Origin of the sequence: Gordonia bronchialis DSM 43247 (assembly GCF_000024785.1) — a bacterium.
Lineage (GTDB): Bacteria > Actinomycetota > Actinomycetes > Mycobacteriales > Mycobacteriaceae > Gordonia > Gordonia bronchialis.
Map to the genome: position 1 here is coordinate 343,637 of NC_013441.1, position 57,671 is coordinate 401,307.

Here is a 57,671-nt window from a genome sequence, read left to right on the forward strand (position 1 = left end):
GACAGCGCCTCGACGTGTCGGGCCGCCCGCCAGATCGGTGTCGTCGTTGGCTGGGTGGCATAGAGTCCGTGGGCCGCGGACACCACCCGCTCGTACTGCGACGGCCAGCTGATCGTCTCGGCGAGTGCGTCAAGTGTCGACCGACCCCGACCCAGTGCTCTGGTGATGTGTGCGGGGTCGGGCAGCAGATCCGATTTGTTGGAGTTGCACGACGCGCACGCGAGCACCAGGTTCGTCAGGCCGTCGAGACCCACCCGCGACCACGGCAGCACATGATCCACCTGATGCGCGGTGAGATGCTTTGCGCAGTAGAAGCATTCGCGACCGAACGCCTCGGCCAGGGCAGAACCCGGTCGTTCCAGGGAGATTCGGTCGGCACCGAACAGATGGTGGGCGAGGTCGGGTCCGTCGTCGAGCAGCGTGGCGTTCATGCGTCGCACGTCGTCGACCCAGGCCAGCTGGAACGCCGGTTTCACCAGCGGCGCCAGCCGGGCGAGTGTGAAACACACCCCGCCGAACAGTTCGATCCGGTTGCCGTGCGCGAGGATTCGGGATACCGAGTCGGTGCCGAGCCACGAGTCGTCATACAGGAACGGATGATGCTCGCCGCCCACCCGTTGCAGCAGATCGAGCGGATACCGAACCAGGTTGCGTTTCACCACCAGCAACTCCGCGGCGTAGGTCTCCGGTGCCCGGGCGGCGGCGGTCTCGATCGGCGTCTCCCGCAACGTCGAGGACGCGACCGCATCCCGAAGTCGCGACACCGCAGCGAAAATGACCCCGCGACCATCGGTGGACTGCCGCAACACCTGACCGTCGAGGGGCCGCAGCTGGCGCCAGTACAGATCCATCACGCGGTGCGCGAGATCGTCGAGATCGATGGCGACCGCCGCGTCGGGGTCGTCGGGAACCGACTCGACAGCCAGATCGAGTAACGCCACCATCACCGCGAGCTTGTACGTTGCTGTCCGCCGGCCACCCTCGAGCACCGCGACCAGTTGCTGGCCGAGGGTGAGCGGATCCGATGGCGACACAGGGGGAGTGTATGTCCGCAACGGTCGTCCTCAGTGGTGTCCGAGGGCAATGTGCCCTCGACGGACCGTGGGAACGACCCTTGTGGACATGACCTCGAGGACCTGTCATCCGAATAGTCGGAAAGCCGCGACATCGGCGGTGCCGACCGCGACCGTGCCGCCGTAGCCCGCTAGCATCGGCCCCGTGAAAACACGGGGAATCACACGGTCGGTCGTCGGGGTCATGATCGGCGCCGTAGCACTGGCGACATCAGCGATCGGGACAGCAGCATTGGGGACGGGGGAGGCGCACGCCACCACACCGGTGATCGGCAAGTCCTGCTCCTACGCCGAGAAGAGCAATCTGCGCTACACCGCGTCCGGGACGCCGACGGTTTGCGCCAATGTCGGCAACAGGTACGCCCGGGTGCGCAGCGGCCGCGTCGACCCGAAGGTGCGTGTTCCGGGCAGCCACTGCACCGGCGGCTACCCGGTCGCGCGGACTCCGCAGGGCAAGGCCGTTCTGTGCGCCGACGGCCGTTGGGTCTCTCAGGGCTGAGCGGCCAGCGCGGCGGCGAGATCGATGCGCAGCCAACCACCGTCGGCTCCGGTCTGATCGAGCGGGTACCCCGCCGGGATCGCCGTCCGCGTGAGAATCGCCAGGCGTTGCGCGTCGGACAGACTGGGGAACCGCGACTTCAGCAGGGCTGCCGCCGACGCCGGGATGGCGTTGCGCTGTCCCGGCGCGATCCGGCCGAACCCGAAGGTCATCATCCCGCGGTGCTCGCTCACTGCTTCGCTTCGCGAGAGATAGGCCCGATCACCGGCGATGAATCGCGCCAGCGGCATGCCGACCGCCCGCTCGAGCTGACTGCGCAACTGGGCGCCGGCCTGGCCGATGAGACGCGCGAACCCGGGATCGGTCAGCCGGGCGGCGACCATGTCCATCGCCATCAGCCGACCGCTCATCACGTCCAGCGGGTAGTGCACGCCGAGGACCATGCGGCTGCGGCCGATCTCGCCGGCGCGGGCGATGAGTTGCGGTCCGAGTTCGGGCAGCCAGTAGGCCAGCAGTGCGCCCTTCCAGTATCCCTGCGCCGAGTGGCCCGACGGGTAGGAACCGTTGTTGCGCAACTGGTCGTACAGCCGTCCACCGGGCCGGTCGTAGCGTCGGATGCTGTTTGGCGCCACCACGAACGGGCGCGGGTTGTTGAAGTACTCCTTCTCCAGCAGGGTGGTGCCCAGCGGCAGGCTGACGCGTCCGGTCTCGCCCTTGAGCAGCGCGGCGACCTTGGGTAGCTGGCCGCCGGCCAGCAGTCGCCGGAAGGTGGCGCCGAGCCGGGCGCCCAACGCCATCGACAACGATTCGAGCCGGTCGTCGTAATTGATGTCGATGGCATCTTCCCGTAGCGCGGGAGTCGCGGAGTTGTTGGTGCGCTGCACGATCCGCAGATTCTGGGCGATGATGTCGGGTCGGTGGGCGCGCAGGTCGGCGAATCCGTCGAGCAGCGGGATGTAGGTTCCGCCGGGCGGGATGTCGGAGGGATATGGCCCGACGAGTTCGGCGGTGCTGAACCGGCTCGGGGCGGCCACCGGCGCGGCCGTCGCGGTACCGCCGAGCGGTGCGACGACGGCGACGACCGCCAAGAGGGACACGATGAGCAGCCGGACACGCGAGATCACCATGACCGATGATCCTTCCGCCCGGCGACCCCGGACACAAGTCCCACCCCCAAGAGTTCAACCAAGCCAACCGCTACGACGCCGCGGATATCCCGTCGGGGCCCTCGCGACGGGCGAGTCGTCCGAACAGTCCGCCGTCGCCGAAGTCGGGATCATCTTCGACGTCCTCGTCGAGCTCCTCGTCCAGCGCGTCGTAGTCGTCGAGATCGTCGTCCTCATCGAAGTCCTCATCGAGTGCGAGGAACCGCAGTGCCGCGTAGATCTGCCGACTGGTCGCTTCCCAACGGCCGAGTTGCTCGCGGCTCAGTTCCACGTCCTCGGGGCCGTCCGATGTCGCGGAGTGCCGACGCCAGGACAGGCATTGCATCATGCAGAAGTCGTGCAGTTCCAGGATCTTGCCGGCGTCGAATCCGCAGATCCGCGCCACCTCGGCGTCGCTGAGTGAATCGGCCTCGGGATCGAGCGCGACGATCGTGGCCAGTTCGTCGGGCATCTCCCGCGGCTCGGTGGGCTCCTCGGCGGGTCCCTCGAGCAGCGCGATGATGCCGGGTGCCTCGTCGGTCAGGAACACCCGCCAATTCGCCAGGGCCGATTCGAGATTGCGGGCGTGAAAGACCGCCGACTCGAGGACGAGTCGGGCATTGACATGGATGCCGCGGGTCTCCAGCGTGATGAAGGGGTGGGTGCCACGTTGCTCGGCGATGATCTGGTTGGTGTAGGCGAGGCTCGGATTCCGCCGGGCCAGCGGTGCGAACAGTTCGATCCGCGGCGCATCGCGATGCACATGCAGCCACGACGGCACCGGCTCGGTGGGGAGGCGGAGGTCGTTGTCGCCCGGGTCGAGATCGACCGGCTCCCCGGCGAGCTCTTCGATCGCGCCGACGGCGAGCGCGCGCAGGTGCTGCTGACAGCATTATCGTCGTCAGCACCGACAGGCCGGAACCGTTCTATCGATCGTCGATCGATGAGACGACTGGGAACCCCGGCCACCCGCCGCATACACGCGCTATCGTCACAGACATGATCGACCATCTCGGCCTCCAATGCGCCGACCCGGAGGCCGCGATCGCGTTCTACACCCGGGTGTTCACAGCGCTCGGTGTGCGTGAGGCGATGCGCGTCGTTCGTCCGGAGGGTGCGTTGCTCGCGGTCGGCGGATCGGACGGATTCCCGAAGCTGTGGTTCGGTCCGCTGGTCGATCACGGCGTCCGCCCGGTGCATCTCGCGTTGACCGCGCCGAGCCGGGAAGCCGTCGACGACGTGCACCGTGCTGCCGTCGAAGCCGGCGCGGAGATCCTGCACGAACCTCGCGTGTGGCCCGAGTATCACCCAGGCTATTACGCTGTCTTTCTTCGTGATCCGGACGGCAACAACGTCGAAGCCGTCCATCACACCTTCGATTGACGGGGTCTTCATGAACGACGACGAGATCTTCGCCGCGATCGCCGACGAACGGCGGACCCTCGCCGACCAGGTGAGCACCCTCACCGACGAGCAGTGGGCCACGCCGTCGCTGTGCGTGGAGTGGACGTGTCGTGACGTGCTGGCGCACCTGGTGGTTCCGCTGGTGGTGTCGATCCCGGCGTTCGGGTGGGCGATGATCAAGGCGCGTGGCAACTTCGACCGGGCCAACCTGATCACCACCGCCGACGTCGCCAAACGCCACGACGATCTCCCGAAGATATTGCGCGACAAGGCAAACAAGCGTTTCACCCCACCGGGGTACGGACCGGCGGCCCCCCTCACCGACATCGTGATACACGGGCTCGACATCCGACGTCCGCTCGGGTTGTCGGCCGGCTTCGCCCCGGACATCGCGCGCGTGGTCCTTGATTTCGTGACCGACAAGGGTGGCGCCCCGATCGTCAAGCGAGCGCGAGTGCGGTGGAGCGCCACCGATCTCGACTGGAGCCACGGGGACGGTCCCACCGTCGAGGGTCCGGCCGAGTCCCTGATGCTCGTCCTGTCCGGGCGTGATGCCGGGTTGCCGGAACTGCGCGGTGACGGCGTCGCGCACCTCGGCTGAGCGGATTCGATTCCGATTGCGTAGCGATACGACGCGTGAGTAGTCGCCTCGGCTGGAAGTGAGTGGCCGCCTTCGCATGCCCGCCGGGCTCGCTCGGAGGATCGTCGGGTCCGGGGAGCACCTATCGCTGTCCACACCGATGAGAAGGAGACAAGCATGGCCACCACAAGATTCAGCATCCGACTCGGGCTGACCACGGCTGTAGCAGCCGCCGTCGTCGCCGGTGGACTGGTCGGCGCGGGGCCGTCGGCCGCCGTGGTCAAAGACCTTGCGGTGTCACCGGCGATGGGCGGCAAATACGGCACCGGATGCACCTACAAGGTCACGGTAACCGCTATCTGGGGCAATCCGACCGCCGTGATCTTCGAGGATTTCACCGAGAACCGTGTCCTGGGTACCTCCTCGATCGTCGACAGCAAGGCCAGCGCCTCGTGGAAGCCCCAGCGAACCGGCAAGCACCTCATCGTCGCCCGACTGGCGGCACCGGCCGACGGTGTCGTGGGCAACGTGGCGTCGACGGTGGTCACCGTGGCCGGCAAGGGCGTGGACCTGCAGAGCGTGTGCCCGGTGTTCTGACCCGTCCGCTGATACCCGCGTGAATCATTCGAAATCGACGGTGATCTCGTCCGAGTCCGGGGTGGCCTGGCAGGTCAGGATATAACCGTCGGCGGCGTCCTCGGGTTCCAGCGCGATACCGTCACCGCCGGCTACCGACCCCGACGTCAATCGCGCGACACACGATCCGCAGTCGCCCTCGCGGCAGGAGTATGGGGCATCGACGCCGCCGGCCAGCATGGCGTCGAGGAGCCGCGTGGCCGTCGAGCACTCGACACGGTGAGTGACGCCGTCGAGTTCCACCGTCACAGTGGCGGTTTCGGTCGACGAGGCGGTATCGGGCAACGCCTCCAGCGTGAACGGATCGCCGGTCAGCGATACATACCGCTCGACGTGGAGGTTGTGCCGGTCGATCCCGGTGTCGCGCACAGTGTTCTCGACCAGATCCATGAACGGTGCCGGGCCGCACACGAAGGCTTCGTCGGGCGCCGCGATGTCGCAGTGCTGCAGCAGGTCCTGCGCCGACGGTAGGCCGCGTTCGGTCTCGAGCCAGTGTTCGATGCGCAGCCGTCGCCCGTATCGCTCGGCGAGTGCGGCGAGCTGATCATCGAAGATGATCGACGTTCGGTCGCGATTCGCGTAGAACAGCGTCACCGTGCTGTCATGCTGTGCCAGAGCCGATTTCGCAATCGACATGATCGGCGTGATACCGCTGCCGGCGGCGAAGAGATGCAGGTCGCGGTTCCAGTCGTGCGGCGTGAACAGGCCCGACGGCGGCAGAAGGTGGATTGTCATGCCCGCTTCGGCGTTGTCGCACAACCAGTTCGACCCGTATCCGGCGACGGTGCGCTTGACCGTGATCGCCGGCACGGCGTCGAGGCCGAGAGAGGTGGACAGCGAGTAACTGCGCGCCACCGAACCGGTGAGGTCACTCGGTATCCGCAGGGTGACGAACTGCCCGGGCAGGTAGTGCTCGTCACCCGGCCACGACAACATGATCGTACGGGCGTCGGGGGTCTCGTCACGCACGCCGACGATGATGGCGTCGACGCCGAGTGTCCGGCGTCCCGTGTCTGCCGACGTCACGGTCACGATGTCGCCTTCCCGGACATCGGCAACGCGCGGTACCACAACTGCCCCAACGCGGTTCCGAGTTCCGCGATCTCCTCACGCCGCGGGGTGCTGGACGGCAGACCGACGTGGACGTAAGCCATCTGCTCAGTGGCGCAACCGAGGGTCTCGGCCAGCATGTGCTGGGTTTGAGCGCGGCGAGGAATACGTCGTCGAGCCCGGTGAAATGCCGGTAGAAGTTTCCCTGCGCCGTATTGGCCCGATGGGTTATGTCGGAGATCCGGGTTCGGGTGTATCCGTACTCGGTGAAGCACTCCTCGGCGGCGCGAATCAGCTTGTCGCGGGTTTGTTCTCCGCGTCGATTGGGACGTTTGGGTGCACCGGTGTCCTCGACGAGGCCGGCGGCACTGTAGACGGCGTCGATTCCGTCGGTCATCGATACTCCTTCGGTTCGTCGGGCGATCAGGCGGGGAGTGCGTGGCGGTGGACCAGTGGCGCCAGAGGATGGTCCGGCGAGACGTTGGCGGGCAGGTAGCCGAGCAGTTCGTCGACGTACGGGTCCGACGTCGCGGCACCGGCCGCGGAGTCACCCGCATACACGGTGCCGGTGTGACCGTCGACGGTGACCGTCTGCCCGGCAAGCGATTCCGTGAGGCCGACGCCGCATCCGACGACGCAGGGCAACCCGATCTCGCGGCACACCAGAGCGGCGTGTGAGGTGGTGCCACCCACCTCGGTGACCACGGCGACGGAATCGAACATGGCGGGTACGTCAGCGGGAGAGGTGGACAGACGCACCAGGATCACCTTCTCGCCGTTCGCGGCGGCCTCACAGGCGGCGTCGGTGTCGGTGTAGACCACGCCCACCGCGACGCCGGGGCTCGCCCCGGTTCCGCCGGCAAGCACCTCGGCGCCGCCGGTCACCGATGATTCGGTGGTCAGGGTGCGCGCATGGTCGGCGCTGATCCGAGTGAAGGCGTCAGCGGGTTCGATGAGTCCCTCCCGCACCAGGTCGACGGCGATGCGAACGGCCGCCCGCGCCGAGCGCTTCCCGGCCCGGCACTGCAGCATGTAGAGCCTACCGCTCTCCACGGTGAACTCGATGTCGACGAGGTCGCGATGCTCGCGCTCCAGCAGGTTCGCCACGGCCTCGAGTTGAGGATAGAGATCTGGTGCGTGGGAACCGAATTCGCGGATGGACTCCGGCGTCCGTTCACCCGACACCACGTCCTCGCCCTGGGCGCAGCCCAACCACTCGCCGAACAACACATGCTCGCCGGTGCTCGGATCCCGGCTGAACGCCACCCCCGTGCCCGACGCGTCGTCGCGGTTGCCGAACACCATCGCCTGGATGGTGACGGCCGTCCCGCCGCCCGCACCGAGTCCGTGGCGGACAGGACGAGCAACGTGTCGAAGAGGTTGTCGCCGACGGCGTAGACCGTTTGGTAGGGGACCGGCGCCCCGGTGCGTTGTCGCCAGCCGAGTTCGGTGAGGAAGGTGGCGACCAGATCCATCGGGACCCGACGGTCGGGGGAGGTGATCGCGGAGAACAATAGCATCAGCCTGCCGTCGAGATCGAAGTTCTCCTCGCTGTCGGGCACCATGCGCTGCGCCAAGAATCCGGCGAGGGCCACCGGGTCGTCCATCACCGCGGTGGCCGCGCGGGTCCGGCGCAGGGCACCCTTGTACTTGCGGAGCAACCCGAGGGGTCGCAGCGACTCACGAAAGGTCAGCAGCGGCGCGCTCTCCACCTCAGGGTTCTCGGTGCCGATCCAGTCCCGCATCGTCGGCACCACTTCGCTCGCGGCCACGACGTCGTCCGGGGTGAGGTCGCCGGCGGACGTGAGGGGTAGACCGTCGTCGCCGGCGCGCTGCAGGAACCAGGTGAACGGTCGGACCGCCGCGGTCAGGTCCTCGGCGCTGACACGGGGTGGGCCGTCGGCGAGACGCCGAACACGCTGCGCGAGTTCGCCGGAAGTCCGCCGGCGCAGCAACCGGTGCAAAACACTGAGCAGACGTGGATGCCGGCCAGTCGCGGCGAGGATGGTGAGTGGATCGGCGAGTGCCGCGTTGACCTCGTCGACGTCGAAATGTGCGGGATCGTCGAGCATTTCGGCCAGGCGTTCTGCGTCGGTGATGCCGCCGGAATTCTCGGGCGGTGCGGCACGTCCACCGTCGATGCACTGTGCACGCGGGGCGTCGGCGGGCAGCGGTTGGACCGCTTCGAGGATGAGGGTGTGGGCCCAGCAATCGTCGTAGTCGTGCACATAGCTCAGGGTGTCGCCGGGTTCGTGCATCGTCTCATCGATCTGCACGTCGTAGGTGGGTGCGCCGTCCTCGCCGCTGCTGACGACGTCGTGGGGGCACAGGAACACTTCACTCGCACGGTCAAAGGGGTTGCCACCCAGGGCAAAGCGGTGCAGATGCGAGTCTGTCCACCCGAAGGACGCCTGGATGATCTCGTGGATGGCGTCCAGGGTGAGGTCGGAGCGCAGCTGTAGCCGGCGCCAGATCGGCGGCTCGGCGCCGTCGAGGTCGATGCGGACGCGCAGGTGCATCGGCCTTGGAAGAGGCGGCTTGCGCAGCGCCGGACGCGGAGTCTGCAGCGCCGCCGCGATTGCGTCGAACTTCCGGCGGATCTCGTCGTCGGATGGAGGAGTGTCCACCGGGCGACCCTATCCAGCTACTGCGACAACACACCCGACCGCAGCGACATCGCCGCGATGAGCGCCGCCCCTCGCGCGCACACGAGTTCGGGGTCGTCGGGCATGACCACGGGGCACCCGAATCGTGCTGCGACGGTGTCGGGCAGCAACGGAAAGGTGGGGGCCGCGCCGATGAGCACCACATGGTCGGGGTCGGCGTGGCGGGCCATCGCCCGCACCGTCCCGGCCGCCTGTGGCCGGGCGAGGGCATACAGGTCGTCGAGGGTCAGCACGATGCCGTGATGTTCGAGGCCTCCGGCGGACGGGGTGTCGACGATCATCCGGGTGGCGGTGCCGCGCAACGTGGTTCGCACCTCGGCGCAATGGGCGCGTACCTGTGCGAGCAGCGCCGGATGATGCGGGACCGGATGACCCGCGCGCTGCGCTTTGGCCAGGACGCGATGCTGCAGCAGGTCGTCGAAGTGGTGTAATCCGAGACCGGGGAACCGGTGGGCCGTGGTGGTGGTGAGATGTCCCGAATGGGGCCGTCGCGCATACCCGATGACGGCACTGTCCTCCCGGAGGTCACAGATGGTCACCTCGTGGGCATCGGCGAGGCCGGCGGTGTGGTCGATCCATTCGAGCGCGGCGTCGGTGTCGGGGACCAGCAGCAGCGCGCGATGACGGTCGATGCCGGTGTCGACGAGGCTGTAGTACATCAGGTGTACCTGCGGCACGGTCCAGTACGCGGGGTGCGCGATGAGGACACGGTCGACGTGCTGGCCGAGAGATCGTTCGATGGTCCGCACGATCTCGGTCAGCAGTGCTGCGGTGAGCTGATCGGCAAGCCGGTCGGGTCCGCCGGGCACCGACATCGCGCGCGGGTCCCCGAGCCGGTCGACGAAGCGCCGGTACACCCCGTCAACACGGTGGTCAGCCAAGGCGGGGGAGGCCTGGGAGCGCCATCGCAGCGCCGCCGGGAAGGTGCGGAACGGCTCGACGCGGGGCGCGCTGCCGGTGTTCGGGTGGTCGCGACAGATCGTCGCGTGCACTCGATCGGATTGAAGATGAAGCCCGACGACGATGCTCATGGCAACCTCCGCAGATGGTCTCGCGTAGGTCGGCCCCGGGAAGGGTCTACCGGAATCCAGAGTGCGCGCTCGATCTGTCGAGGCCCTGACGGGTGGATGAGTGTTTCCTGGCAAACGGCCGGACCCGGCGAGGAAGGTCCCAACTGCACTGCCACGCTCACTGGGGACGTGTCACCAACGAGATGGCGTTGTCGAGCAGGTCGGCGAATCTACGCAGATCGGCCGTCATCTCGGCGCACAGGTCAATCTCTTCGGCAGGTGCATGCTGTGCGAGGGCTTGACGGTGTTTGCCGGCCCAGTCGAGCACCATCGTCTCGCAGAAGGTGCGATACCCGCGCAGACGGTCTGCTTTGCGATTCGCCAGGTGTGCGGCCCTTTCCGGCGAGAGCTCGCCGCGAGCAAAGATGTCCAGGAGCGTCTGCATCCCGACGGGCATGGTGCTGTGTGCGCACTCGTGGGCGCCCGGTCCCCCCGGGTTGAGCACCCTCACCACGGCCTCTCCGATCTCGTTGACGAAATACCGCCAACGGGCAAGTGCGGCTTCCATATTGTCGGGATGAAAGACAAGACAGTCGACGCTGAGCTGGGCGTACACGTGATCACTCGAGACGATGTAGGTGATTCCGCGGAAGAGATGCGAGTAGGTCTTGACCACGGTGGCCAGTGCGGACGAGTCGCTGAGTCGGTGGCAGACGGTGGCGGTGAACACGACCCGACGCTCGGCCTGCGGCACGAATACGCTTGTGGGCAGGGCGTCGGTCAGCGGTAGGTCGATCATCCCGTGGTCGGCCATCGTCAGTTCGCGCTGCGTCGTCGCAGACAGCCAGGAGAGCACCAGCTCCGCGAGGTGACAACAATCGGAGACGCGGATCGCGAGGGTCGTCGGATCCGGCTCCGCCTGGGGTCCCGCGGGAGGTATCGAGAGGTCGGGGACCGCTGACAGGTGGCGCCGCTGCTCCACGTCTGGCTGCGGCGGGATCTCGAACGGCGTGACCGAACCCCTCGGGTCACGCAGCGTGAGGAACGTGGGATGCGGAATGTTCCACAGGTCACGCAGCAGTTCGACGACCTGCGCCACCACCAACCGGTGCCGTTTGCGTCCGGCGTCGATGACCCACTCGTGTTTGCGGGTCAGGTACCGCCAGCCCATCTCGCTGAACCGTCGGTGCCGATCCGTGATCTCCTGTGCCAACTCGGCCGGCGTGCCGACGGTGCGGAGGGTGCGGACGAGATCGCTGGGGATGGAGCACCGGACCCCTCGGGACTTACTGGCCTCGAACCGCACGAAAACACGAAAACCCTTGTCCGGGAGTGACGCCCCGAGTTCGAGGAAGTTGAACCCGCCGTAGGTCAGGTCGCCGAGTCGCATGGCGAGATCGTTGACGAACTCCCGCCACGACTCGTCGATGGCGTCGTCGAAGTTGTTGATGGTCATGTGCCCTCCCCGAAGGTTCATCGAAGGTGTGTTCGATGAGAACTACTGTAGGGATGGGGTCTGACAAGAAGGTCGATGCAGGGCTCCGACGACAGTGACGACCGCGATGATCACCCCGGCGACCAGTAGGCCCACGCCGAGGTGAACGTTCATGAGCAGCACGCCCACCGCAGCACCCACCAGGATGGCCGCGATCGCTGCGAAGCGCCGCGCGGCGTCGCGCCCGAGGCCGGGCCCGGGCCCGAACACGTCTGCCGCAAGGCCCGTGATGGTGGAGGTGACGACGACCGTGGACACGTCCTTGACCGCGACCACTCGCGCGGTGGCGGCCTGGACTCCCATTGCGGTGGCGGCCGATGTGGTGACCGTGATCATCCACCCCCTCGTCGGCGAATCACCGACGGTGAAGAGAATGGCGGCCGACGCGACCATCACTGCGGCCACACACGCCAGCAACACGGTGGTGCGCGCCGACCAGCCTCGGGTGGCAGGGCGAAGGACCAGTCCCGCGACCCCCGCGCCGGCCATGAAACCGGCCAGCGCCAGCGCCGGCCCCAGAACCGGTAGCCCATCTCCGCCGGCCACACCCATACCCAGGATCACCACGTTGCCGGTCATGTTCCCGGTGAAGACCTTGTCGAGGCCCAGATAGCCGACGGCGTCGTTGATCCCGGTGGTGAAGGTGAGGGCGATCATCAACACCGCGTGTAGGCGCTCCGCCGGGGCGGCGTGAAACCGGCTCAGCACCCGAACTCCGGTGCGTCGCCGTTCATCGGGCGAAGTCCGCTCGCCAGATGCGTGCATGGACTCCCTTGACCACATCCACCACCTGGGATATGTCGAAATCTGTTGCGGCACTGAGGTAGGCGTGTGCCTGGGCGGGTGCCATCCCATACCGGGCGCCCAGCACCGGCCAGCGAAGACGAACCCTCAGAACTGCGTCACCGACAACCCGCCATCGTGATACTGCGAACGCAACCGCTTCTTGTCGAACTTGCCGACGCTGGTCTTGGGAACCTCGTTGATGACCGTCCAGTTCTCCGGTAGCTGCCAGTGGGCGACCTTGTCGGACAAGAACTCTCGCAGGGTTTCCGGGGTGGTGTCGGACCCTTCGCGCAGGACGACGGCCACCAGCGGGCGTTCATCCCACTTGGCGTCGGGGATGCCGATGACGGCGGCTTCGATGACGTCGGGGTGGCCCATGACGGCGTTCTCGAGGTCCACCGAGGAAATCCACTCGCCGCCGGACTTGATGATGTCCTTGGTGCGGTCGGTGAGGGTGAGGTAGCCGTCGGGGGTGATGGACCCGACGTCGCCGGTGCGCAGCCAGCCGTCGTGGAACTTCTCCGGGGCGTCGACGCCGTAGTAGGCGCCGGTGATCCACGGCCCGCTGACCTCGAGTTCGCCGATGGATGTGCCGTCGTTGGGGACCACGTCACCGAGGTCGTCGACGAGGCGGGCCTGCACCGACGCCGGGAAGCGGCCCTGGGTGTAGCGGTAGCGCCAGCGTTCCTCACCCTCGGTGTCGGCCGGTGCGCGCGACACCGATCCCAGGGGCGAGGTCTCGGTCATGCCCCAACCCTGCAGCACCTGGATGTCGTGGTCGTCTTGAAAAGCGTGCATCAGGGACGGCGGAACCGCGGACCCGCCGATGAGGACGTCGTGCATGCACGAGATGTCCTGCGGATGGGCTTCGAGGTATTGGTGCAGGCCCTGCCAGATGGTGGGAACGGCGGCGGCGAAGGTCGGTTGCTCGGCGGAGATCAGTTCGGCGAGCGGTTCGGGCTGCAGGAACCGGTCGGGCATGATCAGCGAAGCGCCGATCATGAACGCCGCGTACGGAAGTCCCCACGACATGGCGTGGAACTGCGGGACCACGGCCAGCGCGCGGTCACCCTGCCGGAGTGCCGGGCCCTCGGTGGAGCAGATCTGCATGGAATGCAGATAGATCGAACGATGGGAGTAGGCAACACCTTTCGGATCTCCGGTGGTGCCCGACGTGTAACACATCGCGGCGGCAGACCGTTCGTCGACCTCGGGCCAGTCGAAGGTGGTCGGCTGATCGGCGAGCAGCGTCTCATAGGCGTGCACGGTCACACCGTCGGGCGCCTCGACGCCGTCGGTGGAGTCGCCGTTGACGATCACGTGCTTCACCGTCCTCAGCTGCGGAAGCTGCGGGTTGAGCAGCGGGAGCAGCGTGGGGTCGACGATGATGATCTGGTCCTCGCCGTGATTGGCGACAAAGACCAGCTGCTCGGGGAACAACCGGATGTTGAGGGTGTGCAGCACCGCCCCCATCGCCGGCACCGCCAGGTAGGCCTCCATGTGTTCGGCGTTGTTCCACATGAACGTGCCCACCCGCTGATCGCCGTCGATGCCCAGACCGCGCAACGCGTGCGCCAGTTGTGCGCTGCGACGCCCGACCTCGGCGTAGCTCCGACGTCTCGACCCGCCGCCGACCCAGGTCACGACCTCGGCGGTGCCGTGGAAGGTGCTGCCGTGGCGCAGGATCTGCGCGACGGACAGGGGAAGGTCTTGCATGGTGCTGAGCATGGGTACTCCTGGTCGCGTCGTTCGGTGCCGCGGGTTCGTTCAGTTCAGAGGATGTCACCGCCGAACCGGACATGGGGTCGATTCGGGCGACTTCGACGACGCGGCGCAGGCCCTACAATCAGCGAGTCGAGTCACGAACGAGGAGTGTCGATGAACCTGCGATATACGACCGTCGTGGTGGCCTCCGGAGTTGCTTTGGCTTCCGGTGTCGCGGCGGCCGACGCTGGGGCGGCTCCTCGAACGGTCAACGCCGCCGACTATGCGACGCCGGGCAGCCCAGGCTCCTACCGATGGGCCTACGCGTCGTCGCCGCTGCGCGAGTGTGCCATCTACCCGGCGCAGGGTGGCCGGGGCGTGACCTGCTCGGTGGCGTTCCCGGCAGGCACCCCGGAGGTGAGCACCCTGCCGTTCTTCGGCCGGCCGAACGCCGTGCAGATCGTCGGCGGCCAGGTTCGCAACATCATCACCGAGGGCGGTCCGCCCGGCGCGCGGGTCCTGCCCGTCGGACACCAGATCGTCGTCGGATCGATCACCTGCACAGCGTTGGCGGGCCGCGGGATCGATTGCCAGTCGGGTAAGCGTGGATTTCGTTTTGAGCGTGGGGTTCTCACGAAACGCTGATCACGGTGCGGGGCTCGGATCGGTGGGCCCGATGTCCGTCCGCAGCTGTCCGGTGATCTCGTCGACCTTGGCGCCTATCGTCGGCGCGAAACGGGAGTCGTCGAAGCGTGGTTTGCCGTTGATGGTGAGCCCGTACTCGGCGAGCTGATCGCGCACCGGGTCCTTCATCTCGGCGAAAATCAGCGTGATGCCCTGGGCGAGAAGGTAATCGTCGAGTTCCACGAGTTCGTCGACGGCGGTCGCATCGATCTCGGTGATGGGTTCGGTGGCCAGGATGACGGTCGCGATGGCGCGGCCGGATCGTTGGGCGGCAACGACCTTGGAGCGCACGTAGTCGTCGAACATGCCGCCGTTGGCGAAGAACAGCGGCGCGTCGAAGCGGAGGATGAGGATGCCGTCGATGCGCTCGGCGTCGGGGTGGCGGGTCACGTCGTGATAGCCGCGCAGGCCGGGGACGCGCCCGAGTTCGGTGCGGTAGGGATGCCACGCCTGGTTGACGAAGGCGACGAACGCCAACCAAGCCCACGGCCACCAAAATGCCTTCGAGGACACCGAAATAGGCGTCGCCAATCAGCGCCGCGATCGACAGTGCCCCCTCGATCCAGTTGGCCCGGAACAGCGCGACGACGCCGGCGACGTCGATGAGGGAGATCGCCGCCGAGATCACCACCGCCGCCAACGCGGCCGACGGTAGATACGCGGTGATCCCCGGCGCCACGAAGATGAACACCACGATCAGCCCGGCACCGATCAGCGGGGCGAGTTGTGTTCGCGCCCCAGCCTGTTCGGCGACCGGCGTGCGCGACGACGACGCCGAGATGGCGAAGCCGCTGAGGAAGCCGGTCGCGATGTTCGCGGTGCCGATCACGGCCATCTCCTGGCTGCCGTTGACGGTGACACCAGCGCGGGTGGCGAAGGTGCGTGACAGCACGCTGGTGTCGGCGAAGGCGATCAACGCGATACCGACTGCGGCGGGCGCCAGGGTGATGGCGTCGGCGACGGTGATGCCACCGAGCGCCGGCGTCGGGAATCCGCGGGGCATGGCACCGGCCACCGACAGTCGGTCGTCGAGATCCCAGGAGTAGACGACGAGGATCGCACCGACCACCGCCACCAGCACCCCGGGAATCGTCTTGCGCCACTGCTTGAGTCCGATGATCACCACCAGGCAGACGACGCCGATGGTGGTGGGTAGCCACTGCGCCTCGCCGTTCGCGATTCCTTTCACGAGGTTGATGGCCTCGTCGATGATGTTGTCGCCGGAGATGCTGAACCCGAACAGTTTTGGCAACTGGCCGAGGATGACGACCAGCGCGATGCCGTTGAGGTAGCCGATGCGGATCGGTTTGGACAGCAGGTCGGTGACGAACCCCAGCCGCAGCAGGCCGCCGATCACCAGCACCACACCGACCTCGATGGACAACAGGCCGGCCAGGGCGATGCGCTCCTCGTCGAAGGCGGCCAGCGGGATGATCGCGGCGGCGATGATGGGGGCCAGCGACGAGTCGGGGCCGAGCACCAGGATGCGCGACGGCCCGACCAGCGCGTACACCAGCAGCGGCACGATGGTCGCGTACAGGCCGGTGACCGGCGGCAGGCCCGCCACCTCCGCATACCCCATGCCGGCGGGGATCAGCAGCGCGGTGAGCACGACGCCGGCCACGATGTCGCCACGCAGCCAGGACCGTTCGTAGTGTCGCAGCACCGCAAGGCCGGGCAGCAGACGGGTCGGCGAACCAGACGACATTGACCGATTATCGCCCCTGACGTCGCAGATCACGCTCGTTTGCCGGGGGTAACCACTCAGTCGAGCCGCGCGCCGGTCAATGCGCGGTGCGCGATGGCACGGCCGCCGGACCACCGGATCGGTGCGGTCCTCGGCTCGCCGACTCTATTGTTGGCGAGTCAGGATTCCGGTTCCCTCTCCGTGGCGGCGTCCGCGGTCGAAGTGGTAGTGGAGCTGGTCGCCCTGCAGTGTCAGTTCGAGCGGGACGACTTCAACGCAGCTGCCGTTCTTCGTGATTGTTTCGACGATGTGCAGGGTGCCGGAAATGAGTTTCGCCTCATGGAGATAGCCGTTGCACTGGAGCTCGGGGTATTCGACGCTCCCGACGACGGTGCGACCGTCGTGGCGCAGAGACAACAGGACTGAGTATTTGCGCGAGCCGGTCTGGTTGATGGGACCTTTCCAGGTTCCGAGCATTCCCCGCACCTGATCGACGGGGATGGGGGAACCGTCGCCGATAGCGTCGGCGGGGATCTCGGCGACCTCAAACGACACGTCGTCGGCGGAGAGGACGGTGCGAATCGCGCCCTCGAGCTGCGTCCACAAGGCGGCGCCGCCATCTGTGACGATGCCGATGATCGAGGCGACGACTCCGCCGGCGACTGCGCCGATACAGCGGGCTGCGGCCGCCATGCCGGAGCCGCTGGCCTCCTCGTCCAGTGTTCCCGCGGAGATGAGACCTTGAATGCACTTGGCGCTGTCGAGCCGCGACGCGATCTCGTCGGGAATGAAGATGTCGACTGCCAAAGCGGCCGTGCGCACTTGGGACATGACGGGATCGACCGTCATCCGTACCCGGGTGTCGGTGAGTTCGTCGGTGGTCAGGTTCAGTGTGCTGTCCGGTAGCAGCAGTGCATTGCTGTTCGACGTCTGACGCCAGACCGAGTCTGCTATCGCACTCGCAATACTCAGCGTCGTCGGATACTGCGCCTGCCATCGCGGCTGCGTCGATACCTGCCATGTGGGACCGGAATTCGCCTGCAGCGACAGCTTGACGTCTGATCCCTCCCGCGACAGGCACGGCCATGCCACGTCACCGGCGATGCTCGACACCCGCCCTCCGGCATCGGGATAGAGCCCATCCCGCTGGAAACATCCGGGTGCCGGCGAGGTGATCCCGAGCGCATTGGCCACGTACTCCGTGGCGTACTGACGGTATCTCTCGACGTCGAAGATCACCGGCCAGAAGCTGCTCAAATGATCGGTCTGAGCACTGAGGGTAGAGCCCTCCCCATACGGCAGAAGCTCCACCTTGCCGGCCGACTCGGTGATGACGAATGTGTTTGCGGTCCGCTGAATCTGCTTGAAATCAATGGTGATCGGACTGGCAGGTTGTTGCCCGGTCCCCAGGACGATGGTGACGCCGGGCGCCGCCGGAGCTGCGAAGCGCGCCCACTCTCCCGGGACGGCCGCGCTGGTGCGGTCAACCGAGACTGTGGTGCCAGACGGTGCCACCCCGGCGGCCGCGGTGATGGCGACGTCGTCCGACGAGTAGGAGAGCCCGGAGTCGGTGACCGACGCCGTGGGACCACCCTCGCTGCGACTGGCCGTCGGTTGCCCGTCGACCGTGCATCCCGACACCACCAGCATCGCAGTGGCCACGGTGGCCAGCGCGCAGACCCAACGTCTCATGGAGGTTCCTCTCGAAGGTGGGTCAGGGAGAATTGTTCGGTGACAGCCTGATTGACGGTTCACTGCGACCGGAGCCGAGCAGCCACGTCGGCGATAGCATTCTCGAAGCGGTCTCGACCGCCGGCGGTGTTGAGCCCACGCATCGAGCAGTGCGGAATGTTGCCCGCAGGCACGTAGAGCCCGTCCCGAGTGATGTCCCCGCGTTGCCACCCGTCGCGGGCGGCCGCGCCGAGCAGAAGAACGATCTCCAGTCGCGGCAGCATGGCAACGATCTCACGTGTCCAGCGCACGCCGCGCACCCGCTCGGCGGGCGTCGAGCCACCGTTCTTCACACCGGCGACCGGGAACGGAACGACGTTCCAGTGCACCACATCCGAGATCTGCACTCCGTGTCGCTGGTACGCCTCACGACAGTTACGTGCGGTGCGGTCGTCATTGTCGAGACTCAACAATCCTGACCCCGAACCCGATTCGGCTTTGGTCGACGGATTGTCTAACAGCACCAACATTCTCGCGTCGATACCACCCGTGTCGGGATCGACGTACGGTACCTCGCCCTTCCCGAACCCCTCCGTGAGTGCGATCCGGTCGGCGAGATCGTTGATCGGCTGCACGTGGGGCGACCGAATCCGGCTCATCTTGTCGGCGACGACGCGGGGATCGGCGTTGCGGCCGTTGATATTGCCCATGTTGGTGGCTAGCTGGATGGGATCAATCATCGGGGCCTCCATCAGGCGTGTTGGTGGACCGAATGTATCCGACATCTCGGACACTGCGGGCCCGTCGTCTGATCGGACGACAGTCGAATCGACCCTGTGGTCCCGGCGCTGCCACATGAGTCTGTTCGCACGCCTCGGCGACCAACTCGCTCTCGACATCGGCGAGTTGGCTCAGTGGTCGGCTGCGGACCGACGATTCACCATTGCCAGCGCAGACCCTGCGCGGTCTCCCGGCACGTTGCCTTGCCATCGGTTCCGGCGACGATCGCCTGCGCACCGAGCCTGCGGCACTGTTCACCTATCCGCACCTTGGGTGCCCGGTGAACCGCCTTGCTTTCCCACGCGCTGTTGAGCGCGGAGCAGAAGAGTTTGCCGTCGCGGGAGGTCTGCCCGAATTCGTGGACGTAGCACGGCCCGCCCTCCCGCTGCACTGAGGCCGGCGCGGCGTCGGCGACACCGGCCAAGCCGAAAGTCAGTGCCGCAGCGGCGATGACAGTTGCACCAGTGATCGACTTCATGAGGAACACCGTATCGGTGCATTCCGGTCATCGGAAGTGATCTCCGGGTGTTCGTCCGGTTGGGGGACCACCGGCCGATAGTCGTGCGGGCTCGTTGCGGTTACAGCTGACGGCGGAGGTCGGCCGCTGAGCGCGTCAGCTTTTCAGCGCCCGGCGAGCGAGCGCGATGGCGGTCGGACTGACGCGGAGTGGCTCGCTGAACCGGGTGGGTTCGGACACATTGGTCAACACGACATACACCTCACCGCGCACCTGATAATCCCTCAGCGGTGCGTTGTCTCGACGCCAGTCGAGCGCGTTGAGGAGATCCGCGATCAGGGGCCGGGGCAACGTCCCGTCGTCGCAAGAGGCTGTGAGGAACAACGTCAGCAGGTCGCACTCGGACTCGAATATGCCCGTCTCCGTGTGCATTATCTTCTGCGCAAGGTAGTCGAGCAGCTTGTCAGGATCGTCGGCCAACGCGGTTCCGCGTTTGGTTCGCAGGAGCCGACCTTTGTACTTGCGCAACAGTCCCAATTTCTGCAGGGATTCCCGGAACAGCAGCAAGGGGTAACAGTCGTTTTCCCTTGTGCGAGCGCCGATCCAGTCGTTCAACTCGGGCACCACCGCGCAGGCGGCGGGAACCACGGCGGGCTTGAGATAGCCGGCAGCGGTCAGCGGGAACCATCGTCGCCCGCCTCGGTCAGGAACCAGAGATATGGTCGCAGGCCGACAGCGAGTTCCCCGGGGGACACCGGGTCGGGATCGTCGAGCGCGGCGGTGACCGCGTCGATGTCGAAGTGGGCCGGGTCGTCGAGTACCCGGGCGAGGTCGGCGGCGTCGACGAGGTGCCCGCAGTCCTCCGGTGGTGCCGCACGCTCGGCGTCGACGCAGCGCACGGGCGGAGCGTCGTTGGTTAGCGGGGTGATTTCCTCGAGGCGCAGGGTGAGGCGGCAGTCGTCCCCGTAGTCGTATACGTAGTGCAGGGTGTCGCCGGGATCGTGCATCGTCTCGTCGAGGCGTACCGCCTCGGCCGGGCTGCCCTCGTCCTCGCCTTCGGCGACGTCGAACGGACACAGGAACAGTTCGCTGGTGAACTCGAACGGTCCGCCTCCGAGCGAGAACCGGTGCAGGTGATAGTCGAGCACGCACACGACGCCTGGATGGCGCGGTGCACGACGTCGATGGTCAGGTCGGACCAGAACTCGAGGCGACACCAGATGGGTGGGGTTGCGTCGTCGAGGTCGATGTGGATGCGGAACAGTACCGGCTCGGGCAGGGGCTTCTTGCGCAGCTACGGGCGCGGAGGTGGTGGCTCGAACGCCCGGCTGAACGGTGATGGCTGGTTCGGGTCCAGGCCGCCGGTGATGAGCTCGAACCGTGGGCGGGCGGCGTCGTCGGAGGGGTTTCCGGTCATGGGGACACGGTGGTCGGGGTATGGCCAGGCGAGAGTCACCACGTGGAGCGTCGCGGATGACATCTTCGGCGATGAGCAGAGCCGAGGGTCGCGCGTCTGTCGATAGGTACGTGCTGGTGACGATCTCACGCCGAACTTGTGCACAGGCGATGGAGTAGCCCTGCTGGAGGCACGTGTGAGGAGGTAACGTAGCGGCCATTCTGACGGTCGGCGTCATGCCGGATCTGGACTGGGGGCACGTCATGGGTGACGACAGCATGGATGTTGGTGACCTGGGGTACAAGGCATTGACCTTGGATGTGCCGCTCCACTCTGGGGACCGAGGTGGGGTCGTCCGCTTCTCGACGGTGGACTGGGAGGGGCGAGCTCGGGCTGCGGAAGATGCTGCCGCGAAGTTGGCAGGCGCTATCGAAACCCTGTCTGTTGTGCTCCCGAACAACTACTTCGGCGATTGTGTGGAAGGTCGGGAGATGTATGTGCGTGCGAAAGCGGCGGTCGATTCGTGGCGCGAGTCGTTGAAGGGACATCGCGCCGAGCTGGATGCACTCGCCACGCAATGCCGCACGGCAGCATCAGAACTCGATTCAGCCGATGTTGACGGCGCGCACGGAATCGAAACATGAGGGTGAGCTATCCGGTGGACGGTGCAGTCGCAAAGTTGATGTTGGTAGTAGGTGCACTCGCCTCGACAACGGCCGTCACTGCTTGCAGTGTGTCAGGCACCGCCGTTGGAGTGAGATCGTCTGTCGTTCAGTCGCAAATGCCTGCACCGGATCCGATAAGGCAAGTCGACGATGGGGGTCGTCGGTTGCCATTCGCTACGACGTTCCCGCATCGGTGGAGTAGGAACAATGACGGAACGACGTACGAACCCTGCACTGCGCTGTCCCCGGCAGCTCTTCAGTCACTCCATCTAGATCCGGCGACGGCGAAGGATGCCGCTGTGGCGGATGGACAAACAGCGCGAGGGTGTAGTTGGCGCTATCAAGGTCAAAGGTATTCTCGGGTTGCCCAACACGTTGGAAACATGAATGGTGGCGTCACCGGGATCTCCGACTACAAACTCCGAAACGACGACTTCACCTGGTTCCCCGACCTCAACATTGGTGGGCGCCGAGTCGGGCTCTTCTCCTTGGGTGGCGACGCGTGTGACACGATCGTTGAATCTGGTCGCGCCTTCGTTTTCACCGACGTGGCCCTCGGGCGACTCGATGATGACGTCACCGAGAACTGCAACCGTGCCATCGCGTTCACGCGTGCAACGATCGATCTGATGCCGCGCTAGTCTCGCGCTGCGGGTCTCGTCGGTTAGTCTGCGGTTTCGTCGAACCGCCCCGACATCCGCTCGACTCCGCGAAACAAGGCCGAATGATCGAGCCCGGCATCACCGTTCGCCCGCGCCGACGCCATCAACGTCGCGACGAGTGACCCGAGCGGCGTGACCACGCCGGCATCCCGCGCGGCAGCGGTGACGATACCGAGGTCTTTGTGGTGCAGGTCGATTCGGCCACCGGGTGCGAAGTCGCGGCCGAGCATGCGGTGCGCCTTGTGGTCCAGCACCGTCGAACCGGCCAGCCCGCCGCCAAGGACCTTGATCGCGGTTGCGGTGTCGACGTCGTGGGCTTCGAGGAAGACGATCGCCTCGGCGAGCGCCTGGATGTTGGCGGCGACGATCAGCTGATTGGCAGCTTTCACCGTCTGCCCGCTGCCGCTGGGCCCGACGTGCACGACCGTCGAACCCACCGTCTCGAGGATCGGGAGTGCCCGGGTGAATGCCTCGTCGGAGCCGCCGACCATGATCGACAGCTTGCCCGTGACCGCGCCCTCCTCGCCGCCGGACACGGGGGCGTCGAGGAAAATCAGACCGGCCGCCTCCGCCAGCTCGGCCATGCGAATCGCGACATCGGGTGCGATGGTGGAGAAGTCGACGATCACCGTGCCAGGTGTGGCATGCGCGAAGACGCCGTCGTCGCCGGTGAGTACCTCTTCGATGTTGGGGGAGTCTGGCAGGTTCAGGGCTACCAGCTCGGCGGAGGTGACGGCCTCGGCAACCGTCTCGGCGGCACGACCACCCGCCTCGACCAGGGCGGCGGCCTCGACGACGTGCGGTTGTACCCGACGACGGTGTGCCCGGCACGCGCCAGGTTGATCGCCATGGGGCTGCCCATGACGCCAAGTCCGATGAATCCGATTGTGGCCATGGGTTACTCCTGTGTTGTCTCGTCGTTGGTCATGCCGGAAAGTCGGTTACCCAGTCGAAGGTGTCAGGCCGGGTCGGTACGTACTCCAGACTGATCCACCTGTCGTATCCGCGAACCCTCAGCGCCGACACATATCGTGCGATGTCGAGGCTGCCGGTGCCCGGTTCGCCGCGTCCGGGGGCGTCGGCGATCTGCACGTGCCCGATCCGGTCGGCATGCCTGTTGATTACGGCGTCGAGGTCGTCGCCGTTGACGGCGAGGTGGTAGAGGTCGGCGAGCATCTTCACATTGTCGACGCCGTGCTCTTGCGTGACGCGGTTGCAGACGGCGATCGCGTCGGCAGCGAGGGTTAGCGGATAGGCGGGAATGCCGCTGAGCGGTTCGATGAGGATATCGGCGCCGATCGTCGACGCCGCCGCAGCTGAAATGGCCAGGTTCTCGGTGGCGAGGTCGTCCTGTGAGTCCGGGTCGAGCCCGTAGAGGCGATTGCCGTACAGCGCGTTGAACCCGACGGTTCCGAGGCGTCGGCCGATGCCCATGGCCACCTCGACGCTGTCGCGGAACTCCGCGGACGTGTCCGGGTGGGAGAGCAGACCACGGTGGCCGGCGGTGAGGTCACCGGCCGCGAGGTTGAGATGTGTGAGGCGCACTTCGGCGTCGTCGATTGCGGTGATGAAGCGCTCGACGTCGTGGTCGGAGGGGACCGCGGTGTCGAACGGCCACCAGAACTCGACGCCGCGGAAGCCGGCGTCGGCTGCGGCTCGGGGGCGGTCGAGGAGGGGGAGATCGGGGAAGAAGATGGAGCAGTTGACGGTGAGGCGGGCGCGGTCCACGACTCCTAAGCTACGACCACCCCGGGTCTCGTGGCGGTTCCAACGGAATCACATCGGCCAAGTCGTCGGCCGAGACGGCAACCGTCCTCAACTCAGGCCACCGGGCGAGTAGCAAGTCCTCGACACAGTCGGATGTCGCGTACTCCACGAGTGCGCGGGCGGCGGCGATCGGCGGGTGCAGGCGACTGAATTGGTCGTGAATCCACGGGGGCGCAGCAAGAAAGTCCGACCACGGGTGGCGTTTGTCCGGGATCGTTGCCGTCAGCGTCTGAATCGCCGCGACCGTCGGATCATCGTGGGCCACTGACTGGGCCGGTTCGAGCTGGGCCAGGAGCCGACCGTGAAGTGCGGCGGCGTAATCGTGCCAGTAGTCACGCTCGTAGTGCCTGGCAGCGCGAGCAGCGGTGTAGGCGTACGCAAGTCGCTTCACGCCGAAGTCGGTCATCGGGTCGGCCATTCCCACGATGGCGGCTGGATCACAAAATCTCGTAGTTCCAGCTTGATCGTGTCGATAGCGACCCGTTCGATACCTGGATCGTGCGTGGTCAGGATCTCGACGATGTAGTCGGCGACGGCGTAGCTCAACGATTCTCGCGCTACACGCAGAGTTTGGAGCGAATGCTGAAGAGCTTCGTCCACGGGGCCGGTCGCGCCAGCCGGGTGGCATGGGTCGTCGTAGCGGGGCAGACAGTTCAGTCCGTTGGTGAGCAGCCGCTCGGCGAAGTGCCGAAGCGAGTCCAGCTCGTCTGGGCGTTGTGACCGATCTCGAGGATCGATTCGCTCGATCAGCGAGGACCGCAGCCGACGGTAGTAGTCAAGCCAGTACTGGCGGTCCACCGGAGGTTCGGTGCGGGTGTGAACGAGTGCACGGGCTGCGTCGTGCACCGTGAGACGCCGCGTGTTGATCGTCACCATGCTGGGACTTTCCGACTTGGGACGAGGTGGACCGAACACTATGCCCGAGTACCGACAAGTCTCAGATCCCCAACCGGCGCGCCACATCTGGTCCGCCGACCTCCCGGACGAACTCCGGATCCCCGCACACCACAAGTTGATCGCGGGCGCGGGACAGTCCGACGTAGAGACGTTCGCGGGATCGTTCACGTGGCTTCGACTCGTTCAAGGCCAGTACGACGACGCGCCGTTCGAGTCCCTTGAAGCCGAGCACGTGGCCGTAGAACACCTGCTCGGCATCCCAGAAGGTGTCCCAGTAGGCGGCTGTGCCCAGCGCTTGGCGGTCGACCTGTTCGGGATGGCGGCTGCCCGTCGTCAGCAGGGCGATGTCCTCGGGCCGCCACCCCTCGTCGAGGAGCGGGTCGATCTGGTCGTCGGCGGCGTCGAGAGCGTCGTCGGCGTTGCAGGCGACGAACTGCACGTCGGGCCCGTCACCGCCCCGAAGCTGCATACGTTGTCCGACAAGGGGACTGAACGTGGTCGCGATCTGGCGGGTGTTGCGCAGATTGTGGTCGAGGATGAGCGGCACCAGCGGGACCGGTGGCGACCCCTGCCGGTCGAACACCCGCTGGTATTCGTCGCTGAACAGGTAGATGCCACTGGTGCCCGGGTCACGCAGGCAGGCGAGGAGCGGTAGCCACCAGTCGTCGGCGAAGTCCTGCGCCTCGTCGATGACGATCGCGTCGAACCGGTGACCGGGCGGGAGTGCTTCGGCAAGCTCGACCATCTGGTGCGGCAACGTGTGCTCCCAGAACTCGGCGGCCTCCTGGGTGCGTACCGATTCGTCGGGGCCGGCCGAGGCACCCCAGGTGATGCCGAGGTCGTGGAACTCGCCGATGTAGGCGGGTTGCTCGCGGCGTGACCAGTGCGACGTGATGCGCGTGAAGTACGACGCGAGGCCGTGTGAGTAGCAGATGAGTGCGACGCGCTGCCCGGCGCGGGAGAGTCGTCTGGCCTGTTCGAGAGCGAGGAAGGTCTTGCCGCTGCCGGCGCCGCCGCGGATCTCCACCCGCGAGAGTTTGCTGATCGCACTAAGGATGACGGCTTGCTGCTCGGTGATGATCTCGGCGGTGGCGTCATTCTCGAGGGCTCGCGCAACGACGTCACGCTGCGGCAGACCACGCCCACTCAGCGCGGTCTGCAGTTGGTCGATGCCGGTCGGATCGAGCATGGGCAGGCTATTGGTCTGCTGCAGAAGCACATTGCGGATCAACGGCATCAGCGCGTCGAGCTGGGTGCGGTCGATGATCTTCCAGCGCGGGCAATCGGGGAGCGCGAAGTCCGCGGGCACCGCCGAATGCGGCAGCACGACAAGGTGGTCCCACCGCAGCCGTCCCTGCGTCCAGGCCGGGTCGGACTCAACGTACTCCCGCAGCGCGTAACATGCGGCGCGTGCCTGCTCGACGGGGTCGATGCGCTTGGGTGGCTGACCGGCCCGTGCCTGCAGCCACGAGTCGCCGTCGTGCCACACCTCGCCGCCCTTAACCTCGAGGCAGGCGATGCCGGCGCCGTCGATGGCGACGACGAGATCGACCTCGTGCTCCTTGTCGTGGTCGGTGACGCGTTGACCGGCGATGAGGAGGTCGTCGTCGAGGAGTTGGTCGCGTAGCCGAGCCCAGACCTGCTGCTCGGCGGGCGAGGCGAAGCGGGGTGGGTCGGGGATCAGGTGGGGCACGGTCAGCCACTCCTACTCTGGAGACATATACTTGGCAGCTCGTCGCTCACCCACGAGCCGCAAACGACCATCCTCGACGAGTCGTTTGAGTATGGCGCGCGCCTGATGTGGATCGGTCTGACACAGCTGCGCGGCTTGACTTCGTGTGATTGATCCATAGGCATGGACATAATCCATGATCATGCGTTGCTGTTGGAGGGGATCTGCTCCCTTGACGCGCACGTAGGCGTTACGGTCCTGGGCAAGGTCGTAGAAGCGCGCGGTCAGGTGGTACTTGCGACTCCGACCGACCCCACGAGCTTCCAGGATTCCGTACTCGACGAGTCGACCGAGAATCGTCTTGGCCGTCGCTGGAATGAGGTGTAACTCCTCGGCAACCTCGCTGCTGGTCGCGGATCCTGATGACTTCACTTCATGGACGACGCGCAACTCGTTCAGCCGTAGCGGGTTCTGGCTCTCGTTCTCCCAGGTGAGCAGAAACCGCACCAGGTCGAGGTCAGCGTTGCCCAGCGGGACCGTCACCACAACTGAATCGGTTGTGCTGTGCGAATAGTCGGGTACTGCGCGACCTGCTCTGAGTTGCTGCTCGAACATGTCGTTGACGCCCTTGCCTTTTCGTTCGACAAGCCCGGCGCGCTTGAATGCTGCGGCCAGAACGGGACTTCGTGGACGAGACTGGTCGAGCAGGTTGGCGATTGTGACACCTGGTGGAAACCCTCCGGGGTTTGATACCACGAATTCACTCTCGGTGATCTGCACGCGTGTGGGTCCTACCGCTGTGTAGTCGCGATGCACCAGAGTGTTTGCCACGGCCTCACGTCGTGTCAGTGACGGTATGAGTGGTACCTCGACACGGTGGATGCCTGCCATCAACTCCGTGACGGTGTTGCGGGTGTCGATGAGGGTGCGTAGCTGCTCTGCGGCGGCCAGCAGCGGTGCGACGATGGTGACGTTCGCGGATGGGCCGCTCTCTCGCAGATCTTGGAAGATGAACTCTGCATTGGGAACCCAGTGCTGCATCGCTGACTTCGTGCCGAACAGCAGCACTGCGCCGATGCTGACCGGATCGTGTATGGGAAGCAGCCCTAATGCGCTGATGATGTCGTGATCGGACAGTTCGCCGAGGTCGTCGCCCGCTGCTCGACACAGCTGACGAAATCTCTCGAACTCGTTGGAGTCGAGATCATCGAACGTTGCGCCACGGGCCGTTGCCGCAGCGAAGTCTTGACCTCGGGTGACCATTCCCATGCTGACGATCTCGTGGGCCGTCATCGGGGCGCACTCGGGCTCCCCTGTGGACTTGATGACACGCTTGGTGAAAACTCCGAGCTTGGTGCCCACAGGCCCGGGATTTGCGCGCGGGATGTCGATGCGAATGACTTCGTGGCCGGCCACGATCTCCGTGGAGACATCGACCGCGAGCGCGGGCTCGGTGCTCGCCTGTATGTAGGCGGCGACCCGCTCGGGACTGGTCACAGTGCCGTGACGAGGCTTTGCGCCGACGACAGTACCGTCGTCGTCGACACCGATCAGGAGGACACCGCCGTCGCCGTTCGCCAGACACGCAACTGCCTTGGTCAGATCCTTGTCGCCGATGTCTGACCGTTTGAACTCGGTCGTGAAGGTCTCACCCCCCGCTATCAGCGCCGCCGTGTCCATCGAGGTACTCATGGTTCAATTATGCATAACTATGAAGCACTCCCGCGGAGGCTGTCATGGAGTCATAACTTATGAAACTATTGGAAGCTTGAGCCGCCCTGCTATCGGTGGAGGCCAGTCAGCTGGTGGGTCTCCGTCTTGCCGTACTCGTCGATGAGGGTGATTCGCCTGAAGTCTCCCCGCTTCACGTCGAAGAGCCGCAACGAGATGGGTTGCACCTGAACCGGCCCTTCGGCGCAGTTGGGTACGCACGTTCTGCGATGCTCCACGCCGCTCCCTTCGGCCAGCCGGGGTGTCCAGCGGGACCAGCTGATGTTGGTGACGATGATCCCGAGGTCTGCGCAGAAGATCGAGTCGATGGTTCGCGGCTTGATCAGTGGCTTGCCGGTGCAGTCACGGATCACGGTTGGTGCGGGGGCGGCCTGCGCGGTACCCGTGACCGGCACGATGGTGGCCGCGGCCAGCGCGAAGGCGATAAGCCAGAACCGAACGGAGTGCCGCGCGTGTGAGTGCATGAATCGAGTATCGCGCCGGTCACCGACAGATCGGCGCGGTTCGACCAACGCCGGGAGACCGCGGGCGTTGAGAACTCCCCGCCTAGAGTGACGACATGGCAGACACCGCTCGCGCGCCCGGGCATCTCTTCGTGGTGCACGGACGACTCGAGTCGGTGCGCTACGACGCCGTGATCGTCCCGACCGATCGCCACTTCGACGTTTCGTCGCAGTGGGACCGGCTGCTGTCGGGACAAGTACCGTCGCGACCGCGCGGGTGGTCCCGAGGATTCGGACGCAGCGACGGTACCGAGGGGGTCTGGTTCATCAGCGTGTACGACGAGACCGCTGTCACCGGTGCTGAATTGGCTGAGCGTCTTGACGCATTGGTACGCGACATCGTCGGCGAGATTGGCGCCGATGTAGGACGTCTGGTTGTTGCGATGCCGGTGCTCGGCATCCGAGGAGGTGCGCAAGGTGCCCGGCGTGGTGCGGTCGTTCGCGATCTGGTCGACGCGCTAACCACGATCAGCCACCGGCGTGGCGTCGACATCGCGCAGGTGACGCCAGATCGCGCCGTTCACGGGGCGATCCAACACTTTCGGAAGGCTGGTACCTCCTCACTGTGGGAACTCACCGCGGAGGAGCTCCAACTTGCCGGGGAACTCGGAAGCTTCGCTCAGCAAGGACATCTCGCGCTGTTCCTCGGAGCCGGGGTCAGCATGTCGGCTGGACTCCCGAGTTGGGGCAGTCTGCTCACCGAGCTCGCAAACAAGGCACAGATCGCCGCAGCCGATTTCGAGAGTCTCAACGGGTCGCCGCTCGATCAGGCGGAGTTGGTGTCCCTGCATCTGCAGGACCGGCTCGGCTCCGAAGTTGCTGCGTTGGAGCGCGAAGCGACGCAGGTGTCGCTGGCGCATGCTCTGCTGGCCGGCCTGAACTGCATGCAGGTGGTCACTACCAACTACGACGAGCTATACGAGGCGGCCGTCGACGCGACGGGTCACAAACGTCCCGCACTCCTCCCCCGGGAACACGCCGAACCCGGGCGGCCGTGGCTGCTGAAGATGCACGGGGACGTCGGCGACGAGAACGACATCGTGCTCACGCGACGCAGCTTCGTCCGATACGACGCGAACTCACGCCCGGCGGGATCGCTACTGCAGTCGCTCATGATGACGAAGCATCTGCTGGTCGTTGGGACGTCGATGTCAGACGACAACGTTGTCCGGCTGGCCATAGAGGTGGACGACTTCCTCAGGAGCGACGCCACTTTTGGCACCTTCATCGACGTGTCACAACCCTCGGCCAGAGCCGAGCTCTGGCGAAAGCGCTTCCGCTGGCTCAACTGTGCCGGCGATGAGACCGCCGATCGCGTCCGGCGCATGGAGATTGTCCTCGACGCCATCGGCATGTACGCCGCTCAAGACGCGTCCTGGCTGCTCGATCCGAGATTCGCCGGCCTGCTGACCCCCGGTCGATCGGGAGGTGATCGACGAGGCCAGGGCACTGACTCGGCGAGTGCAGCGAGCATCCACTGATTTGCTCTGGCCACTGCGGGGGCGACTGGAGGAGTTGGGGGCCGAACCTCTCTCCAATCTGAAGGAATGGTCCGATCTGCTCGACGAGCTTCCGCACCTTCGACGGGCATCGATGGATCAGCGGCGTGCACCGTACAAGTACGTCGTGCTGCTGTGGGCCGTCACTCGAGCGCGGCGCGGTGCCGACCGGCTCGTTGCCTACAGCGAAGTCCGAGAAGAGCTCGGAGAGCTGTTGTCTCCGTTTAGAATCGCCCGATCATCGCCGAAGGCGAGTGATCCGTGGTTCGCGTTGCGTAGTTCGAACTGGTGGGAGTTGCGAGATGTTCCGCGAGGAGCCACCGAAAACGATGTTGCGCGGCTGGATCTTCAGGGTGGGTTGTCGCGTCTGGTTCACCGCCTCCTTCACGAGGACCCGACGTTCGCGGATGTTGCGACACAACGACTCTCGCGGATGATACGAGACGACTCCGATGGTGCCAGCGTTGACATGTTGCATCGTCGGTTGCGACAGGGTCAGCGGTAGCGCCCGTGAACTAGAAGCCTATCCGTGGCCAAGTGATTTGTGGTCACCGATCTCTTCCGCCCACCACTCTGTGCTGGCCCCCTCATACCGAAGGTGAGCTCGAAAACCATCGACGACTCGCACTGAATACCAGTCCTTACCCCGTTTGTCCCACTGTTTGAAGTCGAGGCTTTTGAACGCAGTGGTGCGCTCCAGCAGGGCCTTCCTCTTTGCCCAACTCGATCGCACTGTACCGTCGAGTTTGCGCAGTGACCGCTGAAACCGTTGCGTCTCGCGAAGATTCGTGACCTTGCTGAACGACGAGACTCCGATGTTCAGGTTCGCAAGGGTTCCGGTATCGTCCTGAACAATGATGGGGCACCGGGTCCAGTCAATACGAGTCAGATCTGGATAGAAGATGAGATGGTCAAGGGCGCTGGGCGCTTGCCACGACGGCTCGGAACTGTGATGGTAGTCGGCTGCCAAGCGTCGGCACCCTTCCAGATACGACCGCCGCGATCGGGCATACTCAGGTCCTGCGTCGTATCCGCTTGGCTGCATCCGGCAGAATTTCTGGATGGATAAATATGCTCCGGGAGACTGCGCTAGCTGTCGGGTCGGGTATCTGAAGCCTCGAAGCATGTATGCGTTGGCGAGGGTATGACACCGCCAGGCACAGATCGAGATAATCGATGACCAGTATCCGCTGGTGATGATCTCCGGTGGAACGCTGGTGGAAACCGTCGATCGAATGGCTGCGGCCAACTGCGCGGGCGATCTCGAACAGTTTCTCCAGGCAACGATCGACGAGTGCGCGACCTCTGTGACGCACCGACGACCTGAAGAGATCATCGCGAACTGAGGGCGAACCTCGCTGATTGCCCGGGTGTTCGGGACCATGCCGGCAGTTCGATATCGAGGAACCGATCTACGCTGGAACCATGGTCAGCGCCGGCGTACCGCACCGACCCTCGGATCGCCCCGCCGCCTCGTCCGAGACGGTCCGCTCTCGAATGAGTCGGCAGCGGAACAAGGACACAGCTCCCGAGGTTCAGGTTCGCAAGATCCTGCATGCCAGGGGTGCGCGTTTCCGCACGGACGTCAAGCTGGAATCGGACCTCCGCACGCGCGCAGACCTTGCGTGGCGCGGGCTCCGGCTGGCCGTCTTCATCGACGGCTGCTTTTGGCACGGCTGTCCCGAACACGCGACCCGACCGGCGTCGAACGCTGAGTGGTGGGCTGAGAAGCTGGACGCCAACGTCGCAAGGGACCGTCGGACGGACGCGCTGCTGGCAGATCGGGGTTGGACAGTCAGGCGCTACTGGGAGCATGAAGATCCAGAGCGGGTTGCCGACGACATCCTGGCAACGTTGCGCCGACTCAGGAGGTGCACCGGGCGTGCTGATCGGTCGCACACGCCGAGATAGAGAGTTGTGGTGCTGGCAGGCCGATGTCGGATTTGCCCCGTTGATGGAGTAGAACTCTTGCATGGGTTCGGTTAAATCTCGGGTACGTGCCGATACTCTCGGGTTTGCTGGAAGCAGTAGTTCCCACTGTGTTCCGACACCGGCAAACTTGGAGGGGTGACGACCGAAGGCATGGAATCCGAGGTCGAGCTCGACGACGCGCAGCGGCGCGTCGCCGAGGCGCCGGTCGACAAGCGACTGCTTGTGGTGGCAGGCGCAGGTCAAGGGAAGACCGAAGTCGTTTCGGCACGCCTTGGACACCTGATTGAGGAGGAAGGGCTCTCCGCATCGTCGGAGCTTTTGGTCTTGAGCTTTTCGCGGGCAGCGGTCCATGCCGTACGCACGCGGCTCTCGGAGCGAGACATTGCCGAGCTCAACGTCAGGACCTTCGATTCGTTCGCATCGCAGGTACTAATCGACGCCGATGAGGAACCACAGGCGGGATTTGAGGCAAGGATCCGACAAGCCACCGGAGTCCTGGCCGAGCATGCCGCCGGAACCGAATGGATCGACGATCTCTGCCACGTTGTCATTGATGAGGTCCAGGACGTGGTTGGTGACCGGGCGGCACTGGTGCTCGCGCTGCTGGAGAGGCTCGACGAGCATGCAGGATTCACCGTTCTCGGAGACCCGCTTCAGGGCATCTATGACTTCGCCCGAACGGAGTCCGCCGACCAGACGACATCGGCGGAGTTCCTCGCCCGGGTGGCAGGTGACTTCGGTGCGACCGAGGTCGCGCTGTCCAAGAATCACCGAGCCCAAGGGCAGGACTGCGTCCGAATCGCGCAGCTAGGTCAAGAGTTGCGGCGCACGGACGACGCAACCGAGGCCTTGTCTGTGTTGCGCGCGGTCCGTGAGTCGCTACCGCAGATCAGCCGTGTGGATAGGTGGGAATTCCTCGGTGACTACTCGGGGCGGTCTGCGGTGCTATGCCGCACGAACGCTGAGGTCTTGCGCATTTCTCGACAGCTCGTCGACGCCGGAGTTCGCCACGCTGTGCGCAGGCCCGCGCAGGCCTTTGGGGCGTCAAAGTGGATCGGACGTGCGCTGGGGCCCCTCGTTGGACCTGCCGCCGCGCGATCGGAGGTTGAGACTCGACTGGCGCAGATACTCGGGGCGGAAGCCTACGAAGCGTGGTATCTCCTCAAAGCGGTGGACGTACGGTCGCGCAGCACGGAGCAGATCGATCTCGGACGTGTGAGGCGCGCTGTCGCCGCGGCCAACGTCCCGCTCGCCTTAACCCAGGATGATGTCGTCGGAGTCGTTGTCTCGACCATCCACCGTGCGAAGGGCTTGGAGTTCGACAACGTCTTTCTCGCTGACTGGCGCGATTCGTTCGCCGGTGAGCGTGATGATTGGGAACAGGTCCGGCTCGAGTATGTGGCGCTCACACGCGCATCGCAGTCGATCGTCAGGATCGAGACCCCGCGATCGCGGTCCGTGATCTCTGAGAGCGGTTGGCTACCTGGCCGGCACCAAGAGCGTGCCGGGACCAAAGGAAGGTTGCGAGCGCGCGCCATGGAGATTGGCTACGACGACGGTTACGTCTCGCGGCCAGTGGCGGTCGGAGAGCAGTCCGCCTCCTCGATCCAGGAGAACCTGGACCGCGCCATCCCCGGCACCGCAGTGAATGCGGTTCTGGACATCACCCGATCGGATCAACTGCGGCCTATCTACGCGCTGACCGTTGGCGGATCTCCGATTGGTGTCACCACAGAAGATTTCGGGCGGGAGTTCGCGGCACTCTTCAGGGTCCGCCCTGGGCAGTGGCCCAGCGAGCTCACCGACATGGTGTTGGTATCGGTGGAAACGACAGCAGGTGATCCTCGTATTGCAGAAGAAGCCGGTGTGGGACCCGGAGGGTTCTGGTTGGTGCCCAGGGTCGCGGGTTTGGCACGGCCACTGTGGGATGTCATGGAGAAAGTGGGATGAGCGTGGACGACGTTCTGGCAGAGAAGTATCGCTTTCGGGAGGCGATGGTCGACGCCTTGCGGGGTGACCTTGTCGGGCCTGGCGAGGGCGACGACGAAGTGATCGGCGAGGCGCCGCTGAGTCGATACATCATCGGTGCGCTGTGGCCGCAACCCGCGGACGAAGAGGACGCCGAGGCCACCGAGCAAGCCGCCGAGGCCGAGCCGACCGGCGCGGAGGCCGATGGTGAGTCCGATGAGGGCAGCCCGGTCGCGGAGTCCCGCATGCGATTCCCGTCCTCGGTGGGTCTGACGTTCTCGGTGCGTGCGTCGGCTGAATCAGTGGTTATCGCCCCGAGCGCGGGACGCTACGAGGAGCTGACCGACGATGACGAGGCAGCGCTTGGATGGCGACGCCACGAGGTTCCCGCAAAGACTTTCGCGCAGCAACTACAACGACCTGGCGTCTACCGGGATGATGTCGCGGACGGCCTGCAGCTCTATCGTTACGTGCGCCCAGAGCGGGATGGTGTGGTCACCGTGACCGTCGCCCTCAAGAACACCCATACCGCCATCAAAGGTGACCTGCGCGACGGGATCTCGTGGTTCCAGGTGGGCATTGCCGTACAGACCCAACACGCCGACATCGTTGATCGATCGGCCGCCCACAACATCGGTGTCGATCCCGACCTTGACACCGCGGCCTTGATGTACCGCAACGCTCATACGTTCGCGATCGGACATGGGTGCGCAGCCGAGTGGGATCTGGACGAAGTGCACGACGGCGCGGTCTCGAAGGTTGCCACCACGTTCATCCCGTCGCACGAGGTCCACCGGGCCAAGCCGGGAGTCGTCACGGGCATCGACTTGCACATGAAGACGTTGGCCGAGCGGCCCATCGGAGAGATCAGCACCAACCTTCGGGGATTGACAAGCCAATACCGTTCGTGGATAGACACTTTGGAGGGCGAGGTCAGCACCGGGACCGCACGCGTCGGCGGCGATCTGCAACCGGTCGCGGAGCGCCATCTTCGAGAGATGCGCAAGGCCGCCGATCGGATCGATGCCGGCATCCGGCTTCTCGAGGACGACGCCGACGCGCTGCGTGCGTTTCGTCTGGCGAATCGCGCGATGCAACTTCAACGTGCACGCCAGGATTGGGTGCGAGGTGGTGCGCAGGGAACTGTGGGCGATGGCGCCGACGCACGGTGGCGTCCCTTCCAGATCGCCTATGTACTGCTCAATCTCCCGGGCATCGCCGACCCCGCCCACGACGACCGGGGGATCGCCGACCTCCTGTGGTTCCCCACGGGCGGCGGCAAGACCGAGGCCTATCTCGGGCTCGTGGCCTTCGTCATCCTCCTGCGTCGAATCCGCAACTCGGCGGCATACGGAGTCGCCGTCATCATGCGGTACACACTGCGTCTCCTCACCATCCAGCAATTCGAGCGCGCGTCCATGCTCATGTGCTCCTTGGAGACGGTTCGCAAGAGCAATCCGGAGCTGGGATCGCGTCCCTTCTCGATCGGACTGTGGGTTGGCGCGGGCGCCACTCCCAACAGCCTCAGAGAGGCGCGAACGTCACTCAAGAAGCTCGCTCGTGGTGAGGAACTCCAGGAGAAGAACCCTGTCCAGCTCACCCAATGCCCCTGGTGCGGAACCTTTCTCGATCACGAGAACTACAAGGTGGCGAGAATGCCGAGCGAGCACCTCAACATCGCGTGCGGTACATCATCGTGCGACTTCCGCAGCGGGTTACCCGTTCACGTCATCGACGAGGATGTCTACCGCGAGCGGCCGGAATTGATCCTGGGCACCGTCGACAAGTTCGCCATGATGGCGTGGAACGAGAACGTCGGAAAGCTGTTCGCCCGCGACGGCAAGGGCACCCCGCCGGAGTTGATCATCCAGGACGAGTTGCATTTGATCTCCGGGCCGCTGGGATCGATGGTGGGTTTGTACGAGACGGCCGTCGATGCCGCGTGCTCGGTCCCGTCGATCCACGACGAGTACAACAGGGCGCGACCAAAGGTGATCGCCTCCACGGCGACGATCCGCCGCGCCGACGAGCAGATCGAAGCGGTATTCGCCCGTTCGGCAACCCTTTTCCCGCCGCCGGGCATCGATCCCGATGAGTCATTCTTCGCCGAGCCCTCGGGGAAAGACCAGCTCGGCACCCGAAGGTATGTGGGCGTGATGGCCTCCGGGACCAGCCATGCAACCCTGCTCGTCCGCGTCTACGCGGCATTGCTCCAGGCAGCCAAGGACATCGAGGGCGACGACGCCACTCGCGACCCGTACTGGACCCTGCTGGGCTACTTCAACAGCCTCCGTGTGTTGGGTAGCGCGAATCTCCAGGTCGAGGGAGATGTCAGGGAACGTCTCGGGGTTGTGTCGAAGCGCAATGGCACAGCGCAGCGTGAGCTCAAAACGGTCAATGAGTTGACCAGTCGTGTTCCTTCTTCGGAGATCCCGGGAAGGTTGAAGGCATTGGAACGCAAGCTCGGTGGTGGCAACGCGCCCGACGACGTCGTCTTGGCGACCAACATGATCTCCGTCGGTGTGGACATCGACCGACTCGGTCTGATGACCGTGATGGGTCAGCCGCAGGCCAGCGCCGAGTACATTCAGGCGACGAGCCGCGTGGGTCGTCAGCATCCTGGCCTCGTGGTCACGATCTTCAACTCGGCCCGTTCTCGTGATCGTTCGCACTACGAGAGCTTCCGACCCTTTCACCAATCCCTCTACCGTGCAGTCGAAGCGACGAGCGCGACGCCCTTTGCCGCTCGGGCAAGGGATCGCGGTTTGCACGGCGTTCTCATCGCGATGACGCGGCTACTGGTAGGTGAGTTGGCAGGAAACGATTCGGCTCATCTCGCAGCCGACTACTGGGATGACCTGACCAAGGTCGGAGACCTGATATCCGAGCGAGTCGGACGAGTGGCCCCGGACGAGCAGGCCGCAACCGAGGATGAGATCGCCGCGCTCCTGAAGGTGTGGGCTGACGAGGGCGAAGCGCGAGAGAACATGAAGTACCAGAACAGCCGGAACCCTCAGGCGGCACTCATGGTGCGCCCGGAGGACGCGCTCACCAGCGAAGAGATCGAGTATTCGCAGCGTGAGGTTCCGTGGCCGACCCTACAGAGCATGCGCGACGTAGACGCCGAGAGCAGCCTGCACCAGATCCCTATGAGGAGGAAGAAGTGAGCATCGCCGAGGCCAAGGCCCGTCGCAGCCAACTGCTCAGTACCTACGGCATCGGTGGTCTGTTTCCCTCGGAGACATCGAGTTTCATGATCGTGGGACTGCACGAATGGAACGAGGAACGATCCCCGGTCATCAGTGAGCCCCGGCTTGCTCGATCATTGCGCGTCCAGGAGCTGAAATCGCCTCCGGCCGGCGGAAGGAAAGACGTCCCGGTCGTCCGCTTCCCCGAAACCCAGATCTGCCCGGGATGCCGCCGCATCGGCACCACGGCTGCGCTCGGAGGGGACTGGAACGCATCGAACTGCAAGTGCAAGGAAGGCAGGGCGGGCGCCGCGCTCTCACCGTTTCGTCTGATCATCGCGTGCCCGCGCGGACACATCGACGAATTCCCCTTCTACCAATGGCTGCATCGCGACGCGGGGGATCGAGCGGCTGTGAAACACGAGATGCGGATGGTGTCACTCGGACGGACATCATCACTGGACGACCTCGTCCTCGAATGCAGCTGTGGCGTCAAGGAACAGACTCTCGAGAAGGCCTCGCAGGCATCCGCGATGAAGGGAATCACCCGCTGCCGGGGACGTCGTCCGTGGCTCGGTGAGGACCACTCGGAGGAGTGCGGCGAGACCCCACGTGTTCTCCAGCGTGGCGCTTCGAACGTGTGGTTCCCCGCGGTCCTGTCGGCGATCTCGATTCCGCCCTATTCGGAAGCCTTGGCGAAGTTCGTCGACAAGCATTGGGCGGCGCTCGAAGATCCGGAAGCGGTCAACGATGCGTTGCTCCGGAACATCGCCAAACAGTCCCGAGGTCGATTCACGGTCGAGCAGATCGTCGCCGAGGTCGAACGCCGCCGCGGCGAGGAGACGGCGGAGGATATCGACGAGGAGCAGTTGCGTCGGCAGGAGTTCCAGGCGCTCATGGACGGGCGCGAAGAGGACAAGGACGAATCCGACTTCGTCTGTGAGAAGACCGTGATCAAACGCCAGTTCTCCGGAGACGTTCCCGGCCTGTTCACGGATCTGCGCAAGGTCACGCGATTGCGGGAGGTACGCGCCTTGCGCGGATTCTCTCGCCTCAGCGGCTCCACCGACGAGGGATCGTTCTGCTCACTGTCACCCGAACCCCTGTACTGGCTGCCCGCCATCGAGGTCATCGGTGAGGGAATCTTCCTGGCACTCGACCGCGACGAACTGACCGATTGGGCTGCAACACCTTTCGCTCAGGGGCGGCGACGCAAGCTACAGGATGCCGCCGACAGACAAGGGATCGCCTTCAAACGTCCACCCACCCAGGTCGACATCGCCAAGGTCGCTCTGCACACGCTCGCACACATCCTCATCGACCAACTCTCCCTCGACGCCGGCTACCCGGCGTCCTCGTTGCGGGAGCGCCTCTTCGTCGACGACGAGATGGCCGGCATCCTGATCTACACCGCCAGCTCCGATTCCGCGGGCAGCCTCGGCGGTGTGGCCTCCCAAGCCGACCCGGAGAAGTTCGCCGCGGCGATCAACGAAGGACTTGACAGGCTCTCCTGGTGCTCCTCGGACCCTGTCTGTATCGAGTCGCCCGCCTCGGGAACCGACGCTCTCAACATGGCTGCCTGCCACGCGTGTGTGCTGGCCCCGGAGACGTCGTGCGAGCTCAACAACACCCTCCTCGATCGCGCTCTGCTGTTCGGGACCCACGAACCGGGCGAGGAGAGTGCAGGCCTGTTCAGTGTGCATCTGGGCCGGACATAGGCTGCCCTTGGGGCAGTATCGAGGAGGCAGAGCACATGGCTGACATCGCCGCAGGTGAGCGCGTCATCGTCCGCGACGAGGAGTGGCTCGTGCGTGCCGCGCGTGCCACCGACCTGGACGGCACGCGCGTCGAGGTCACCGGCGTCAGCGAGTTGGTGCGGGATCAGGATGCGGTGTTCTTCGATCACCCAGAGCTCGATACCGTGCACCGGCTCGACCCGCGAGCGGGCACGCTCGTCGCCGACACGTCACCGGGATTCCGCCGCACGCGCCTGTGGTTGGAGTCGGTACGACGTGGCAGCCCGATCCCGGCCTCGGACACCCGCATCACCGTCGGCCACGAGGCATTGCTCGACCGGATGGACTATCAGCTCCGGCCGGCCGCGCAGGCACTGAAGAACCTCCGGCCACGCATCCTCATCGGTGATGCCGTCGGACTCGGCAAGACACTGGAGATCGGCATCCTGCTCTCCGAGCTGATCCGTCGCGGACGTGGTGAACGCATCCTCGTGGTCACCCCGCGTGCGGTGCTCGAACAGTTCCAGCAGGAACTGTGGACCCGATTCGCCATCCCGCTGGTCCGATTGGACTCCGCAGGTATCCAGAAGGTCAAGCAGACGCTGCCCAGCTCACGCAATCCCTTCAGCTACTACAAGCGGGTCATCGTCTCCATCGACACACTCAAGAACCCGGCGCGGTACAAGCACCATCTCAAGAGCCAGCATTGGGATGCCGTCGTCATCGACGAATGCCACAACCTGATCAATCGGGGAACGCAGAACAACGAATTGGCGAGATTGCTGGCATCACAATCGGATGCATTCATCCTGGCGAGCGCGACGCCACACAACGGCAAGCAGGAATCCTTCGCCGAGCTGATCAACATGCTCGATCCGACCGCCATCGTCGACCCGAACGACTACAAGGCCAAGGACATCGAACACCTCTACGTTCGTCGACACCGCAACTCCGCCGACGTGAAGCTCGACGTCTCCCACAAGTGGCGTGAGAGACGCAAGCCCGACATCGTCGGGGTGTCGCCGACCATCGCCGAACGAGCCGTGCTGCGCGAACTCGAAGACGTGTGGCTACACCCCACCGGTGACCCGGTCATCGAGGGCAAGGGACGCCAACTGTTCCCCTGGACCCTCTACAAGGCGTTTCTCTCATCGCCACGCGCCTTGCGCGCGAGTATCGCCCGCAGGCTCCGGACCATCGACAACGATAGGGACCGGGAGTCGGTCGCCCTGCAGCGGCTCGATGACCTCGCGGAACGAGCCGAGGCGACCACTCCCGCCAAACTCGAGGAGCTCGTAGCCTATCTGGGCAGGATCGGCGTTGCCGCGTCGTCCGACGAGCGCGTGGTGATCTTCTCCGAACGCATCGACACACTCGACTGGCTGCAGGCGGAACTCCGTCGCAGACTCAAGTTCCCGACCAAGGCGATCAACGGACTCCTGGCGGTGGAGGTGCTGCACGCGGGACTGTCCGACGAGAAGATCCAGGCGGTGGTCGAGGGATTCGGGCAGAAAGCTTCTCCCATCAGGATTCTCATCGCTTCCGACATGGCATCGGAGGGTCTGAATCTGCACAAGGAATGCCACCAGTTGGTGCATTACGATCTGCCGTGGTCGTTCATCCGCATCCAACAGCGCAACGGACGCATCGATCGATACGGCCAACTCCATTCGCCTCAGATCGCGGCGCTCGCGCTTGCCGCTGAGGATGACGTCACCGACGATCTGAACGTCGTCACGAAACTGCTGCAGAAGGAACACGAGGCCAACCGCGCGCTCGGCGACGCCGAGGTCCTCCTCGACCTCCACGACTCCAAGATCGAGGAGGAGACCGTCATGGAGGCCATCCGTACCGGCCGCGACCTCGACGACCTCGTACCCGAGCCCACCCCTGAGAGGCTCAATCCCTTTGCACGACTGATGGTTCAGGGTGGGACCCACGAGAGCGAGCCGGCACCGGAAACCGCGGCCCGGCTGTCGTTGTTCGACGACGACGACAACTACCTGACCGATGAACTCGCCGACATTTCCGCCGACGGCGGTACCGACCTCGACATCCATCGCGAGGACGAACAGGATCTGGTCGCCTTCAAGCCGCCCCAGGATCTTCTCACCCGCTTTCGGGACCTGCCGCCGGACTATCTGCGCGAGCAGGAGATCGAGAAGCGTCTGCGCTTGACGGGCAGCCCTGACCTCGCCAGGGATCGACTGACGCGTGCCCAACGAGCACAAGATAGTTCGTGGCCCGACGTGCACTTCCTGGCCCCCATCCATCCGGTGCTCGACTGGGCAGGGGATCGCGCGATCGGCCGATTCGGGCGCAACGAGATTCCCGTCGTCACCGGCGCCGTCGACCACCCCCATTTCCTCACCCAGGCTGTCTGGTCCAACGATGCAGGCCGTCCCGCCATCGCGCACTGGGGTGCGGTGACCGGCCTTCCCGACGCCCCCGAGGTCGTCGATTTCGAGTTCGTCGTCGAGGTCGCCGGGCTCAGTGAGGCGGCGGGCAACCCAGGGGTACCCGACGACGCCCTCGAGCCGCTCCAACATCTGGTCCCCGCGGCGGTCGACGCAGCCCGTAACCACATCCGTGCCAGACGCGACGACTTCGAACACAATCTGATCGACCGTGTCGACCGCTACCGCGCCGACCTGACCAGGTGGGAACAAACCGCACTGACCATCGCCGCGGAGCCCGGCAAACGCACGGACGCCCGACTGGAGATCGAACACACCGCAGACAGCTGGGCCTCGATCATCGACTCGATGGCCGCGTCTGGTGAACCGTTTGTGCGGGTCGTCGGCGTCATCATTCCGAAGCCCAGAGGGTGAGAGCATGTTCGATTCGATTCACAACGTCAACGACTTCCTCTCCGAGCACTGGTTGGCCGAGGTCTTCCCCACCAACTTGAAGAACCTCGCTCGGCAATGGAAGGAGTGGGCCGAGCAGGACAAGCCGACCCCGGTGAAGGGACTCGCAACGATTGCGAGCACGTATATCCGCGATCTCGGCGACCTCCCCGCGCCCGCCACCGACACGATCGACGCGAGGGTGACGGAGTTGCACTCCACGTTGTTGGCAGCGGTCGGGTTCACCGCTGAAGCGGTGACCATCGAGACCGCCCAGGCCGATACGACAATCGACGTACCGGTCCTCGCGCGGTACCCCAGCACCGGTTCCACGGACTCGCTGCACATCCTGCAGGCGTATCCGGTGGACAATGCCGACGCACTGTTCGGCGGCGATGCCGAACTCGTCGAACCTCTTCGCCGCCACGTCACCAGCGAGAAGATCGAGAAGATCGAGGCGGTAGGTGAAGCGGTCACGCAGCTGTTCGTCAGCGACGCCGCACCCCGCTACCTGCTCGTCGTGGCCGGTGGCGTCGCACTGCTGACCGACGTCGGCCGATGGTCGGAAGGACGCTACCTCGCATTCGACGTGGCGACGGCCCTGGACCGCCGCGACGAGAAGGCAAGCGGCGAACTCACCTGGCATGCCGGGCTCTGGTCGGCCAACGCCCTTCTCCCCGACGAGGAAGACGGCAAGGCCGAGATCGACCACTACACCGAGAGCTCGGAGAAGCACGCCGTCGGCGTCAGCGAGGACCTCCGCGAAGGGCTGCGCACCTCCATCGAGAAGATCGCCAACGAGGTTCTCACCCGACGCCGCGAGGCGGGTTTGCCGGTCGAGGGCATCCCTGAACTCCCGCGCGATCTGACCACACAGTCGCTGCGGTTCTTGTACCGAATCCTGTTCCTGCTCTTCGCCGAGGCGCGTCCCGAGCTTGGAGTGTTGCCGGTCGGCACCCCGGAGTACGAATCGGGCTATGGACTCGACCGACTGCGGGAACTCGTCCAGGTGCCCCTCACCGGACGCTCCGCCGACGGGCACCACCTCCACGAGTCGCTGGATCTGCTGTTCCGGCTGGTCAACACCGGCCACAAAGCAGGCGCCCGCGACGTCGACGGAATGGTCTTCGAGCCGCTGAGGTCGGATCTGTTCGATCCGGCAAAGACTCCCTACATCGACGGGGAAGGGATGCGGATCAGCAACCGTGTCCTGCAAGAGGTACTCAACCTGTTGCTGCTCTCCAAACCCTCGAAGCGCAAAGGCGCACAGCGCGGCTACATCTCGTACGCGCAGCTCGGTATCAACCAGCTGGGTGCCGTCTATGAGGGCCTGATGTCCTACAGCGGTTTGATCGCCGATGACGACATGGTGGAGGTCGCCAAGGACGGCAACGCCGACAAGGGATCGTGGCTGGTTCCCTCCACCAGGTCCGGTGACTACGACGCCGATGACATCGTCTGGCGCGAGGACAGACTCACCGGCCGCAAGGACATCGTCCGGCATCCCAAGGGTAGCTTCGTCTTTCGACTTTCCGGACGGGACCGGCAGCGCAGTGCCTCTTACTACACCCCGGAAGTGCTCACCAAATGCGTGGTCAAACACGCACTCGCGGAGCTCATCACCGATGACACCAAGGCCCAGGACATCCTGGAGTACCGAATCTGCGAGCCGGCCCTGGGAAGCGGCGCCTTCCTCAACGAGGCCATCAACCAATTGGCCGCCGAGTATCTGCGTCGGCGTCAAGACGAATTGCAGACGCCGATCAAGCCGGAGGATTACACCACCCAACTCCAGAAGGTGAAGGCCTATCTGGCGTTACACCGAGCCTATGGAGTGGACCTCAATTCCACTGCGGTCGAGCTGGCCGAGGTCTCGTTGTGGCTCAACGTGATGCACAGCGGCCTGCAGGCACCGTGGTTCGGACTGCACCTGCGTCGTGGCAACTCGTTGATCGGCGCGCGCCGCGCCACCTACGACCTGACCTCGCTTGGGCGAGCCAAGAAGAGCTGGCTGAAGACGCCTCCCACCGATCGTCCTCTGTCGGAGGGATCGATCGGGGACGGCGAGATCCACCACTTCCTCTTGCCCGCCGAAGGCTGGGCCGCGGTTGCCGACGCCAAGCAGGCGAAGGAACTCGCGCCCGATGCAGCGGCAGCGCTCCGGGAATGGCGCAAGAGGGTCACCAAGAAGCCGAACCAGAAGCAGACAGACCGACTCAAGGCGCTCGCCACTCGAGTGGAACGTCTGTGGGCGTTGGCGTTACGGCGTCTGGAGATCAGTGAGCAGCAGATCTCCCGCCAGATCGACGTCTGGGGAGCCGACTTGCCCGTCGTGGAAGACGCGGTGGACCGCGAACGCGTCGAGCGGGAACTGCACGATCCAGAAGGACCATACGAGAGGTTGCGCCTGGCGATGGATGCCTGGTGCGCCCTTTGGTTCTGGCCCGTTACCGGTTCCGTCGCGGACAACGACCAGGGTCACCCAGGGCCTCCAGGACTGGACGAGTGGATCGTCACGCTTGAAGAGCTTCTTGGTGCTGCGGGTATCAAAAAGGTTGAAGCCGGCCAGAGTTCGTTCCAGGACCTCGCCGACGGATTTAAAGAACTTGCTCAGATCGACGATCAGGACCGTCGGTTCTCGGGCATGCGAACCATCCCGGATCTGCTTCTGCGTCACCAATGGCTGGGTACGGCAAGGGAGATCGCGCAAGATCAGGGATTCTTCCACTGGGAACTGGACTTTGCCCAGATCTTCCAGCGTGGAGGGTTCGATGTGCAGGTTGGGAACCCTCCCTGGGTGCGGCCCAAATGGCGTGATGACGAGACATTGAGCGAGTCTGATCCAGTGTTCGCGCTCCGTGAAAAGATCCCAGTAGCTGAGTTTAATTCGAGGCGAAGCCGTCTCCTGGCAGACGAGTGGACAAGAGCGCTGTATCTTGACGATTTAGCTTGGTGGGCAGGGACCGCTGAGCATCTAGGTTCACCTGAGATCCATCCAGCTCTGACAGGTGTTCAAACGAATCTGTATACCAACTTCATGGAGCAGGTGTGGCGGAATGCGGCACCGCAGCGCTCCGCGACGGGGCTGATCCATCCGGAGGGTCATTTCAGCGATCCAAAAGCCGGCTCGTTACGAGCGAAAACCTATCCCCGTCTCCGTCGACATTGGCAATTCTTCAACGAACATATGTATTTTGAAGGTATTGGAGACACTGTAGTTTTCGGAGTCCATGTGTATGGGCCTCCGAAAGAGGTGGGATTTCTACAGATTACTTCCCTTTTTGACCCTCAGACCATTGACGATTCCTTCGCGAAGGCCGAATCGAAGGACGTTCCAGGAATCCAGTATCCGTGGGGCGGGTGGGACCTTCGGGGGCACGCTTCCCGAATCGAGACGATTTCTGAGAGAATCTTGGCGGACTGGGCGATGCTTTTTGATCCAGTCGGTACACCTGCGGTTCAAGCGCGTTTGCTGAGGCCTGTAACCCGCGAACATGTTGAGGTCTTATCCACCGTTGCCCGGTACCCATTCAGAACTGCTTCGCTCGGATACAAGTGGACCAGGTGCTTCGACGAAGATAAGGGAAAGAAGGACGGGTACATCGAGTGGCGCACGGAGTTTCCCGGTAGTTGGGATGAAGTGGTCCTGCAGGGGCCGCACTTCACTGTTGCTACGCCGTTTGCCAAGGAGCCGAACGAGAATTGCAGGAGCAAGGGTGACTACACCACCTGGGACCTCGAATCCCTTCCGGAGTCGGTGATCCCGCGAACCAACTATCAGCGGGCGTGCGATCGCGACACCTACGATGCCGGCATCCCGAAGTGGGGGGATCGGCCGGCGACCGACTACTGGCGGGTGGCGTGGCGCAATATGACCCAACCCGGGTTGGAGAGATCACTACACGCAGCCCTTGTGCCACCGGGGGCAGCACATGTAAACACAGTCAACTCGTTGACTGTGTGTACATGTGCTAGCACCTGTAAACAATTGTCGAGTCCTGACGGACTCTCCGATCTCAGAATGACCGGACTGGTAGCCGGACTTTGGGCATCGCTCCCATTCGACTATCTGGTGAAGGTCAGCGGTCGACCCCATGTGCAAACAGAAGTCGTGGATCGGTTTCCTGCGCCCGTGGATCACCCGGCTGCCGCCCAGCTCCTGTTCCGCACTCTCCGTCTGAACTGCTTGACGCGCGACTACCAACCGCTGTGGGATGCGCTGTACGAACAGGGATTCGCCACCGACATGTGGACCGCGCCTTTCGCCGGTCAGCTCAAGCCACTCGGGGTCTCGGTGCCCGAATGGTCGATGACCACTCCGCTCCGCACCGACTTCGAGCGTCGCGCCGCACTGGTCGAGATCGATGCGCTCTCGGCCCTGATGCTGGGGCTCACCGCAGAGCATCTTGCACTCATGTTCCGAACGCAGTTCCCGGTGCTTCGCAAGTACGAGTACGAGATGTATTTCGACGCCAACGGTCGTAAGATCGCGAAAGATCATCACGCACAAGGGGTTCACCAACAGAAGGAAGATTTCAAGCTCCTGCAGGAATGGATGATCGGCGGCGACCACGGTGACTTGCTGGACCGCTACACGCCGTTCGAGCCGGATGCCGAGCACGCGGAACCCTGGTTCTACAAGCCCGATCGTGAGGCGGAGATGCGTGCGGCGTACGCCGAGTTCGAGCAGCGATTGGCGGATGGATGACGCTCGCCCAACCCAGCCTCCCTTCGTTGCTGGCGGCAGAGACGCAAGAATCGATCGTCGAATACCTGACGACAACCTTCGCCCTCTCCGATCCCGCGACCCAGACGGCGTTGCGCGACTTCCTCGGTGACACCGACACCGGCATCTTTCGCGGGCCCTACCTCAAGATCCGCACCCCGTACCAACCTGTCGGTGACGGCTGGGTGTCACCGCTGGAGTGGATGCCGTCGGGCTTTCGGCCCTTTCAACACCAGGCAGAGGCGTTTGCGCGACTCTCCACCAACGGGAAGGCGGCCCAGCCGACGATCGTCACGACCGGCACCGGATCGGGAAAGACGGAGTCGTTTCTCGTTCCGCTCCTGGATCACTGCAAGAGAGCCGCGGCCCGCGGCGAGCGGGGAATCAAGGCGATCATCCTGTACCCGATGAACGCACTCGTCACCGATCAAGCTCGTCGCCTTGCCGATTATCTGCACGGTGATGAGCGCCTCGCCGGCGTGAGCGCCGGTGTCTACATCGGCGGTGAGGGTAAACGAAGGCATGCCGGCCCCCATGCCCTGATCGATCACCGGGACACCCTGCGCGACAACCCACCCGACATCCTGCTCACCAACTACCGGATGCTCGATCTGCTCTTGCTGCGCCAGGCCGACACCCGCCTGTGGGACAACGCGACGACCACACTGCAGTATCTGGTGCTAGACGAGTTCCACACCTACGACGGAGCTCAGGGCACCGACGTCGCCATGCTCATCCGCCGTCTCGGTTCCCGGTTGGGACTGGAAGGTGCGGCCGGCCCGTTGGGGCGGGTCACCCCGGTCGCCACCTCGGCCACCCTTGGTGGTGGCTCACAATCCGTCGAACTCCGTCGCTTCGCGAGCACCGTGTTCGGCTCCGACTTCGGGTCCGATTCGGTCGTAGGAGAGACCTCGTTGGCACCCATCGACGTTGTCCGCGAAGTCGATTTCACCCTTGACATCCCCTCGGTCGCCGAGATCCTGGCCGTCCCAGAACCCGTCGCCGACGACCCGGCCTCGTGGGAGCCACTGGCACGTACCGTCCTCGCCGGCGGGCAATCGGGCGCCGAGGACTTCTCCGATCCCGTCACCATCGGTGGTGCACTGCGCCGACATTTCCTCACCCGCGTCGTCATCGACGTCCTGGGCGCGCAGCCCCGTACCGTCGCAGACGCAGTGCTGGACGTCGCGCAGGCGGGCATCCTCCCGTGGGGAGTGCACAACTCGACGGCCCCACGCGAGGCGCAGACCGCGCTGCTGAGATTCCTTGCGCTGCTGTCGATAGCGCGGGTGCGAGACGTCTCCGGATCGCTGCGCCCTCTGGTCAATGTTCAGGTCCAGATGTGGGTACGGGAACTCAGCCGCATGCTCCGACTGGTCTCCGACACCCCCGACTTCCGTTGGTGGCACTCGGGTCCCGCCGAAGGACAACGACATCTGCCCGCGACCTACTGCCGAGTGTGCGGACGATCCGGATGGATGGCCGCGACCACCGAACTCGGCGACAGCCTCTCCGGTGAATCACCGGCCATCTGGCGCAACAGCGCGCGGTCCGGCAGCCGTGCGAAAAACCGCGTGATGCTCGCAGCCAACCCGGCCGAAGACGGGGTTCGTCACCTCGACCCCGAAACCCTCGAGGTGCATGCGGCGCCGCGCGAGGGCACCGTGGCCGTTCACATCTCCATCGATGACGAGGAAGCCGCAGGCGAGGTCTGTCCATCATGCGGCGCCCGAAACGCGATCCGGTACATGGGCTCGAGCGTCGCAACCCTGCTCAGTGTCGGCCTCACCACGGAGTTCGGTTCACGTCTGCTCCCTGATGCGGAGAAGAAGACCCTGGTGTTCACCGACTCAGTCCAGGACGCCGCCCACCGCGCCGCGTTCATCGAGGGCCGCGCCTTCGCGTTCAACTTCCGCTCGGCTCTGTACGCCTGTGTGGAGGACGGGAACCGCACCCTCGCCGAGGTCGGGCAAGCACTCGCCACCCGGGCCACCACCGACGAGCTGTACGCCATCACCCCGCCCGATTTTGCCCGGCGCCTCACCACCGACGCCGACTGGCTGGACCACGACGACGGGACCCTGCGACGAATCCTGGCCACCAGACTCGTTTTTCAGTCCCAACTCGAGGTCGGACTGGGCACACGCACCGGCCGCACACTCGAACTCACGTCCTCACTAGCCGTCGATGTCGACGTCGACCTGGCGTATTTCGGCGCGGCTGCACGCGACGTCCACCAGAACCTGCCCCAGCTGAGCGTGACCGACCTCCCCGACGACGCGTCCTATCGCATCTGGCTGCTCGGACTCCTCGACCACCTCAGGACCGGCGGTGGCATCCTCCACCCGTGGCTGACGACCTACATCACGCAAGAGGGCAAGCGGTGGTCGATCTGGGGAGGTAGCGCCGACGGCATGCCCAAGTTCCCACGCGGTCGACCGGCACCGTCGTTCTACACCACGGGTACCGCGGGAGAGACCGACTTCCAATCACTGAGTCCGCGTGGCGAATCCTGGCTGACCGACTGGACCAAGAGATGCCTGGGAGTCACCGCAGGCGAGGCGAGAGCCATGCTCATGAGCGTCGTCGCCCTGCTCGCCGGCGACAACGGACCCCTGCACGACCGCGCAGGAGAGAAAGGCGCGCGCATCTTTGGCCTCGATCCGCAGTCGGTGACGCTCCACACCGATGAGCTCGGGCGGCTGGTGTGCCCCACGTGCCACCACCTCCAACCATGCTCTGCCTCTCGCATCGAGATCTGGGAGAAAGCACCGTGCCCCCGGATGCGGTGCACCGGACGACTCGAACCAGCCGAGATCCCGGCCGCGAATTTCTACCGAACGATGTACCGAGGCGGCCGCATCCGTCGCATCGTCAGTGCCGAACACACCGGCCTCCTGGGACGAGACGAGCGTGAAGAGGTCGAAACCCGATTCAAGGTCGGCGGCTCGGCGTCGGATCCCAACATCCTCGCGTGTACACCGACACTCGAACTAGGCATCGACATCGGAGATCTGAGCACCGTGTCGTTGGCCTCGCTGCCACGCTCGACTGCGGGCTACCTCCAGCGAGTCGGTCGTGCGGGCCGGTCCACTGGCAACGCATTCGTGTTCGCGGCGGTACCCACCTCACCTCGCGACCTGTACTACTTCGCCCAACCCGAGCACCTTCTCGCCGGCGAGGTACTGCCACCCGGCGCGTATCTGGAGGCCACCGAACTCCTGCAACGCCAATACCTGGCATTCTGCCTCGACCGGATCGCCGGCGGCGCTCTGCGTATCGGGCCCCCGATGCCGGCGAGATTGGCCGACTGCCTCGACAACGGGATGGACGAGGGCCGATGGCTACGTGGCGTCGTCGACACCTGCACGGCCGGAGCCGCGAAGCTGTCCGCCGACTTCCTGGGTCTCTTCGGCGAGCACCTCAGCGATCTCGCACGAGAACAGTTGGGTGACTTCGCATCCGACGGCCTTCGTCTGCAGGTGGCAGCCGTCGCTGCGCGATGGGTGGAGGAGACCGACGAGATCCGGGACCGGATGAGCGCCCTCTCGGAGGCGATCGCCGTCCTCGACGGTCACGGTCACCTCGACGATGCCCAGCGCGAAGACCGTAAGCGTTGCGCGGGCGAATTCAAGGCCCTCTCGGACCAGCTCTACGACCGCGCCACCATCGAGACGTTGACCGGCCTCTCCGGGGTGGGGCTGTTGCCGAACTACAACCTCCTCGATGACTCCACGACCCTCGACGTGCACCTCTGGTGGACCGTCGGACGAGAGGGCAACACCTCTCAAGGGGACAAACCCCAGACCGAGGCCCTCGACCTCACCTATGAGCGGGGCAGCTCCACCGCATTGACCGAACTCGCGCCCGGTGCCTACTTCTACGCAGGCGGAAAGCGCGTCGAGATCGACGCCATGGACATCGGGCCCGCAACCAAGCCGCACTGGCGTCGAACCCGACTCTGTCCTGATTGTGGTTGGGGGACAACCGACTCCGCAACCGTACCGTCGTGCCCGCGTTGCCATTCCGGTGCGGTGTCTGATTCGGGTGCGGTCCACAAGGTCCTCGAACTGCGCAAGGTGTCGGCGGTTCACCGACTCGACGACGTCCTCATCGACGAGGAGGTGGAGGACCGCACGAGGACCTTCTTCGGCACCATCACCGGTGTCGACATCGAACCCAAGGACATCAATCGGGCGTGGCGGCTCAAGAACACGGCGTTCGGAGCCGAGTATGCGCGGTCGGCGACGATCAGGACCGTCAACACCGGCTATGGCGATGCGCCCGGCGAACAGATCACCATCGCGGGCGAGGCCCGCACCGCACCGGGTTTCACCACCTGTGAACACTGCGGGGTGGTGGCGCCCGGACCCAACTCCACGGACAAGGTCCGCCACCGCGGCTATTGCGTCACCCGTCGAGGTGGGACCGAGAAATGGACGCGCCTGCTGCTGTCGCACGAACTGCGTACTCAGGCCGTCCGACTCCTGCTGCCCGTCTCGCTGCTGAACTTCGAGACGACCCTCGCGTCGTTCAAGGGCGCTCTGCTCCTGGGACTGCGCAAGGACTTCGGCGGTGACCCGCAGCACCTGGCGGTCGTGGCCTCCAGCATGAGCGACACCCAAGGGGCCACCCGACGGTTTCTCGTGCTGCACGACACGGTTCCCGGCGGAACGGGATACCTCGATAGGTTCGGCGACCCACAACGCATGCATCAGATTCTGTCCCTCGCCAGAGACGCACTTGCACAGTGCCCGTGCAGAACCGAAGAGCAGCAGGCATGCCACCGTTGCCTTTACGGGGTTCTGCCGGCCCGGGACATGGAACACGCATCTCGCGAAGCCGCATTACGGTTGATCGAGGAGTTCCTCTCCGAGTGGGATGTCGAGAGTATCGGGACGGTCACCGGAATCGACATCGGCAAGGTGCAACTCAGTGAGCTGGAGATCCGATTCCGCGAGTTGCTCAAGTCCCGGTTGGACGCGCGAGAAGGGGCGTCCTACGAGGTCGCGCTCGGAGGCAAGGGCGAGGAACTCGACATCCGGATACCGGCCCCAGACGGTCGGACGCGACGCTGGCGGATGCGTCCGCTGGTTCAGATGAGCCACAGCGGCGTGGCGACCGAGCCAGACTTCCTGTTCACCCGCGTTGACGCCCAGACCGCCGACGTCGCCATTTATCTGGACGGCAAGCAGTTCCATGCGAGCGTCGAGCACAATCGTACCGACGACGATGCGCGCAAGCGTGACGCGTTGCGCCGCTCCGACATCCGGGTCTGGTCGATCTCATGGGATGACGTCATCGCCGATGAGACGGGCTCGGCCAAGCAGCGTTCCGCCGACATCGTCCACCAGCACATCAAGAATCTCGTTGCCGAGAACGTGTCCGACAACCGTGTGCGCCACATCTGGGCCAACCCCATCGAGTTCCTGCTCGAATACATCGCCGACCCCGACGCCACGGTCTGGGGAGAAGGGGCAGAGGCCACCGTCTTCGAATTGGTGACCGGCCCGGCAGAGCATGGCACCGCCCAGCACTTCCGGGTGGCACCGTCGGAACTGGCCACCGCTCTGATCGACGCGGCCGCCGGGGCGGCGATGACGGATGACGAGACCGGCTCGGTCATGGTCGTTCCCCGCCACGGGCTCAGCGGTCTCCCACTGATCATCTGCGCAGTGCCGGACTCCTTCCGGACCACGCTCGGGGTGTTCACACTGCTCGACGACCGGGCGAACGTGGTCGGCGGACCAGAGCACGACGCACGGTGGCGGGCCTGGCTGCGGTGGTCCAACATCCTGCAGTTCCTCACCCTGCCGCGCTACGGCGACCTCATGCCCCAGCGCATGGCCGCGATATGGACCACCAGGTCGGTCGACGACTTCCTCGCCGTTCCGGTGCCGTTGGCGATCACCGCAGGCGGTCGCGCCGACATGATCACCCCGCTGTCCGGAGAATGGGAGATCGTCCGCGAGTACGCCGATCCCGTCGTCGACGATCTCGTGACCGGTTTGGCCCAGGCCGGTCTCGACGCCCCCGAGGTCGGATTGGAACTGGGCCCCGACGAGTCGATCTGGCAGGTCGAATTGGGTTGGGAGGAACCGAAGGTGGCCGTGGTGACCGATGTCGACGAGGCTCGCGAGGCATGGTTGGACGACAACGGTTGGAAGGTGTTCCGCGTGGACACCACGACAGGTGCCGGTGTGGACGACGTCGCCACATGTCTGACGGAAGGGACACGATGACCCGATATGTGCAGATGCACGAAATGTTCCAGGGCTCCTACAACAAGCTGGACGGAAGCATCAAGTCCCGGGTCCTGAACTTCATGGTCAAGCTCCAACAGGACCCCGACGGAAGCGGCCTGGATTTCAAGCAGCCAAAAGGGGCAGCCGACAAGCACATTCGGACAGCCCGCGTCACCGACAACTACCGTGCCGTACTGATGGACCCTGGTGGGCAATCCGCCCTCTACCTCATTGCGGTGATGAAGCACGACGACGCATACGAGTTCGCCGAGAAGGTCACCGTCCAGGTCAATGAGAAGACCGGAGCTGCAGAACTTTTCGACAAGGTGGCTTTGAAGACCGCTGTGGACACAGCACCCGTCGCCCAGCCGAGCGAACAACCATTCATGCCATCGACCGTCCGCACCTCAGACCTCGAACGCTTCGGCGTGGAACCCGGGATCGCCGAGCGCCTCACCGAGGTGACCGGCGAAGAAGCCTTCCTGGCAATCGCGGGCGCGCTTCCGTCCACGCAGGGCGGAGCCGTCCTCGACCTCGCCTTCGGCAAGAGCCCCGATGACGTGTGGAAGGACTACGCCCTCCAGGAACCCGGGCCCATCGACACCGACGACCTGGAGAAGGCGCTCGAGCGCCCCATCTCCCGGCTCGCGTTCACCGCCGCGGCCGGCGATAACGAGGCCGAGCTGCGCGCCGTGCTCGAAGGAGACTTCGCGAAGTGGCGCGTGTGGCTGCATCCGCTGCAGCGTGATCTGGCCACCCATGATGGGTGGAACGGTCCGTTCCGTGTCACCGGTGGCGCGGGGACCGGCAAGACCGTCACCGCCCTACATCGTGCCCGCCATCTCGCCCGACGCATCGAGGACAGCGGCAGTGGCGAGAAGGTGCTGCTCACCACCTACACCCGAAACCTGGTGCGAGACATCGAAGCCCAGCTGATCATGTTGGCCGGCAAGGAGATCACCGGCCTTGTCGACGTCCTCAATGTCGACGCACTGGCGCGTAAGGTTCTCACCGCCGGTGACAACGGTCGCGTCCTCGTCAATTCCTCGAGCATCGTGCAGGACAGCGACACCCGGGTTGCGCAGCTGTGGGCCACCGCCGCCCAGACGGCAACCGGGAAGTGGGAGCCGGGCTTCCTTTCCGACGAATGGGCGCTGGTGGTGCTGGGCAACTCCATCGAGGACGAGGCCGGGTACCTTCGTGTACCCAGGACGGGCCGCTCACAGCGACTCTCCAGACCCCAGCGTGCCGACGTCTGGAAGGTCGTCGAACACTTCCAACGCCTGATGCGTGCCGAGGGACTCATCACCTTCACCGAGCTCGCGGCGCGGGCTGCATCGGCCCTCGCCGCGGACCCGGGACTGCGCGACAGGTTCGGCTATCGGAACGCCGTCATCGACGAGGCCCAGGATCTGCACCCAGCCCACTGGAAGATGCTGCGCGCTCTCGTCGCGCCGGACACCGACGACCTCTTCATCGTCGGCGACGCACACCAACGTATCTACGGCCGCCCGACACCGTTGTCCCGCTACGGAATCGAGACTCGAGGACGATCGCGACGGCTCACGATCAACTATCGCACGAGTCGCGAGATCCTTCGGTGGACCCTGCTAATGGCTGACCCCGACGTCGACGACCTCGACGTGGACTCCGACACCCTCCAAGGCGCCCGATCGGTGTTCGGGGGACCCGAGCCGGAAATGCTCGGTTTCGAGTCTCACGGTGAGGAGAACAGCGGAATCGGGACCCTGATCAAGACCTGGCGGGCAGAGGGGCTGGAACTTCGCGACATCGCGGTGTTCACCTACGAAAAGCGTCATGTCGATGAGATCTGCGATGCTCTCGAGTCCGAAGGGGTGCCCAGCGCCGCCGTGGGGCCGAACACGGCGGAGGAGAAACTGGGTGATGCGGTTCGTGTGATGACCATGCACCGCGCCAAGGGTCTCGAATATCGAGGCGTGATCCTCGCGCGGATGGGCGAAAAGGACTTCCCGCCTCCATTTCTGCTCCGGAAAGCGGGCGACGAACTCGGCCGCGAGCGGAAGAAACTGCGAAGTGTTCTCTACGTTGCCGGTTCGAGGGCGCGTGAACGGATGGCGATCGCCTATTCCGGCAAGCCTGCGAAGATGCTCTCATGACCGAGACGACAGCCGCTGGGGACGCTGTCGCGTTCGAACTCGACGAATCGCAACGTGCTGTCGCCGAGGCGCCCGCAGACGCGCGACTCCTGGTGATCGCGGGAGCCGGGCAGGGCAAGACCGAGGTGGTGGCATCTCGGATCGAGTATCTCGTAGAAGATGAGGGGCTTTCGGCGTCCACCGAGATCATGGCACTGAGCTTCTCGCGTGCTGCGGTACATGCAGTGCGAACGCGACTTGACGTGCGAGACATCGCGCGTACAGACGTGAGGACGTTTGATTCGCTGGCGTCGTATCTGTTGTCGCAGAACGGTATCGAGCCTGCGGGGGACTTCAACGAGAGGGTTCGTGCCGCCACCAGACTGCTGACGACTTCGGCTGAAGTCGACGGGGTGGAGGACATCGCGCACATCATTCTCGACGAGGTCCAGGACCTCGTTGGTGACCGTGCAGAGATGGTATTGGCGTTGCTGTCGCGCCTGGACGAGTCTGCGGGGTTTACAGCCCTGGGTGATCCACTGCAGGCCCTCTATGATTTCACCCTCGACGACTCTCGGAGCAAACTCACATCGAGCGAGTTCATCGACGCCCTCACGAAATCCCACGGTGGCACCGAACTAAGCCTCGACCGCAACTATCGCGCCCGCGGCGAATTCCCGCGCGGCGTGATCGAACTGGGCAACAAGATGAGAGACGAGCAGAGGGGCGAAGCAGCTCAGATCATCACGGAGTTCGAGAGCACACTGCCACACTCGGGCGAAATCCGGGATTGGCACTTTCTCGATGACGCCTCCGCTGGTCGGACGGCGGTGCTGTGCGCAACGAACGGCGAGGTCCTGAGGGTGTCCAACTTCCTGTCTGAGCAGGGCATTGATCATGTCGTCCGACGACCCGCGCAGGACTTTGGCGCCGCCAAATGGATCGCGGAGCTGTTCGAGGGGGTCGAGGGACCGGAGTTGGCGAGGTCTGACGTCGAGTCGGCGATCGAGAGCAAACTCGCGGCTCGACTTCGGGACGAGGCGTGGTACCTGCTCAAGGGTGCCGAAGGGCGCTCGCGCACCATGAATCAGCTCAACCTCCCTCGCCTGCGCAGCTTGATATCGACCCACGCGATGCCGCTGACCCTCACTGAACCCGACCAAGCGCATGTGATCGTCTCCACGATCCACCGAGCCAAAGGACTTGAATTCGAACGAGCGTACTTCGTGCACCCGAATAGCCCGATGAACGATCAGAACGATTGGCCGGCCATCCGTCAGAGATACGTTGCGCTGAGCCGGGCGCGCGACATGGTCGCGGTGATCGACATCCCCACCGAGTGGGTCTGGTTCGACAAACGGAATGGGCGATCGCGGGAACGCAAGAAGGGCAAGTCCGGGAAGCACTACACTCTTGCGGTGGAGCTACGTGGCAATGATGTGATGGACTCGCGGCCACTGCAGGGCGACCCGAGAAGGGCGCACGAGATCCAGAGGAATCTCGCCGAGGTTTCGCCGGGCCAGGAGATCTTCGGGGTGTTCGATCCCACCCAGTCCACAGCGGACAAACCGATATTCTGCCTGAGCACCTCGAAGGGCGCGGAACTCGGCTTCACCGATAAGTGGTTCGGGAGAGCACTTGCCTACGATTTCGGCTGGCGACGCGAGTTCCGTGATGGTTGGGATGGAGCCGTTGTCGAGGGAGTGCGCTTGGTGTCAGTTGAGACGGTTGCAGGAGATCCGCGAGTGACAGAGGCTGCCGGTCTGGGTCCCTCGGGATTCTGGTTGGTACCGCGGGTATTCGGGTTGGTTGCGCCGAAACCGTCGTGAGCATCAGTCGGGCTTGCGTCTACGAAACCGCTCGCGCACCTGCTCGAGTGTTTCGCCGGTCCGCTCCAGCCGCCAGTCGCGCCAGCCATTCCTGTTGGAACCCACTAGGTCCGACAACGCGCCTGAGGGTGTCGCGAACTCACGATGCCCCACAAGTAGGCGGCCGGCCCGACTGATTCGGGCAGCGAAGGATCGGCCCTTTCGAGGCTGCTCGTGGTAAACGCGGTCGCCTTCGTGTATGTATCCCGCCAGGATGAGATCACCGATCGTCTCCTCGTAGACGACTCGGCTTGCGGCTCGGACCTTGCCATCGGTGTTCTCGGCATCGGAAAAGAGTTTCTCGGCCACCGGTGATTTCTGAGCATCCTGCTCTCGCCCGTCGTTGGCAGGTACATCCTGCGACGCTCCGGAGGGGGCGGCAACCTTCTCGATATAGAGAGTGCCTGCGATCTCGCGAAACTCGAACCCGGTCACGGGATCATCTTTGAGCACACCCAGAGCCCCGGCATCGCCTGGGAGTGCTTGGGTGACGCGATCTTCGACGCGGGAGACGGAACCCACTGGGAGGCGGTCGAAGAACTCCTCGATCTCGGCCCATGCGGTTCGAATCCAGTCGTCGGGATCAGGTTGTGGTTCGGCCTCTGATATCGCAGGCGCCGCCGCGGGGACGACCTCGGCATTGGGGTGAGGCCACGTTCGACAGAAGCCATCTGCGAGAAGTGCACCCCGCATGCTGATCGCCACACCATCCAGCGACTCTGGCAGAGCGGCGTTGAGCGCAAGTGTGGATTCGGTGAGCATGGATCGTCGCTCTCCCCACGTTGACGCCCGAGACAGTGCGCGGGGGCTATCGAACAACGTCAGATTGCCCAACGATGCGCGCAGCGTATCGTCGATGGGATCCTCTGCTCCCGCGAGTAGTGCATAGTCCGTCGAGGTGAGATCGGGCGCTACCTCGAAGT

Annotated in this window: 40 protein-coding genes and 5 pseudogenes (2 of these 45 running past the window's edge); 18 read left to right on the plus strand and 27 right to left on the minus strand. The window is 64.8% G+C overall.

The window, feature by feature from the left end; genetic code table 11:
- Nucleotides 1-1,034: the 5' portion of an HNH endonuclease gene (locus GBRO_RS01540; protein ID WP_012832246.1), read on the minus strand. It extends 31 nt beyond the left edge of the window; the window shows 1,034 of its 1,065 coding nt (coding positions 1-1,034); the start codon lies at nucleotides 1,032-1,034; the stop codon falls past the left edge of the window.
- Between the two features lie 184 nt (nucleotides 1,035-1,218).
- Between GBRO_RS01540 and GBRO_RS01545 the strand changes: the two genes are divergently transcribed.
- Nucleotides 1,219-1,572, plus strand: a complete 354-nt coding sequence (locus GBRO_RS01545; protein ID WP_147290612.1) for a hypothetical protein — start codon at nucleotides 1,219-1,221, stop codon at nucleotides 1,570-1,572.
- On the opposite strand, the gene GBRO_RS01550 is transcribed toward GBRO_RS01545, so the two are convergent.
- Both GBRO_RS01550 and GBRO_RS24525 read right to left on the minus strand, forming a co-directional pair.
- The gene (locus GBRO_RS01550) at nucleotides 1,563-2,699 is read right to left on the minus strand and encodes an acid phosphatase (RefSeq protein WP_012832248.1); all 1,137 of its coding nucleotides are present in this window, start codon (nucleotides 2,697-2,699) and stop codon (nucleotides 1,563-1,565) included. The genes GBRO_RS01545 and GBRO_RS01550 overlap by 10 nt on opposite strands.
- 70 nt (nucleotides 2,700-2,769) lie before the next feature.
- A complete protein-coding gene (locus GBRO_RS24525; RefSeq protein ID WP_012832249.1) occupies nucleotides 2,770-3,498 on the minus strand; it encodes a hypothetical protein in 729 nt (242 codons plus the stop codon).
- A gap of 218 nt (nucleotides 3,499-3,716) precedes the next feature.
- Between GBRO_RS24525 and GBRO_RS01560 the strand changes: the two genes are divergently transcribed.
- The 3 genes from GBRO_RS01560 (at nucleotide 3,717) to GBRO_RS01570 (ending at nucleotide 5,298) form a co-directional block, all read left to right on the plus strand.
- Nucleotides 3,717-4,100 carry a VOC family protein gene (locus GBRO_RS01560; RefSeq protein ID WP_012832250.1) on the plus strand — a complete coding sequence of 128 codons (384 nt, stop codon included), beginning with the start codon at nucleotides 3,717-3,719 and terminating at the stop codon, nucleotides 4,098-4,100.
- 10 nt (nucleotides 4,101-4,110) lie between these two features.
- Nucleotides 4,111-4,722 carry a maleylpyruvate isomerase family mycothiol-dependent enzyme gene (locus GBRO_RS01565; RefSeq protein ID WP_012832251.1) on the plus strand — a complete coding sequence of 204 codons (612 nt, stop codon included), beginning with the start codon at nucleotides 4,111-4,113 and terminating at the stop codon, nucleotides 4,720-4,722.
- A 156-nt stretch (nucleotides 4,723-4,878) separates the two neighbouring features.
- Nucleotides 4,879-5,298 (plus strand): hypothetical protein, encoded by a 420-nt coding sequence (locus GBRO_RS01570; RefSeq protein ID WP_012832252.1) that lies wholly within the window; start codon nucleotides 4,879-4,881, stop codon nucleotides 5,296-5,298.
- 24 nt (nucleotides 5,299-5,322) lie between these two features.
- On the opposite strand, the gene GBRO_RS01575 is transcribed toward GBRO_RS01570, so the two are convergent.
- The 8 genes and pseudogenes from GBRO_RS01575 to GBRO_RS01610 form a co-directional block, all read right to left on the minus strand.
- Complete coding sequence (locus tag GBRO_RS01575; protein WP_012832253.1) at nucleotides 5,323-6,369, minus strand: ferredoxin--NADP reductase; 1,047 nt, start codon at nucleotides 6,367-6,369, stop codon at nucleotides 5,323-5,325.
- Nucleotides 6,366-6,784, minus strand: a pseudogene (locus GBRO_RS01580) (TetR/AcrR family transcriptional regulator). The gene GBRO_RS01575 and the pseudogene GBRO_RS01580 overlap by 4 nt, the downstream one beginning before the upstream one ends.
- Nucleotides 6,785-6,810: 26 nt before the next feature.
- Nucleotides 6,811-7,740 (minus strand): annotated as a pseudogene (locus GBRO_RS01585) (PEP-utilizing enzyme); the annotation flags it as partial.
- A gap of 683 nt (nucleotides 7,741-8,423) precedes the next feature.
- Nucleotides 8,424-8,906 (minus strand): annotated as a pseudogene (locus tag GBRO_RS26730) (plasmid pRiA4b ORF-3 family protein); the annotation flags it as partial.
- Nucleotides 8,907-9,031: 125 nt separating this feature from the next.
- On the minus strand, nucleotides 9,032-10,084 hold the full coding sequence (locus GBRO_RS01595; protein ID WP_012832254.1) for an Hsp70 family protein: 1,053 nt from the start codon (nucleotides 10,082-10,084) through the stop codon (nucleotides 9,032-9,034).
- A gap of 157 nt (nucleotides 10,085-10,241) precedes the next feature.
- Nucleotides 10,242-11,519, minus strand: a complete 1,278-nt coding sequence (locus GBRO_RS01600) for a TY-Chap domain-containing protein (protein WP_012832255.1) — start codon at nucleotides 11,517-11,519, stop codon at nucleotides 10,242-10,244.
- 42 nt (nucleotides 11,520-11,561) lie between these two features.
- Nucleotides 11,562-12,323, minus strand: a complete 762-nt coding sequence (locus tag GBRO_RS01605; protein WP_115311639.1) for a YoaK family protein — start codon at nucleotides 12,321-12,323, stop codon at nucleotides 11,562-11,564.
- A gap of 126 nt (nucleotides 12,324-12,449) precedes the next feature.
- A complete protein-coding gene (locus tag GBRO_RS01610) occupies nucleotides 12,450-14,072 on the minus strand; it encodes a long-chain fatty acid--CoA ligase (protein WP_012832258.1) in 1,623 nt (540 codons plus the stop codon).
- A gap of 150 nt (nucleotides 14,073-14,222) precedes the next feature.
- On the opposite strand from GBRO_RS01610, the gene GBRO_RS01615 reads away from it, so the two are divergent.
- Nucleotides 14,223-14,693, plus strand: coding sequence for a hypothetical protein (locus GBRO_RS01615; RefSeq protein WP_012832259.1), 471 nt, complete (start codon nucleotides 14,223-14,225; stop codon nucleotides 14,691-14,693).
- On the opposite strand, the pseudogene GBRO_RS01620 reads toward GBRO_RS01615, so the two are convergent.
- From GBRO_RS01620 to GBRO_RS27330, 7 genes and pseudogenes are all read right to left on the minus strand, one after another.
- Nucleotides 14,694-16,440 (minus strand): annotated as a pseudogene (locus GBRO_RS01620) (SulP family inorganic anion transporter).
- A gap of 144 nt (nucleotides 16,441-16,584) precedes the next feature.
- The gene (locus GBRO_RS01625; RefSeq protein ID WP_012832260.1) at nucleotides 16,585-18,111 is read right to left on the minus strand and encodes a hypothetical protein; all 1,527 of its coding nucleotides are present in this window, start codon (nucleotides 18,109-18,111) and stop codon (nucleotides 16,585-16,587) included.
- A 59-nt stretch (nucleotides 18,112-18,170) separates the two neighbouring features.
- Nucleotides 18,171-18,830 carry a uracil-DNA glycosylase gene (locus tag GBRO_RS01630; RefSeq protein ID WP_012832261.1) on the minus strand — a complete coding sequence of 220 codons (660 nt, stop codon included), beginning with the start codon at nucleotides 18,828-18,830 and terminating at the stop codon, nucleotides 18,171-18,173.
- Between the two features lie 197 nt (nucleotides 18,831-19,027).
- Nucleotides 19,028-19,348 (minus strand): hypothetical protein, encoded by a 321-nt coding sequence (locus tag GBRO_RS01635; protein ID WP_012832262.1) that lies wholly within the window; start codon nucleotides 19,346-19,348, stop codon nucleotides 19,028-19,030.
- A gap of 135 nt (nucleotides 19,349-19,483) precedes the next feature.
- Nucleotides 19,484-19,942 (minus strand): hypothetical protein, encoded by a 459-nt coding sequence (locus tag GBRO_RS25695; RefSeq protein ID WP_147290613.1) that lies wholly within the window; start codon nucleotides 19,940-19,942, stop codon nucleotides 19,484-19,486.
- A gap of 59 nt (nucleotides 19,943-20,001) precedes the next feature.
- Nucleotides 20,002-20,481, minus strand: coding sequence for a plasmid pRiA4b ORF-3 family protein (locus tag GBRO_RS26180; RefSeq protein ID WP_169309851.1), 480 nt, complete (start codon nucleotides 20,479-20,481; stop codon nucleotides 20,002-20,004).
- Between the two features lie 140 nt (nucleotides 20,482-20,621).
- Nucleotides 20,622-20,744, minus strand: coding sequence for a hypothetical protein (locus GBRO_RS27330; protein WP_256596282.1), 123 nt, complete (start codon nucleotides 20,742-20,744; stop codon nucleotides 20,622-20,624).
- 215 nt (nucleotides 20,745-20,959) lie between these two features.
- Between GBRO_RS27330 and GBRO_RS25875 the strand changes: the two genes are divergently transcribed.
- Nucleotides 20,960-21,367: a hypothetical protein gene (locus GBRO_RS25875; protein WP_012832263.1), complete on the plus strand. Its 408-nt coding sequence runs from the start codon at nucleotides 20,960-20,962 to the stop codon at nucleotides 21,365-21,367.
- 38 nt (nucleotides 21,368-21,405) lie between these two features.
- Nucleotides 21,406-22,029 carry a DUF3558 family protein gene (locus GBRO_RS25025; RefSeq protein ID WP_041920134.1) on the plus strand — a complete coding sequence of 208 codons (624 nt, stop codon included), beginning with the start codon at nucleotides 21,406-21,408 and terminating at the stop codon, nucleotides 22,027-22,029.
- 23 nt (nucleotides 22,030-22,052) lie between these two features.
- On the opposite strand, the pseudogene GBRO_RS01655 reads toward GBRO_RS25025, so the two are convergent.
- From GBRO_RS01655 to GBRO_RS01685, 7 genes and pseudogenes are all read right to left on the minus strand, one after another.
- Nucleotides 22,053-22,945, minus strand: a pseudogene (locus tag GBRO_RS01655) (NAD(P)-dependent oxidoreductase).
- Nucleotides 22,946-22,974: 29 nt separating this feature from the next.
- Entirely contained in the window at nucleotides 22,975-23,778 is an 804-nt protein-coding gene (locus GBRO_RS01660) for a hydroxypyruvate isomerase family protein (protein WP_012832266.1), read from the minus strand.
- 10 nt (nucleotides 23,779-23,788) lie between these two features.
- The gene (locus GBRO_RS01665) at nucleotides 23,789-24,235 is read right to left on the minus strand and encodes a hypothetical protein (protein ID WP_041919669.1); all 447 of its coding nucleotides are present in this window, start codon (nucleotides 24,233-24,235) and stop codon (nucleotides 23,789-23,791) included.
- Nucleotides 24,220-24,615 (minus strand): hypothetical protein, encoded by a 396-nt coding sequence (locus GBRO_RS01670; protein ID WP_147290615.1) that lies wholly within the window; start codon nucleotides 24,613-24,615, stop codon nucleotides 24,220-24,222. The genes GBRO_RS01665 and GBRO_RS01670 overlap by 16 nt, the downstream gene beginning before the upstream one ends.
- A gap of 139 nt (nucleotides 24,616-24,754) precedes the next feature.
- The gene (locus GBRO_RS01675; RefSeq protein ID WP_012832269.1) at nucleotides 24,755-26,407 is read right to left on the minus strand and encodes a nuclease-related domain-containing DEAD/DEAH box helicase; all 1,653 of its coding nucleotides are present in this window, start codon (nucleotides 26,405-26,407) and stop codon (nucleotides 24,755-24,757) included.
- Between the two features lie 12 nt (nucleotides 26,408-26,419).
- Nucleotides 26,420-28,078: an RNA-binding domain-containing protein gene (locus GBRO_RS01680; RefSeq protein ID WP_196775869.1), complete on the minus strand. Its 1,659-nt coding sequence runs from the start codon at nucleotides 28,076-28,078 to the stop codon at nucleotides 26,420-26,422.
- Between the two features lie 89 nt (nucleotides 28,079-28,167).
- The gene (locus GBRO_RS01685; protein WP_012832271.1) at nucleotides 28,168-28,581 is read right to left on the minus strand and encodes a hypothetical protein; all 414 of its coding nucleotides are present in this window, start codon (nucleotides 28,579-28,581) and stop codon (nucleotides 28,168-28,170) included.
- A gap of 95 nt (nucleotides 28,582-28,676) precedes the next feature.
- Between GBRO_RS01685 and GBRO_RS01690 the strand changes: the two genes are divergently transcribed.
- Entirely contained in the window at nucleotides 28,677-30,101 is a 1,425-nt protein-coding gene (locus tag GBRO_RS01690) for an SIR2 family protein (RefSeq protein WP_012832272.1), read from the plus strand.
- Nucleotides 30,102-30,642: 541 nt separating this feature from the next.
- Here the strand turns inward: GBRO_RS01690 and GBRO_RS25880 are convergent.
- Entirely contained in the window at nucleotides 30,643-31,089 is a 447-nt protein-coding gene (locus GBRO_RS25880; RefSeq protein WP_147290616.1) for a hypothetical protein, read from the minus strand.
- A gap of 223 nt (nucleotides 31,090-31,312) precedes the next feature.
- On the opposite strand from GBRO_RS25880, the gene GBRO_RS26185 reads away from it, so the two are divergent.
- From GBRO_RS26185 to GBRO_RS01740, 10 genes are all read left to right on the plus strand, one after another.
- The gene (locus tag GBRO_RS26185) at nucleotides 31,313-31,465 is read left to right on the plus strand and encodes a PDDEXK family nuclease (RefSeq protein WP_155825221.1); all 153 of its coding nucleotides are present in this window, start codon (nucleotides 31,313-31,315) and stop codon (nucleotides 31,463-31,465) included.
- Between the two features lie 79 nt (nucleotides 31,466-31,544).
- Nucleotides 31,545-32,030, plus strand: a complete 486-nt coding sequence (locus GBRO_RS01700; RefSeq protein WP_012832274.1) for a very short patch repair endonuclease — start codon at nucleotides 31,545-31,547, stop codon at nucleotides 32,028-32,030.
- Nucleotides 32,031-32,186: 156 nt separating this feature from the next.
- A complete protein-coding gene (locus GBRO_RS01705; protein ID WP_227892834.1) occupies nucleotides 32,187-34,001 on the plus strand; it encodes a UvrD-helicase domain-containing protein in 1,815 nt (604 codons plus the stop codon).
- Nucleotides 33,998-37,186 (plus strand): helicase-related protein, encoded by a 3,189-nt coding sequence (locus GBRO_RS01710; protein WP_012832276.1) that lies wholly within the window; start codon nucleotides 33,998-34,000, stop codon nucleotides 37,184-37,186. The genes GBRO_RS01705 and GBRO_RS01710 overlap by 4 nt, the downstream gene beginning before the upstream one ends.
- The gene (drmB, locus tag GBRO_RS01715) at nucleotides 37,183-38,925 is read left to right on the plus strand and encodes a DUF1998 domain-containing protein (RefSeq protein ID WP_012832277.1); all 1,743 of its coding nucleotides are present in this window, start codon (nucleotides 37,183-37,185) and stop codon (nucleotides 38,923-38,925) included. The genes GBRO_RS01710 and drmB overlap by 4 nt, the downstream gene beginning before the upstream one ends.
- A 35-nt stretch (nucleotides 38,926-38,960) precedes the next feature.
- A complete protein-coding gene (locus tag GBRO_RS01720; RefSeq protein WP_012832278.1) occupies nucleotides 38,961-41,774 on the plus strand; it encodes a DEAD/DEAH box helicase in 2,814 nt (937 codons plus the stop codon).
- A gap of 4 nt (nucleotides 41,775-41,778) precedes the next feature.
- A complete protein-coding gene (locus GBRO_RS01725; RefSeq protein WP_012832279.1) occupies nucleotides 41,779-46,500 on the plus strand; it encodes an Eco57I restriction-modification methylase domain-containing protein in 4,722 nt (1,573 codons plus the stop codon).
- Nucleotides 46,501-46,526: 26 nt separating this feature from the next.
- Nucleotides 46,527-52,760 (plus strand): DEAD/DEAH box helicase, encoded by a 6,234-nt coding sequence (locus tag GBRO_RS01730; RefSeq protein ID WP_227892835.1) that lies wholly within the window; start codon nucleotides 46,527-46,529, stop codon nucleotides 52,758-52,760.
- Complete coding sequence (locus GBRO_RS01735) at nucleotides 52,757-54,901, plus strand: UvrD-helicase domain-containing protein (protein WP_012832281.1); 2,145 nt, start codon at nucleotides 52,757-52,759, stop codon at nucleotides 54,899-54,901. Before GBRO_RS01730 ends, GBRO_RS01735 begins: the two co-directional genes overlap by 4 nt.
- A complete protein-coding gene (locus GBRO_RS01740; protein WP_012832282.1) occupies nucleotides 54,898-56,709 on the plus strand; it encodes a UvrD-helicase domain-containing protein in 1,812 nt (603 codons plus the stop codon). Before GBRO_RS01735 ends, GBRO_RS01740 begins: the two co-directional genes overlap by 4 nt.
- Before the next feature lie 3 nt (nucleotides 56,710-56,712).
- Here GBRO_RS01740 and GBRO_RS01745 read toward each other — a convergent pair whose 3' ends face one another.
- Nucleotides 56,713-57,671, minus strand: the 3' end of a protein-coding gene (locus GBRO_RS01745) for a GmrSD restriction endonuclease domain-containing protein (RefSeq protein WP_012832283.1). It continues 1,399 nt past the right edge of the window; only the last 959 of its 2,358 coding nucleotides appear in the window; its start codon lies off the right edge, out of view; it ends in the stop codon at nucleotides 56,713-56,715.

What these genes read in the sequence shown, in the direction of transcription:
- GBRO_RS01550 (WP_012832248.1), bottom strand. Translation starts at nt 2,699, where the DNA reads ATGGTGATCTCGCGTGTCCGGCTGCTCATCGTGTCCCTCTTGGCGGTC.
- GBRO_RS01560 (WP_012832250.1), top strand. Translation starts at nt 3,717, where the DNA reads ATGATCGACCATCTCGGCCTCCAATGCGCCGACCCGGAGGCCGCGATC.
- GBRO_RS01565 (WP_012832251.1), top strand. Translation starts at nt 4,111, where the DNA reads ATGAACGACGACGAGATCTTCGCCGCGATCGCCGACGAACGGCGGACC.
- GBRO_RS01570 (WP_012832252.1), top strand. Translation starts at nt 4,879, where the DNA reads ATGGCCACCACAAGATTCAGCATCCGACTCGGGCTGACCACGGCTGTA.
- GBRO_RS01595 (WP_012832254.1), bottom strand. Translation starts at nt 10,084, where the DNA reads ATGAGCATCGTCGTCGGGCTTCATCTTCAATCCGATCGAGTGCACGCG.
- GBRO_RS01600 (WP_012832255.1), bottom strand. Translation starts at nt 11,519, where the DNA reads ATGACCATCAACAACTTCGACGACGCCATCGACGAGTCGTGGCGGGAG.
- GBRO_RS01605 (WP_115311639.1), bottom strand. Translation starts at nt 12,323, where the DNA reads ATGCACGCATCTGGCGAGCGGACTTCGCCCGATGAACGGCGACGCACC.
- GBRO_RS01610 (WP_012832258.1), bottom strand. Translation starts at nt 14,072, where the DNA reads ATGCTCAGCACCATGCAAGACCTTCCCCTGTCCGTCGCGCAGATCCTG.
- GBRO_RS01615 (WP_012832259.1), top strand. Translation starts at nt 14,223, where the DNA reads ATGAACCTGCGATATACGACCGTCGTGGTGGCCTCCGGAGTTGCTTTG.
- GBRO_RS01625 (WP_012832260.1), bottom strand. Translation starts at nt 18,111, where the DNA reads ATGAGACGTTGGGTCTGCGCGCTGGCCACCGTGGCCACTGCGATGCTG.
- GBRO_RS01630 (WP_012832261.1), bottom strand. Translation starts at nt 18,830, where the DNA reads ATGATTGATCCCATCCAGCTAGCCACCAACATGGGCAATATCAACGGC.
- GBRO_RS01635 (WP_012832262.1), bottom strand. Translation starts at nt 19,348, where the DNA reads ATGAAGTCGATCACTGGTGCAACTGTCATCGCCGCTGCGGCACTGACT.
- GBRO_RS27330 (WP_256596282.1), bottom strand. Translation starts at nt 20,744, where the DNA reads ATGACCGGAAACCCCTCCGACGACGCCGCCCGCCCACGGTTCGAGCTC.
- GBRO_RS25875 (WP_012832263.1), top strand. Translation starts at nt 20,960, where the DNA reads ATGCCGGATCTGGACTGGGGGCACGTCATGGGTGACGACAGCATGGAT.
- GBRO_RS25025 (WP_041920134.1), top strand. Translation starts at nt 21,406, where the DNA reads ATGTTGGTAGTAGGTGCACTCGCCTCGACAACGGCCGTCACTGCTTGC.
- GBRO_RS01665 (WP_041919669.1), bottom strand. Translation starts at nt 24,235, where the DNA reads ATGGCCGACCCGATGACCGACTTCGGCGTGAAGCGACTTGCGTACGCC.
- GBRO_RS01680 (WP_196775869.1), bottom strand. Translation starts at nt 28,078, where the DNA reads ATGAGTACCTCGATGGACACGGCGGCGCTGATAGCGGGGGGTGAGACC.
- GBRO_RS01685 (WP_012832271.1), bottom strand. Translation starts at nt 28,581, where the DNA reads ATGCACTCACACGCGCGGCACTCCGTTCGGTTCTGGCTTATCGCCTTC.
- GBRO_RS01690 (WP_012832272.1), top strand. Translation starts at nt 28,677, where the DNA reads ATGGCAGACACCGCTCGCGCGCCCGGGCATCTCTTCGTGGTGCACGGA.
- GBRO_RS01700 (WP_012832274.1), top strand. Translation starts at nt 31,545, where the DNA reads ATGGTCAGCGCCGGCGTACCGCACCGACCCTCGGATCGCCCCGCCGCC.
- GBRO_RS01710 (WP_012832276.1), top strand. Translation starts at nt 33,998, where the DNA reads ATGAGCGTGGACGACGTTCTGGCAGAGAAGTATCGCTTTCGGGAGGCG.
- GBRO_RS01720 (WP_012832278.1), top strand. Translation starts at nt 38,961, where the DNA reads ATGGCTGACATCGCCGCAGGTGAGCGCGTCATCGTCCGCGACGAGGAG.
- GBRO_RS01725 (WP_012832279.1), top strand. Translation starts at nt 41,779, where the DNA reads ATGTTCGATTCGATTCACAACGTCAACGACTTCCTCTCCGAGCACTGG.
- GBRO_RS01735 (WP_012832281.1), top strand. Translation starts at nt 52,757, where the DNA reads ATGACCCGATATGTGCAGATGCACGAAATGTTCCAGGGCTCCTACAAC.
- GBRO_RS01740 (WP_012832282.1), top strand. Translation starts at nt 54,898, where the DNA reads ATGACCGAGACGACAGCCGCTGGGGACGCTGTCGCGTTCGAACTCGAC.